Below are 55,676 nucleotides of genomic sequence, written 5' to 3' on the forward strand. Positions count from 1 at the left end.
GATCAGGACTATCTGCAAAGCGTGGTGGCGCGGGTCGCGGCCGGCCGCCGACGCATCGCCGGCATTGCCGAGGCGAACGGGCTGAAGCCACTGGCGTCGGCGACCAATTTCGTCACCATCGATTGCTGCGGCGATGGCGCCTTCGCGCTGAAAGTTCTGCAAGCCCTGCTGTCACGCGACGTCTTCATCCGCAAGCCGATGGTGCCACGGCTCGACCGCTGCATCCGCGTCAGCGTCGGCCTCGATCACGAGCTCGACATTTTTGCCGAGGAACTTCCCGGTGCTTTGGCGGCAGCGCGGGGTAATTAGGATACCGCTGGCGCGCAACCGGCAGCGAAAGCCGCCTACAAATCCATTTCCCAGGTCTGGCCGGTCAGATCCTTGCCGAAGCTGCGGTGGTGCTCCTGCGAGACTAGCCTGAAGCCGGCACGTTCGTAGATCGCGCGCGCCGCAACGAGGATGTCGTTGGTCCACAGAACCAGCTTGGCGTAGCCGCAAGCCCGGGCCTGGTTCACGCATTCCGCCACCAGTCGTTTGCCGATGCCGAAGCCGCGCGCCGACGCCTCGACATGCAGCATTCTCAGCTTGGCCACCTTGTCATCCTGATGAACCAGGAACACCGCGCCGACCGGCTGACCACCGCGCTCGGCGATCCAGCAGAAATCGCGGCCGGGCACGAAATTGCGAATGAAATCGGCGCCGATCTCGGCGAGCATGGCCTCGAACTCGATCGTCCAGCCATATTCCTCGGCATAAAGTTGGGCCTGGCGCTGCACGACCCAGCCGACATCGCCGACGCGGTGCGGCCGCAACGTCACCTCGCCGCTTTCACGGGTGGGATCACCCAGCAATTCCCCCGCCTTGCGCAAGGCGCTGCGCAGTTCATGCAACCTGTCGTCGGGTACGCTTTCGATCAGCCGCGCCGTATCCCGATCGGCCGCCGCCTGCAGCCTGGCAAGCGCTGCCTCGCCCCTTGCGGTCAGCGAGAGGACCCTTCGGCGCCGGTCAGCCGGGTCCGTTCTGGTCTCGGTCAGCCCCTGGCCCGCGAACTTGCGCAGGATCCGCGTCAGATAGGCGGCATCGACACGCAACTGTCTCGATATTTCGGAGGCCGCCGGGCCATTCTCCAGCCGAAAAGCTCCAGCCAGGAAACCTCGCTCGCCGGCGATTTCGGCGGAAGCCGGGTTGCTGCGGTGACCCAGTTCGAACAGCACGCGCGCCTCGGTCAAAGTGAATGCACTTTGTGTCAGCGTCTCGTCGAGAAGGCCGACAGTGCGCGTGTAGAAGCGATTGAAGCGCCGGACATCGGCCACCAATGCGTTGCGTTCGTCCAACATTTGCGGCCAGCTCCTAATAAAGCAGTTCCATTTTCCTAAATTAGTGGACTGAGTCAATTAAATTCAAGGCCAGAAGGCCAGCTAAAGCCGGAAGGCCCAGCTATTGCGTCCGCGCGCAGGTTGCATTCCTCAGGCCGTGCGCCAGATTCAAAACGAGACAGGCTTGGAGAGATTCGTGGCTGGTCATCGCAGGAAAGTGCACGCACGCGTCTACGGTAACGTGCAAGGTGTCGGCTTCAGAGCCTGGGCCCGGGATGAGGCCACGAGCCTTGGTCTTGCGGGCTGGGTTTGCAATGAAGCGGACGGGTCCGTAACGGCCGAGATCGCAGGCCTCGATGAGGCGGTCTCGACAATGATCGAGCGCCTCTGGAAAGGGCCGGCCGGGGCTTTGGTTTCCACGGTCGACGTCGAGGAGTTGGAGGCAGACAACGCCTCTGTTGGGTTCAGAATCGTGGCATGAAGGCGGATTTGGATTAAGCGCCTTGAATTAATTAAACGTTCGTTTTATTACTGCTCCACAGAGGAGCTGACATGGCACGCACCGCCGGGTCTGATGGCGAAAAGACTGAAGCGACCATTCGTGAGGCGGCGGTCAATCTGATCGCGCGTTTTGGCTACGAGGCGATGTCGATGCGAAAGCTCGCCGCCGAGGTCGGCGTACAGGCGGCCGCGCTCTACCGCTACTTTCCGACCAAGGAAGAGCTTCTGTTCACGCTGATGCGCGAGCACATGGAAGGTTTGACCGAAGCGTGGGAAACAGCTCGCCCGGTTAATGCGGATCCCGTGCAGCGGCTTTCGGCCTATGTCGAAAACCACATCACTTTCCACATCGAGCGACGGCACGCCACGCATGTGTCGAACATGGAATTGCGCAGCCTGTCGCCGGAAAGGCTGACGCAGATCCTGCGCATGCGCACTGCCTACGAGAAGGAGCTGCGCACCATCCTGCGCGACGGCGCCGAGACGGGCACCTTCAGCATCGACGACACCGGGCTGACCGCCATGGCGCTGATCCAGATGATGACCGGCGTCATCGTCTGGTTTCGGCCGGGCGAACGGCTGTCGATCGGCGAAGTGACCACGAGATATCTTTCAATGACAATGCGGCTCGTCGGCGCGAAGATCGACGCCTACAGCGCCGCGCGTCCCTTCGGACGCGCAAAGGACGCTGCAGCATTTTGATTCGCGCATGATCCCTTTCCGAAAATCAAAGTCGATTTTCGGGGTCATGCGCAGGGAGGAGAAAAATGTACACCAACACGCTCAGCTTCGGGCATGACGAAGAGATCGAGGCGCTGCGCGACATGGTGCGGCGCTTTGCCCAGGACCGGATCGCGCCGATCGCCGCCGACATCGATCGCTCGAACGAATTCCCGGCGCATCTGTGGGGCGAACTCGGTGCGCTCGGCCTGCTCGGCATCACCGCCGACCCCGATTTCGGCGGCAGCGGCATGGGCTATCTCGCCCATGTGATCGCCGTCGAGGAGATTTCGCGCGCTTCGGCCTCGGTCGGCCTCTCCTACGGTGCCCATTCCAACCTCTGCGTCAACCAGATCAACCGCTGGGCGACGCAGGCGCAGAAGGAAAAATACCTGCCGCCGCTGTGCTCGGGCGAGCGAGTCGGCGCGCTGGCGATGTCGGAATCCGGCGCCGGCTCGGACGTCGTCTCGCTGAAGCTGCGCGCCGAAAAGCGCAATGACCGCTACGTGCTCAACGGCACCAAGATGTGGATCACCAACGGGCCGGACGCCGAGACGCTGGTGGTCTATGCCAAGACGGATCCGGACCAGAAATCGCGCGGCATCACCGCCTTCATCGTCGAGAAGGCTTTTGCCGGATTTTCCGTGGCGCAAAAGCTCGACAAGCTCGGCATGCGCGGCTCCAACACCGGCGAGCTGGTGTTTAGGGATGTCGAGGTGCCCTTCGACAACGTGCTGCATGAGGAAGGGCGCGGCGTCGAAGTGCTTATGTCTGGCCTAGACTATGAGCGCACGGTGCTTGCCGGCGGCCCGATCGGCCTGATGGCGGCGTGCCTCGACGTGGCAATCCCCTATGTGCATGAGCGCAAGCAGTTCGGACAGGCGATCGGCGAGTTCCAACTGGTGCAGGGCAAGCTGGCCGACATGTACACGACGCTGAATGCCGCGCGCGCCTATGTCTATGCCGTCGCCGCCGCCTGCGACCGTGGCCAGACGACGCGCAAGGATGCCGCCGGCTGCGTGCTGTTTGCCGCCGAGAAGGCGACGCTGATGGCGCTCGACGCCATTCAGCTGCTTGGCGGCAACGGCTACATCAACGACTATCCAACCGGCCGCCTGTTGCGCGACGCCAAGCTCTACGAGATCGGCGCCGGCACCAGCGAAATCCGCCGCTGGCTGATCGGCCGCGAGATCATGGCGGAGGGGGTGTAGGTATGGCCACGCTGCAAACCCAGATCTCCCCCTCCTCCGAAACCTTCCGTGCCAATGCCGAACGCATGCGGGCGCTGGTCGCCGACATTGCGGAGAAGGCTGCCACCGTCGAGCTCGGCGGTTCGGAGGAAGCGCGTGAGCGCCATGTCTCGCGCGGCAAGCTTCTGCCGCGCGAGCGCCTTGCGCAATTGCTGGATGTCGGCTCACCCTTCCTCGAGATCGGCCAGTTCGCGGCATGGTCGATGTATGGCGAGGAGATCTCTTCGGCCGGCATGATCGCCGGCATCGGCCGCGTCGAAGGCACCGAGGTGATGGTCGTCGTCAACGACGCCACCGTGAAGGGCGGCACCTATTATCCGCTGACCGTGAAGAAGCATTTGCGGGCGCAGGAGATCGCGCTGCAGAACAATCTTCCCTGCATCTACCTCGTCGACAGCGGCGGCGCCAATCTGCCCAACCAGGACGAGGTGTTTCCCGACCGCGAGCATTTCGGCCGCATCTTCTACAACCAGGCCAACATGTCGGCATCAGGCATTCCGCAGATCGCCTGCGTCATGGGTTCGTGCACGGCGGGCGGCGCCTATGTGCCGGCGATGTCCGACGAGACGATCATGGTGCGCAACCAGGCAACCATCTTCCTCGGCGGCCCGCCGCTGGTGAAGGCGGCGACGGGCGAGGATGTCAGTGCCGAGGATCTCGGCGGTGCGGATGTGCACACCAGGCTTTCCGGTGTTGCCGACCACTATGCGCTGGACGACGACCATGCCCTCGCCATCTGCCGGCGCATCGTCAAGAACCTGAATCGGAACAAGACTGTAAGCCTGAACTCTAGGAGAGCGATTCCGCCGCTTCATCCGGCGGATGAACTTTATGGCATCGTGCCGACCGACCTGCGCCAGCCCTATGACGCGCGCGAGGTCATCGCGCGCGTCGTCGACGGTTCCGAATTCGACGAGTTCAAGCAGAATTACGGCACCACGCTGATCACCGGCTTTGCCCATCTCCATGGCATGCCGGTCGGCGTCATCGCCAACAACGGCGTGCTGTTTTCCGAAAGCGCGCTGAAGGGCGCGCACTTCATCGAACTGTGCTGCCAGCGCAAAATTCCATTGGTCTTCCTGCAGAACATCACCGGCTTCATGGTCGGTCGAAAATATGAAGCAGGCGGCATCGCCAAGGATGGCGCCAAGCTGGTGATGGCGGTTGCCACCGCCAAGGTGCCGAAGGTGACTGTCATCATCGGTGGTTCGTTCGGCGCCGGCAATTACGGCATGTGCGGCCGCGCCTATTCACCGCGCTTCCTGTGGATGTGGCCGAACGCCCGCATCTCGGTGATGGGCGGCGAACAGGCGGCAACGGTGCTTGCCATGGTCAAACGCGAAGGCATCGAGCGCAAGGGCGGAGAATGGAGCGCCGAGGAAGAGGCGAAATTCAAGAAGCCTATCCTGATGAAATACGAGCATGAGGGCCATCCGCTCTATTCGTCCGCACGCCTCTGGGACGACGGTATCATCGATCCTGCAAAGACGCGCGACGTGCTGGCGCTCAGCCTGTCGGCCGCGCTCAACGCCGAAATCGAGGACACGCGCTTTGGCGTGTTTCGGATGTGAGAATGGACGGTCAACTTCGACAGCCAAACGGCGGAACTATACCGGCAGGCCGTTGCTGCCGTGTGAAAAGGCTGAACTGTATGGACCAAGCGATTGGTCAGTATAGGCGGCTTCGAATCTCAAACAGTGAACTGGCGGGGGGACAAAATATTCGCTACTGTTTATCCAGCATGGGGCAATGGGGACGGGCTGGAAATGAAACTGAAATATTGCCAAGGAACGGCTGCTTCGATACTTTCCGCATTTCTAATATTAACGGCGACCGGCATCAGCTCGGCGGAATCGCTCGCAGGACGCAAGGGAGACGTGCGTTTTCCGCCGACCTTGGGTTCGGGCGAATGCAACGTTGCCTACAAGGGTTACGTCGCGGCGAGCGGCCATTCGGCCTACGCCACAACCTTTTATTCGCGCGTTGTCGACCTCTACATCATCTGCGGGACGAAGCTCAACGCGCCGTCCCAGAAGGCGGCGGAAGAGACGGCGCTGCGCAATTGCCAGGCCGGGTTGACACGGTGGAAGCTCAAGACCGCGAGTGGCGGCTGCGCAATCTCGTCATCGAAATAAGCAACCGGCCGAGACTTTTTTGCGAATGGGGGAAGCAGAATGAAATCCGGGACCTGCAAACGAGCAGCCACCCCCATAGTGGCAGGCTTGCTGATGGTGGTGGCCTCCACCGCCGCCATGGCCGGATCGCTGGCAGGCAGCAAGGGCGACGTGCGCTACCCGGTGACCATTCCTATAGGAACCACCGGGGGCTGCGGGAAGGCCTATGCAGCGTATCTCGCAGCCGCGGGCCATTCGGCTTTCGCGGCGACGCCAATCGTTCCGGCGACCGAGTACTTCGTTTGCGGCGTGAAGCTGAATGCATCGTCACAAAAGGCGGCGGCGGAACTGGCACTGAAATCCTGTCAGGCCAGCAAAAGCAAATACAAGGTTACCGTCGCCGGCGCCTGCAGCATCGCCGCGTCCAAATAGACCTGAAAGCGCCCGGTTTTTTTCCTTGGGGAAGACAAAATGAAATCCACGAATTCCAAGCGAACAGCCATGGCGATATTGGCCGGATTGCTGACGATCGCGGCGTGCGGCGCGGGCATGGCCGGCTCACTGGCGGGAAGCGAGGGAGACAAGCGGTTCCCGCCGTACCTGCCGCGAAATCCCAAGGATCCCTGCACCAAGGCCTACAAGGCCTATGTCGCGGCCGGTGGCCATTCAGCGTACGCAACCACTCCCTACGCACGGATAATGTCGTCGTACATAGTTTGCGGCGGCCACCTCAACGCACCATCTCAAAAGACGGCCGAAGAGTTGGCGATGAAATCCTGTCAGTCCACCCGCGGCCACTACAAAGTCACGACCGGCGGCAGTTGCGAGATCGCGGCCTCGAAGTAGGTACAGCCGACCGCAAGGTAGAGCACTTCCCTGGTAAGGGAGAGGTCTACTCCGAGGGCTTAAAAGGCTCGCGGGACAGCACCCCCCTCTGTCCTGCCGGACAGAGGGGGGTGTTCAAGCGCCATGCTTCCCATGGACTTCGAACCTTACATGCGGAGGCTCCATGTTCGCCAAGATCCTGATCGCCAACCGCGGCGAGATCGCTTGCCGTGTCATCCGTACGGCTCGGAAGCTGGGCGTGCGTACCGTCGCCATCTATTCGGATGCCGACGCAAAATCCCTGCATGTCGAGATGGCCGACGAGGCGGTGCATATCGGCGCCTCGCCCGTCGGCGAAAGCTATCTGCGCGGCGACAAGATCATCGCGGCGGCCCTGGCAACGGGTGCGCAAGCCATTCATCCCGGCTACGGCTTCCTGTCGGAAAATCCCGATTTCGTCGACCAGGTGACAGCGGCGGGGCTTATTTTCATCGGCCCATCCGCGGCCTCTATCCGTGCCATGGGGCTGAAGGACGCCGCCAAGCGGCTGATGGAAAAGGCCGGCGTGCCGGTCGTGCCGGGCTATCATGGCGAGGCGCAGGAGATCGTGCTGCTTGCCTCCAAGGCGCGCGAGATCGGCTATCCAGTGCTGATCAAGGCGCGCGCCGGCGGCGGCGGCAAGGGCATGCGCCGGGTCGAGCATCCCGATGAGTTTTCCGAGGCGTTGTCCAGCGCACGGCGCGAGGCGAAAGCCGCGTTCGGCGACGACCGTGTGCTGGTCGAAAAATATGTCGACAAGCCGCGCCATATCGAAGTGCAGGTCTTCGGCGACAATTTGGGCAATGTCGTGCATCTCTACGAGCGCGACTGCTCGGCGCAGCGCCGCCACCAGAAGGTGATCGAGGAATCGCCGGCGCCCGGCATGACGCCCGCTTTGCGCAAGGCGATGACGGAGGCGGCGGTGAAGGCCGCCAAAGCGATCAATTATTCAGGCGCCGGCACCATCGAGTTCATCGTCGATGCCTCGCAGGGCCTGAAGGCCGACCGCTTCTGGTTCATGGAGATGAACACCCGTCTGCAGGTCGAGCACCCGGTCACCGAAATGGTCACCGGCACCGACCTGGTCGAATGGCAGTTGCGGGTCGCGTCAGGCGAAAAGCTGCCCAAGACGCAAAGCGAGATCGCGCTCGTCGGCCATGCCTTCGAGGCGCGCATCTATGCCGAGGACGCGGCAAAAGGGTTCCTGCCGGCGACCGGTACGCTGCATCATCTGAAATTTCCGGATGCGGCCCCGCAAGGCGCCACGATGCGCATCGAGACTGGCGTGCGAGCGGGTGACGCCATCTCGCCCTATTACGACCCGATGATTGCCAAGCTGGTCGTCCACGCAACGGACAGGCAGGCGGCTCTGGAGGCGCTTGGCGCGGCGCTATCCCGGACCGAGGTCGCCGGCTCGACCGTCAACACCGCCTTTCTTGCCGCTCTCGCCGCCGATCCGGATTTCGCCGCCGGCGACGTCGACACCAGCCTGATCGCCAGACACCAGACGGCACTGACCGAGATCGCGCCGCCGACCGGCGAAACCATCGCTGCCGCGGCCGTTGCGGCCTCCGGCGCCGGAGCATCGCCGTCACCCAACGATCCGTGGTCGTCGCTTGCCGGCTATGCGCATTTCCACAGCGTGGCGCGAGGCACACGTTTGAAGTTTGGCGAAGACGAAATCGTGGCGAAAGTTTCGGTGCGGCATGACGGGCGGTTCCAGGTGACGCTGGACAAGCCCTATGACGACACCAATTCGCATGATTTTCGCTCAACACCACGCCTCGCCCGCTGGCCAGGCCACATCACCGTGTTCGAAGGCGCCGTCGGCTACACCTTTACGGTGCCGGACCCGCTGGCACGGGCCGACGAGGCAGCGGCGGGTTCAGGCAGCCTGCGCGCGCCGATGCCGGGACTGGTCAAGCTGGTGCGCGTGGGAAAGGGCGATGCCGTGATCAAGGGTCAGCCGCTGCTAATCCTGGAGGCGATGAAGATGGAACACACCATCGCCGCGCCGCATGACGGCGTGATCGCCGAGATCGCCACCGAGGGCGTGCAGGTGACCGACGGGACGGTGCTGGTACGGTTCGTCGAGGAACAAGCCGCTTCGGCCGCTGTAGCCAGCTGACGGTTCGAAAGGCAGACTACAGGGCAAACAAGAAAATGGCCGGGGACGACCCCGGCCATTTCCCTATGCTATTCAGTCGCCGGGCCGGCGATTACTGCGCGATCGGCGCATATTTTCCGTCATGCCACTGGTTGATGTCGTAGCTGGCATTCTTGAGATCGCCCTTCTCGTCGAAGGTGACATTACCGACAACGGTGCTGATCGGCGTGCCGTTCTTCAGCGCCTCGGCAACCTTGGCCGGATCGTCGCTGCCGGCACGCTTGATGCCTTCGGCGAATGCCTGGATGGTGGCGTATGAGAACAGCGTGAAGCCCTCCGGCACGAAACCGCCGGCCTTGATTTTCTCGACGGCTGCCTTGGCTTCCGGCTTTGCCTGCGGATCCGACGGGAAGACGAACATGGTGCCCTCGCCGGCCGGGCCAGCGACCTGCCAGAATTCCGGCGAGGCGATGGAGTCCGGCATTATCAGCTGGAACTTCAGGTTCTGTTCCGCCGACTGACGCAGGATCAGGCCAGCTTCAGGATGGTAGCCGCCGAAATAGACGACGTCGGCTTTCAAGTCCTTGAGCTTGGTGACGAGAGCCGAATAGTCCTTCTCGCCAGCGTTGATGCCGTCATAATAGACCTCCTTGAGGCCGCCGGCATTCATCGTTGCCCTGACGGCGTCAGCCACGCCCTGTCCGTAGGCGCTCTTGTCGTGCAGGACGACGACATTCTTGCCGGCGAACTTCTTGGCGATCCATGGGCCGATGAAGGCGCCCTGCGCATCGTCACGCGTATAAAGGCGCATGATCGTCGGCCAGCCGGCCTTGGCGGCCGCGTCGGTCAGCACCGGGTTGGAAGAAGCCGGGCTCATCATCAGCGCGCCGGCTTCGGCATAGACGGCCGAGGCCGGAATGCTCGAACCCGAGCAGGCATGGCCGTCGATGAACTTGACGCCATCGGCGACGACGCGGTTGGCAACCGACACCGCCTGCTTGGGATCGCACTGGTCGTCTTCGATATCAAGCTTGATCATCGACCCGTTGACGCCGCCAGCGGCGTTGATCGCATCGGCAGCGGCCTGTGCGCCCTGCTTGAACTGATCGCCGATGGTGGCGAGCTGTCCGGTCATCGGGCCGATCACCGCAAAGGTGATATCGTCGGCGAATGCGACCGGCGTGCTCATCATCAGGCCGAATATGGCCGCGTTCAAAATACTCAATTTTTTCATGATGGTAGAACTCCTCCACTCACGCGCGGCCGCCCCGGCCACGCTTCTTCCAGAGAGGCGGGACAATTTCATCCTTCATTCGGCCTGTCTAGGCGCATTGGCGCCGCTCGATTGGGCCTGCAAGACGTCATCCACGCAAAAAGCTACGCCAGCCTTGTTCCGGCTGGTCGTGGCTTTTTTGCCCGTCGAGCAATCTCCAGGCGCCCCGCCCCTAAAAATCCCGCTCAGCTTCCCTGTGTCGCGCACGACTGGGCCTTGCGGCCTGCCGCGTTCTTTCTCTTGCCTTCGTGACCGTCTTGCGCGGCCTTCAATTTCGCCGGGTCCGGCCGTCTGTGCGGCCTTGATCCCGGAGCTTCCCTGTCTTCGATAGGCCTGTCTGCGATTGGCAGATTTCAGTGCATGGTCATCCATTCGCGGGCTTCGCGAAGCGCCGTGGCGATCTCGACCTTCGACATGGCCGCCGACAGTTCCGAGCGCAGTTCCGCGGCGCGGGCCGAGCCCTTGATGGCGGCGATGTTGAACCATTTGTGGGCGGCAACGACATCGGTCTCGCAATCGCGGCCGGTCGCATACATCATGCCCAGTTCGAAAAGGATGTCCGCCTGGGCAGTTGCCCCCATGGCGCCGAAACCTGCTTCAAGCATTTCAAAACGTGCCATTTCAATCCCCTGTTTCCGGCCCCTGTCAGGCTCCCGAGAGCTGCCTTCTTTCGTCCTTGGCGGCTGCTCTTCCGATGCTTTCGAGAATGCCGTGCAGGCTTGAATCCGTCGTTAAATGGCGTGCTTAATTTGAGGAAAACAAAGCTAAAACAAGAGGTAAACGCAAAAATTCGTTAAGGATACAAAGCCAGCAATTCAGCCTGCTTGCGTCAAATTTGACGAAAATTTCCCGATGCCAATTCAAGACTTCGCTAACCACAGGAGACAAAGGCGATGCGTCGATCGTTTCATTTCCTTGGCCAGGAGGCGCATTCGGGGCCCTTCAAAATCCGAAAGTCTTCCGTTGCGGCACCGCTTTTGTTTTGCCGGGAGCTGGATTAGCTTACGTTTGCGTAAGCGGCAGACCGGCGAGGCGGAGCATCCGGCCGGACATCTAAAGGGAGGAAGACATGTTTCGAAGAGTGAGCCTGGCCCTTGCGGCCACATTGATCATGGCCGGTGCGGCCTGGGCCGATCCGATCGAGGGCAATTGGAAGACGCAGGCCGGCGACACCGCAGCCATCGCTGGCGGCGGCTCGTTTTCCATCACGCTTAAGTCCGGCAAATATGCCGGCAAGACCATCGGCTCGCTCAAGGCGACGGGCGACAACAAATATGCCGGCAACATCACCGATCCGGCAAACGACAAGACCTATTCGGGCAAGGCGACATTGTCGGGCACCTCTCTCAAGATGAGCGGCTGCGTGCTCGGCGGGCTGATCTGCAAGAGCCAGACCTGGCACAAGCTCTGATCGAGCGCATCTTTCCGACCTGATGACGGGGCCCCGACGGGCCCCGTTTTCGTTTTGTCGATACATCCTGCGCCGGTGATGCTCGATGGAGGCCGGCGGCTATCCAACCGACGCCGGCGCCGTCGAAACCCCGTCAATCATCTTGAACCGCAGATGAACGCCGCCATCAGAGCCGGTTCAGTTGCATCAGGGCATTCTCCGGCGTGTTGAAGGAGACCGACCCAATGCTTGCTCGCCGCTTCACCATCGTCTGCCTGCTGGTGAGCCTGTTTGGAATGTTCTTCGCCATCCTCGTCGCTGAAGCGGGCCGTCCGGCCCGCGCCTGGGACGAAGCCAGTTCCAGAACCTGCCGCCTCGCCTGCCCCACCCATCTTCGCAACTGAACAAAGAAACCAAGACCTCGAAAAGAAAAGCTGAACGCCATGAACCGCATCGCCGCCAACGCACTCAAGACCCTTCGGCTTCTGCCGCGGGCGGCGCTTATCCTGACGGTTCTGGCCGCTCCGGTCCTGGCCGTGCCGATGATGCGCGCCGACACCGGCTCGACGATCGACGCACCGGCCCTGAAGAAGTCCGGCGTCGGCTTTGTGCTTCTGGTCAGCCTGCAGCGCGGTTGAAGAAAAACGGCGCTTTGACCGCCTTCGGTCGCGACACCCCTCCCAAGTGCCGATCCAAGTCTCTATATTGAGCCATGGAAAAGCGAATCTACCCACAAGCCATCGAATCTGTCGTCATGCCGGAGCCTTTTGGCCGGCAAAGCTTTGATAGCGCCGAGAAGGCCGTCAAGGCACTGCAGGCGCTTTACGACCGCAACACCAAGTTCCTGCGCGACTCCTTCGCAGAGCTGGCGGCGGCAGGCGGCGACAATGGCAAGCGCTACCGGGCCTTCTATCCGGAGATCGGCGTCACCACCAACTCATTCACCCAGATCGACTCGCGCCAGGCCTATGGGCATATGCCGACGCCTGGGCATTTTTCCACCACCATCACCCAGCCGGGCCTGTTCGAAAGCTACCTCGTCGAGCAGTTGCGCCTGATCATGCGCAATCATGGGGTTGCGGTCACGGTGTCGGAATCGACCACACCCATCCCGCTGCATTTCGCCTTCCTTGAAGGCACCCATGTCGACGGCGCGACGGCAGAGCGTATCAAGCGGCCGATCCGCGACCTGTTCGACGTGCCGGATCTCGATGGCACCGACGACCAGATCGCCAACGGCACCTTCGAAGTCGCCTTCGGCGAGCCGAGGCCTCTGGCGCCTTTCACGGCGCAGCGCATCGACTACTCGCTGCACCGGCTGTCGCACTATACGGCAACCACGCCGCAGCATTTCCAGAACTTCGTGCTGTTCACCAACTATCAGTTCTACATCGACGAATTCGTCGCCCGCGCCCGCGACCTGATGGCCAATGGCGGCGGCGGATACACGGAGTTCGTCGAGCCGGGAAATGTCATCACCAAGGGCGGGCAGAGCGCGCCCAGCGAAGGCGTTGCACCGCCGCGCCTGCCGCAGATGCCGGCCTATCACCTGAAGAAATCGGGACATGGCGGCATCACCATGGTCAATATCGGCGTCGGGCCTTCCAACGCCAAGACCATCACCGACCATATTGCGGTGCTGAGGCCGCATGCCTGGGTGATGCTCGGTCACTGCGCCGGCCTGCGCAACACCCAGGCGCTGGGCGACTATGTGCTGGCGCATGCCTATGTGCGCGAGGACCACGTGCTGGACGACGATCTTCCGGTCTGGGTGCCGATCCCGCCGCTGGCCGAGATCCAGGTGGCGTTGCAGGAAGCCGTCGCCGAAGTCACCGGCCTTTCGGGCTACGACCTGAAGCGCATCATGCGCACCGGCACCGTCGCCACCATCGACAATCGCAACTGGGAACTGCGCGACCAGCGTGGGCCGGTACAGCGTCTGTCGCAATCTCGCGCCATCGCACTCGACATGGAATCGGCGACCATCGCCGCCAATGGCTTCCGCTTCCGTGTTCCCTACGGCACGCTGCTGTGCGTTTCGGACAAACCGCTGCATGGCGAGTTGAAGCTGCCCGGCATGGCGACCGAATTCTACAAGCGCCAGGTGGCGCAGCACCTGACCATCGGCATCAGGGCTATGGAGAAGCTCGCGGAAATGCCGATGGAGCGGCTGCATTCGCGCAAGCTCAGAAGTTTTTCGGAAACGGCGTTCCAGTAGGCCGGTTCCACGCATCGCATGGGCGTTTCGCCATCTTGATTGAGCCGCATTTCTGCCGATAAGCAGGCGGCATGGAGAAAGCGGGCTTCGGGACATTGCTGATTTCGGTTGCATTCCTGGCAATGCTGGCCTGTTCGATCGCGCTGGTGGCCGGGTTTTTCGGAACGCTGCATCCCGCCTTCGATTCCTTCTCGCATTTCCGCGTCCACCTTGCCGTGCTGATGGCGCTTTGCGCACTGCCGCTGCTGGCCACGACATTTCGACTGCAAGCGGCCGTGGCACTGCTTTTTGCCGTGGCGGCCTTCGCCACCACTTCCGGCTCGGTGTCCTTCTCCCGCCTGTGGCCGGTTCAGGCGGCCTATGAAGCCAAGAACGAAGACCGCGCGATCTACAAGCTGCTGCAGATGAACCTGCGCTACGACAATCCAACGCCGAAGAAGGTGCTGTCGCTGATCGGCCGGACCAATCCCGACGTGATCACCCTCGACGAGGTGTCGGCGATGTGGGCGACCGAGCTTGGCTATATCAGCAGCGCATATCCATACCGTATCCTCTGTCCTTACCCTAACAAGATATTCGGCGTCGCGCTGCTCTCGCGGCGGCCCTTTGCCGCCGGCACCGAGGCGCGTTGCGAAAGGCGTGGTGCCATGGCGACAGCGACCGTCGACTTCGGCGGCATCGACGTCGATGTCGCCGCGATCCATCTCAGCTGGCCCTGGCCACGCGAGCAGTACTGGCAGATCGGCGAGTTGACGGAGCCGCTTTCCGCGCTCGGCGAGACGGCCATCATGGCGGGCGACTGCAATGCCGCCCCATGGAGTGCCGCAGTGCGGCGGGTCGCGGCGCTTGGCGGGCTGACCGTCATGCCTTCCGCCGGCCCGACCTGGATCCACATCAGGCTGCCGGATTTCCTGCGGCGCTTCGCCGGCCTGCCGATCGACCAGGTTTTCAGCAAGGGCGGCGTGACGATCCATTCGGCGACACGGCTGGAAGACACCGGCTCGGATCACCTTCCGGTCATGGTGGAGTTCTCGCTCAGGCTGAACCAGCAAAAGCCGCTCGACGAACATGAAACCGCGACCGCGGCCATTGTCCAGACCGGCAAGACGCCAGGCTGAAGGATCAGGGCCTGACCAAAGCGATGACGAGATGCTGGACATGGCCGCCGTCGCGATGCTCGCGCGCATCGAAAGCGAGCTGCTTGGCCTCATATGCGGCATTGGTGGCCTTGATGCGTCGCTGTGCCTCGCGACGTGTCTTGTAGCAGGACCGGTCGTCGGCAATCCTGAGGCCGGAGATGGATCTTTCCGTGGCCCGCATCATCTCCCTGGCGATGCGGCCATGGGTTTCCTCATGGGCGCGGACGCCGGCGAAGAACCGCGTCCAGCGCTTCCGGAGCGTCGGGGTGGTGGCCGAGGCGACACGCGGAAACGTGTAGAAGAGATTGAGCGTGCCGTTGGCACGCCGCAAGCGGCAGACGCCATTGTCCTGGCTGGTGTCGAGGTCCCAATCCACAGCGTAGCCGGTCAGCGCGATGGCATGCGTCATGAAGCCGTGCTTCGGCCCCTTGCGGTCCATAGCCTGGACTAGTGCCAGCCCCGTGTTCCCGGTGATGTCGTAGGTCCGCGTCTTGACCACCACCCTGGTGCCGGCCGGGGCCGCCGAAGCCAAACCGAACAGCGCACCGATCGCCACAAGGCATGCCAGAACCGCCAGGCGCATTGGCCATCTCCTTATCGTCAAGGAATGGAACCATAAGCGCGCGGCAGTTTCAACAGTTCTAATGTTCCACATGCCACGGGAGACCCCGAGCCATCGTCGGGACCTTTGCGCGCTGCGGCCGGCGCGGGCCTACATGCCCTGATAGACCGGGCCTTCTCCGCCTTGCGGCGGCACCCAGTTGATGTTCTGGTTCGGGTCCTTGATGTCGCATGTCTTGCAGTGGACGCAGTTCTGCGCGTTGATGACGAAGCGCACATCCTTGGCCGTGGGATCGGCGGCGGCGTTGCCGTCCTTGTCGACCCACTCGTAAACCCCGGCAGGACAATAGCGCGTCGAGGGGCCCGCAAAGACATCGTGCTCGGAACGCTTCTGCAGCTCCATGTCGCCGACAAGCAGGTGGACCGGCTCGTTTTCCTCGTGATTGGTGTTGGACAGGAACACCGAGGACAGCCTGTCGAAGGTCAGCACGCCATCGGGCTTCGGATAGGCGATCTTCTTGTGCCGGGCGGCAGGCTCGAGCGTTGCATAGTCGGCCTTGCCATGCTTCAGCGTGCCGAAGGGCGAGACACCGAACAGCGTGTTCAGCCACATGTCGAGACCGCCAAGGCCGACACCGACGATGGTGCCGAAGCGCGACCACAGCGGCTTGACGTTGCGCACCTTCTTCAGATCCTTGCCGATGTCGGTCGCGCGCCAGGCTTCCTCGTAAGAAGCGAGTTCGTCGTTGGCGCGCCCGGCGCCGATCGCCTCGGCGACATGCTCGGCCGCCAGCATGCCGGACAGCACGGCATTGTGCGAACCCTTGATGCGCGGCACGTTGACGAAGCCCGCGGCACAGCCCATCAGCGCACCGCCGGGGAAGGACAATTTCGGCACCGACTGCCAGCCGCCCTCGGTGATGGCGCGCGCGCCATAGCCCAGCCGCTTGCCGCCTTCGAACGTAGCCGCGATCGCCGGATGGGTCTTGAAGCGCTGGAATTCCTCGAACGGCGACAGCCAGGGATTCTTGTAATTGAGGTGGAGGACGAAGCCGACCGCCACCTGGTTGTCCTCGAGATGGTAGAGGAACGAGCCGCCGCCGGTCTTCAAGTCAAGCGGCCAGCCGAAGGAATGCTGGACCAGCCCCGGCCGGTGGTTCTCCGGCTTGACCTGCCAGAGTTCCTTCAGGCCGATGCCGTATTTGCCCGGTTCGCGGCCATCGGAAAGCTTGTATCTGGCGATCAGCTGCTTGGCGAGCGAGCCGCGAGCGCCCTCCCCGATCAGCACATATTTGCCCATCAGCGCCATGCCGGGTGCGAAACCCGGGCCGTGCGTTCCGTCCTTCTCGACGCCCATGTCGCCGGTAACGACACCGGTGACGGCGCCTTGCTCATTGTAGAGCAGGCCGGCAGCGGCAAAGCCCGGATAGATCTCGACGCCGAGCGCTTCGGCCTTGGTCGCCAGCCAGCGGCAGACATTGCCCAGCGAAACGATGTAGTTGCCGTGATTGTTCATCAGCGGCGGCATGAAAATGTTGGGCAGACGGAACGAGCCGGCAGGACCAAGGACCAGGAAATGATCCGCGGTGACCGGCGTCTTGAAGGGATGGCCGTCCTCGTCGCGCCAGCCCGGCAAGAGCCGGTCGATGCCGATCGGATCGACGACGGCGCCGGAGAGAATATGGGCGCCGACCTCACCGCCCTTCTCCAGGACGACGACCGAAAGCTCGGGATTGACCTGCTTGAGGCGGATGGCGGCGGCGAGGCCCGCCGGCCCGGCACCGACGATAACCACGTCGAATTCCATGCTTTCGCGTTCGATGTCGCTCATCAACCCCTCCGCACTGGCTTATCCCATTCGGGTATCTTGCTGGCTCCCGCGCTGCATAGCGCATCAATTGACGACAGGAAACCGGCGCATACGTGACAATGCCGTTTTGGCCAAAAAGTCGCGCATTGCGAGGCTGGAAGACTGCTTTTCGCCCGCCATTGCCTGCGAGGCGCGCGTTTTTAATTGTTCGACGGCTTGCTTATCGGCCATACTTCACGCCATGCGCTTTCCTGGGCCAGCCGGCTTTTCATCGACGCGCTTTCTTTTCCCGCCCGGCCGGATCCGCCGGGCGCTCCTTTTGGCCCTTCTGATGCTGGCGCCGCAGCACGCTGCCGCCGACGAAGTGAAGGTCTGGGCGGCGGGCGCCTACTCCTTCTCCGACGAGCTTGGCGGCTTCCACATCACCGGCGCCTCGGGCATCGGCACGAAGGACGATCCGTTCGTCATCACCGAAGAGCTGACTTCGTCAACGCCGGTGACGCTGACGATCCGCACGACAAAGCCGATCCAGGCCTTCGGCAAGGCCGGCGAATTCGCCAACGGCATGATGTATATGCGCATCGAGGTGCTCAACAACAGCGGCCAGGCCTGGGTCGAATTCCAGTTCGAATTGCAGGAGATCCTGAACCAGCCGAGCGTGTTCGGCGACGGGCTTTCCTTCGACCAGCGCAACAAGACGCCGGACAATATCCGGTCGAGCAATTTCGCCGATTTCGATCGCGATTTCGAACCCTATGACCGGCTGCTGTTCAGGAATGGCAAGGTCGACCCGCTGAAAACCGCCAGCTTCGAATTCCTGATGACCGACTACACGCCAAGATGGACCTTCTACCTGGTGCAGGATCCGCGCATACCAACGGGCTGACACGATAGGAATTTTTTCTTGACTCGGTGAGCTCAGCTATGGTACATTTTTGCCTATGGTGCTGAGTTGCGCCAGTGACCCGCCGCACAGGCGGGTTTTTCGTTTGATGCTCCGTCAGCCAACGCGCCGGCGAGAGGCTGCGAAGGAACCCAAGCTGCCAGCCTTGCAAATTGCCGCCACGCGGACGAATGTGAATCGATGACTGCCGCTTCCCCAACCAACAGACCTGATATCGCCGACCTGCTGGCGTTTTACGCCAGCGTGGGCGTCGACGAGGCGCTCGAAGAGCAGCCGGTGAACCGGTTCGCCGAGGTTGCGCCAAAGCCGATGGAGCGCGCGCCGATCGCAGCGCCTTCGGGTGACACCGCCGCACCGCTGCGCTCGACGACCGTGTCCCGCGGCGAAGCCGGGGACAGAGCAAATGCACCACCCGTTGCGCGGTCGCCGTCTGCGACGACTGCGGTTCCCGACGAAGCGCAGGCGGCACTTGCCCGCCAATTGGCGACCACAGCAACGACGCTGGACGAGCTTCGCCAGCATATGGCGGCGTTCGAGGGCTGCAATCTCAAGGCCACCGCCAAGAACCTGGTGTTTGCCGACGGCAACCCGGAAGCCGCCGTCATGCTGGTCGGCGAGGCGCCCGGCCGCGACGAGGACATCGAGGGCCTGCCCTTCGTCGGCCGCTCGGGCCGGCTGCTCGACCGCATGCTGGCCGCGATCGGGCTCGACCGCACTTCAGCCTATATCGCCAATGTCATTCCCTGGCGGCCGCCGGGCAATCGCACGCCGACGCCGCACGAAACCGAGATCTGCCGGCCGTTCATCGAACGGCAGATCGAGCTGGTCAATCCCAAGGTGCTGATCAACCTTGGCGGCCCGTCGGCCAAGACCTTGCTCAACACCTCGGAAGGCATATTGCGGCTGCGCGGCAATTGGCGCGTTCACACGACGGCATCCGGCATCGCCATCCCGGCCATGCCGACGCTGCATCCGGCCTATCTCCTGCGAACCCCGTCGCACAAGAAGCTGGCGTGGCGGGATTTCCTCGAAGTGAAGGCAAAGCTGCGAGCGCTCACCTAGCGATAACCTCGCAGGTAATTGAAATGCCGTCCTCACCAGCCTAACCATCCACTCATGACAACAGCCCAAACCTCCGCCGGCAGCCTCATTCGCGAATGGCGCACGCGCCGGCGCATGTCGCAGCTCGACCTGGCCATGGAGGCCGAAATCTCGCAGCGGCATCTGAGCTTCGTCGAAAGCGGTCGCGCCGCGCCCTCGCGCGACATGGTGCTGCATCTGGCCGAGCAATTGTCGATCCCGCTGAGGCAACGCAACCAGTTGCTGCTCGCCGCCGGCTTTGCCCCCAGTTTCGGCGAACGCTCGCTGACCGACACGACAATGGCGCCGGCGATGGCGGCGGTCGAAATCGTGCTCAAAGGCCACGAGCCGTTCCCGGCACTCGCTGTCGACCGCCACTGGAACCTGGTTTCGGCCAACGCCGCCATCGCTCCCTTCCTTGCCGATGTCAGCGAGGCTTCGCTGCTGACGCCGCCGGTCAACGTGCTTCGCCTCAGCCTGCATCCCGGCGGCATCGCGCCACGCATCGTCAATCTTCAGGAATGGCGCACGCATCTGCTCGAGCGCCTGAAACACCAGAATGACGCGAGCGGCGACGCGGTGCTGATCGAACTCGAGCGTGAGCTGAGGACTTATCCGTCAGGCTTGAGAGGCAGCCGGCCGTCGCCGGTCGAGCCGAACGCCATCGTGCATCCGCTCAGGCTGGCGCATGGCGATCAGGTGCTGTCGTTCATCAGCACCATCACCGTGTTCGGCACGCCGCTCGACGTGACGCTTTCGGAACTGGCGATCGAATCGTTTTTCCCCGCCGATGAACAGACGAGGACGGTGCTGGTTCGGTTGGCGAAGGAGCGAGCCGAGCTGTCGTAATCACCCTTCAGGCAAAGATGCCTTGCGCGTGCGGGTGCGCTCCAGGCCGAGTTGGCGTTCGCGCCAGATGATGAAGATGCCGGCGGCGACGACGATCAGGCCGCCGACAAGCATATGGAGCGTGGCGACGTCGCCGAAGACGAGATAGCCGACGACGAGGCCTAGGATCATCGAGGTGTATTCGAACGGCGCCACGACCGAGGCTTCGGCATGGCGATAGGCCGCCGTCATCAGGATCTGGCCAAGGCCGCCGCAGAAGCCGGCGGCAACAAGAAGGGCCGCCTGGAGCGGCGTCAGCGCCTGCCAGCCGAATGGCAGCGAGAGCAGCGACATGACGCTCGCCGTCACCGAAAACCACAGCACGATGGTCGCCGTGCGCTCGCTTTGCACGAGATTGCGCACCAAGAGCATGGCGACGGCCGAGATCGCTGCCGCGACAAGAGCGGCCATGACGCCAAGCACTTCCTGGTCGTCGAGCGCCTCGTCGGAACTCAGCAGCGTCAGTTCCGGCCAGGAGATGATCAGCACGCCGACCAGGCCGACCGCGACCGCACTCCAGCGATACACGCGGATAGCCTCGCCGAGGAAGATGGAGCTGAACACCACCACCAGCAGCGGCTGCGCGTAGTTCAGCGTGATCGCTTCCGGCAGCGGCAGCCGGGTCAACGCGAAAAAGCCGAGCCCCATGGCGCAGACGCCGACCAGGCCGCGGGCGATGTGGTTGAACGGACGCTTGGTGGTGAAGGCAGTGCCGAGTTCTTTCCTGAAGGCCAGGAAGGCGATGATCGGGAAGATGGCGAAGAAAGAGCGGAAGAAGACAATCTGGCCGGCCGGAACGGTGCCTGCGGCTTTGATGCAGGTCTGCATGCCGACGAAGACCGCCACCGACACGATCTTGAGCATGATGCCGGTAAGCGTGTCGTGCCCGCCGGCATCATCGCTGGCTGTGGCCGAGGGGCTGCCGGGGCCTGCTGTCACGCTCCCGACGCTTCTCGGATCGTCGCCCAGATACGCGCCGGCGTTGCCGGCATGTCGATGTGCTTGACGCCATAAGCGCGCCAGAGCGCGTCGGTCACCGCATTGAGTGCCGCCGGGGTCGAGCCGATGGTGCCGGCCTCGCCCGCGCCCTTGATGCCGAGTGCATTGGTCGTCGACGGCACGTTGCGGGTCTCGAAATGGAAGAACGGGAAATTGTCGGCGCGCGGCATGGCGTAATCCATGAAGCTCGCCGTCAAAAGCTGTCCGTCCTCGCCGTAGACAGTGTCCTCGGTCAGTGCCTGGCCGATGCCTTGCACGACGCCGCCATGCACCTGGCCGGCGAGCAGGATCGGGTTCACGGTGACGCCGAAATCATCGACGATGGTGTAGCGGACAATCTCGGTCGCACCGGTGTCGGGATCGATCTCGACCTCGCAGATATGAGTGCCGTTGGGATAGGTGCATTCGTCCTGCACGAACTCGCCAAAGCCCTTGAGGTCGTCAGGCGTCTTGGCGGCCTTGGCGATGCTGGAAAAATCGATCGTGCGGTCGGTGCCGACGATGCGGGCAACACCATCGGACAGCTCGATGTCGCCGGCAGAAGCCTCCAGCTCGTCGGCGGCGATGCGCTTGATCTTGTTGGCCAGATCCTCGCCCGCGCGGGAAGCCGACACACCCCCCAGCGGAATGGAGCGCGAGCCGCCGGTGCCGCCGCCGGCCTTCAATTCGTCGGTATCGCCCTGGCGGACATGGATCTTGTCGATGTCGAGATTGAGCTTTTCCGACAGGAACTGCGCATAGGCGGTGGCATGCCCCTGCCCGTTGGTCTGGGTGCCGATCTTCAGCGTCACCGTGCCGTCGCCATTGAGTTCGACGAAGGCCGGCTCCGAGCCCGGAAAGGCACAGGCCTCGATATAGGTCGCCATGCCGAGACCGCGGATTTTTCCGCCGGCCTTCGACTGCGCCAGCCGCTCCGGAAACGCTTTCCATTCGGATTGCTCAATGGCGCGCTCCATATGGCCTTCGAATTCACCGGTGTCGTAGAGGCGGCCGGTTTGCGTCCGGTAGGGAAATTGCTCCGGCCGGATGAAATTGCGGCGGCGGATCTCCTCGACGGGCAGGCCGAGATCGTGGGCGCAGGCATCGACCAGTTTTTCCAGCAGGAAGGCTGCTTCCGGCCGGCCGGCACCGCGATAGGCATCGACCGGGCAGGTGTTGGTGTAGAGGCCGGTCACCGAGACGTCGAGCGCCTGGATATCGTAGACACCGGTCGACATGGTGACGCCGATATAGGGGATGAACGGACCATATTGCGAGATATAGGCGCCGATGTTGGCGAGCAGGTCCACCTTCATGCCGAGAAAGCGGCCGTCCTTGTCCAGTGCCATCTCGGCCGTGACGAAATTGTCGCGGCCTTGCGCGTCGGTCAGAAAGTGTTCCGTGCGGTCGCCGGCCCATTTCACCGGGCGGCCAAGCCGCTTCGCCGCTTCCAGCACCAGCGGATATTCGCGGTAGACGAAGCTCTTCGGCCCGAAACCACCGCCGACATCTGGCGTTATGACGCGCAACTGGCCCTTCTTGATCTTGAACACGCTGGCCAGGATGTACTGCATGGAGTGCACGCCTTGCGACCCGGTGGTCAGCACGAAGCGCTTCTCCTCGGCGTTCCATTCGCCGATCGCGGAGCGCGGCTCCATGTAGTTGCAGACCAGCCGGTTGTTGACGAACTCGATGCGGGTGACGTGTGCGGCCTTGGCGAAAGCCGCTTCTGTCTTTTTCCTGTCGCCCATGTGGTAGCTGAAGGCGCGGTTGGAACCGAGCTCCGGCCAGACCAGCGGCGTGCCTTCGGCAAGTGCATTTGCAGTCCCGGAGGCTGCGTCTTCGCCGTCATAGTCGACATCGATCAGTTCAGCGGCATCCTGCGCCAAGGCACGGCTGTCGGCGACGACGAAGGCAACGGCATCGCCGACATAGTTGACGCGGTCGCGGCACAGGATCGGGATGTCGCGCGTCGGCGCCTTGGTGCCGTCCGGCTGTTCCTGCATGACGCCGGATTTCAGATCGCCGAGATGGGCAAGGTCCTTGCCGGTCAGTACCAGATGGACGCCAGGTGCGGCCTTCGCCGCCTCGGTCGAACCGATGGTGAAGCTGGCCTTGGCGACCGGCGAACGCAGGACATAGCCATGCAGGACGCCAGCCGGCTGGATGTCGTCGGTATAACGGCCCTGGCCCTGGATGAAGGCGGCATCCTCGCGCCGCAGCACGGATGCGCCCATGCCGAATTTCGGTGTGACGACGGTCATGGATGCCTCGTGATGATGACAGGAGAACGAACGCCTGAAATAGGCATTGCCTCAGTTTTGTCGAGGGGCCGTTTCGTGTAAAGAGCGCGGACTTCAAATTTCTTGGACCAGCGGACACAATCCGCCGCCAACGCAATCGACAGGAAAACCCACGGAATGCGCACGGACACCGGCCAGGTCTTCAAGCTCGAAGACTATCGCCCCAACGACTACCTCATTCCGCAAACCGACCTCACCTTCCGCCTTTCGCCAGACGCAACGCGTGTCATCGCCGTGCTCACGATAGAGCGCCGTGACGGCGTCTCCGTGTCGGCACCGTTGGTGCTCGACGGCGACGGGCTGACGCTCAAGCGCATCGAGATCGACGGCAAGAAGGTAAAACCGGCGGATCTGCTGGCGACGCCTGACCAGCTGACCATCCTCGAGCCACCGGTGGCGCGGCGCTTCCAGTTGCTCATCGAGACCGAGGTGGCGCCGGCGGGCAACGAAGCCCTGATGGGCCTCTACCGCTCGAGCCACGTCTACTGCACGCAATGCGAAGCCGAGGGCTTTCGCCGCATCACCTATTTCCTCGACCGTCCCGATATCCTGTCCGTCTACACGGTGCGCATGGAGGCAATGCGCGACGAGGCGCCGCTGCTCCTGTCCAACGGCAACCCGCTCGAAAAGGGCGACCTCGGCGACGGCTGGCATTATGCCGTGTGGCACGACCCTTTCCCCAAGCCGTCCTATCTGTTCGCATTGGTAGCCGGCAATCTCGGCCGGCTCGCGGACAGTTTCGTCACCCTGTCCGGCCGCACGGTCGAGCTCGGCATCTATGTCGAGCCCGGCAAGGAGACGCTGGCCGGCTATGCGATGGACGCCCTGAAGCGGTCGATGAAATGGGACGAGGAGGCGTTCGGCCGCGAATACGATCTCGACGTCTTCAACATCGTCGCCGTGTCGGACTTCAACATGGGCGCGATGGAGAACAAGGGCCTCAACATCTTCAACGACAAATATGTGCTGGCCGACCGGGAGACCGCGACGGACGCCGATTTCGCCAATATCGAGGCGATCATAGCGCATGAGTATTTCCACAATTGGACAGGCAACAGAATCACTTGCCGCGACTGGTTCCAGCTCTGCCTGAAGGAAGGCCTGACGGTTTTCCGCGACCACGAATTCTCCGCCGACCAGCGCTCGCGCGCGGTCAAGCGTATTGCCGAGGTGCGGACCTTGCGCGCCCACCAGTTTACAGAGGACCAGGGCCCACTGGCGCATCCGGTGCGGCCGCGCCGCTACCGCGAGATCAACAATTTCTACACCGCGACGGTCTACGAGAAGGGCTCCGAAGTGGTGCGCATGATCCGCACAATTCTCGGTGCCGACGTGTTTCGCGCCGGCATGGACCTCTATTTCGAGCGGCACGACGGTGACGCGGCGACGATCGAGGATTTCATCAAGGTGTTCGAGGATGCGTCCGGCCGCGACCTGTCGCAGTTCGCGCTCTGGTATCATCAGGCGGGAACGCCGAACCTGACGATCAGTTCGGCGCACAATCCGGCCGCGCAGGAGTTCACACTCGAAATCGAGCAGTCGGTGCCGCCGACACCCTCCGAAAGCCGCAAGCGGCTGATGCACATCCCGCTCGCTTTCGGGCTGATCGGCGCCGGCGGCAAGCCTGTGCCGTATAGCAGCGTCGAGGGCGCCAGCGTCGAGGACGGCGTCATCCATATCCGCAAGCGCCGCCACATGGTGCGGTTTTCAGGCGTCACCGAGCGCCCGGCCGTGTCGCTCAACCGCGGCTTTTCGGCGCCGGTGACATTGTCCGTCGAGCAGAAAGCCGACGACCAGTTCTTCCTTGCCCGCTATGACAGCGACGCCTTCTCGCGCTGGCAGGCTTTCAACACATTGCTGACCGATGCGCTGATATCAGCGTTCCGCGAGATCCTCGGCGGCAAGCAGCCGGCCTTTGCGCCGCGGCTGACCGAGCTCGCCGGCAGCATTGCCGGCGACGAGACGCTGGAGCCGGCCTATCGGGCATTGGCGCTGGCCCTGCCCGGCGAAGCCGACATTGCCCGCGACATCGGCAGGAACATCGACCCCGATGCCATCTATGCGGCTCGCGAGGCACTGGCGCTGGCGATCGGCACTGCGAACCGGGACGTTTTTTCGGGCCTCTACCTCAGCCTTGCCGACAGAGAAGCGTTCAGCCCCGACGCGGCAAGCGCCGGACGACGCGCCTTGCGCAACACCCTGCTGGATTATCTGTCGCTGCAGCCGGGCGGAGCGGAACTCGCTGCCGGGCATTTCCAGTCCGCGACCAACATGACCGACCGCGCGGCAGCACTTGCCGTGCTCGCGCATCGTCACCACGGTTCGCCCGAGGCGGTCGAGGCGCTGGCGGCTTTCGAGACGACCTACGGGTCCGACCCGCTGATCATGGACAAATGGTTCCAGATCCAGGCCAGCGTACCGGGGCCGCAAACCGTCGACACCGTGAAGGCCTTGACCAACCACCCGGCCTTCTCGATGGGCAATCCGAACCGGGTGCGCTCGCTGATCGGCACCTTCTCCAGCGCCAATCAGACCGGCTTCCACCGGGCCGACGGCGAAGGCTACTGGTTCTTTGCTCAAACCGTCCTCGAGGTTGAAAAGCGCAACCCGCAAGTGGCGGCAAGGCTGGCGACGGCGCTCAGATCCTGGCGTTCGCTCGAACCCTTGCGGCAGGCGAAGGCCAGGGAAGCGCTGCTCTCGATCGCCGGCGCCGAAAACCTGTCGGCGGATCTGCGGGATATTGTCGAGCGCACGCTGGCTTAGCCGCTCTCTTCCTTCCCCCTTGTGGCAGAAGGGAGATCCGTGCACGCCGCCAAGCTGGTGAATTTCAACCAGGACCTGCCAGCAGCGGCTTCCGTTAGGCGCTGCGCCAGCGAAAGCCCATTATTTTAGTCGATTTTTAATCTTTTTTCGCCGGACCACTGGACAAGGCGAATCACCTTTGATTCTTTACTGACGATTCGGAAGTGCGGCGTTTGCCGGATCACCAAGCAGCATAGGCAAATTCGGGGAGTGCCATTTATGGCGAAGGCGGACGCGTGGGGCGCGCCCGGAGGGACGGTTTTTGCGCATCGTGAGACGCGCGGCGACGGTCTTGCCGGGAATACGCGACTCATCGCCGAACCGGCCTACCGGCGGCTTCTGGCCGCCGAGCCGCTGCTGCGCCGATCAATACCCGTCCTCATCATCACCTTCCTGATCGTCATCGCGGCGTTGCGCGTGCTGTCGCTGATGAACGAGCGCGACGATGTCGAGCGCAATGCCAAGGCGATCCTGACGCTGGCGGCGGGCCAGCTGGCCAGTTCGCTCGCCACCACCTCGGAAACGGTGCCCGGCGCCATACAGGATCTGCTGGAGACCACCAGCCGTCAGGGCGCGATGGGCCGCAGCCATGTGCTTGTCATCACCGACAGCGCTTTCAAGATCGTCGCGGTGACGCCACGCTCGATGCCATGGCAGGGCCATTCGCTGGACGGCCTCGTCGAGGGCGGCCAGCCCTTGTTCATGTTCGGCGATCGTGCCGGCGTCATGGACGTCAACATCGACGGACGGGATTGGTACGCCGCGGTCAGCCTGGCGAATGGCGGAAAGGGTGCATCGGCGGCCCTGGTGCCACAGGACGCGGTTTTCGATGCCTGGCGCAAGACCGTTTCGCTGAACGTCACCCTGTTCGTGCTGACGGCCGGTGTGCTGATCGTCATCCTCTATGCCTATTTCGGCCAGGCGGCACGTGCGCAGGCGGCCGACCGCATCTACCTCGAAGCGCATCAGCGCATCGACATGGCGCTGGTTCGCGGCCGCTGCGGCCTGTGGGACTGGGACATGGTGCGCGGCAAGATGTACTGGTCGCGCTCGATGTACGACATGCTCGGCTACAAGCCTTGCGAAACGATGCTGTCCTTCGGCGAGGTCGATCAGATCATCCATCCCGAGGACGGCGACCTGTTCGAGCTCGCCAACAGAATCGTCGCACGCGAGATCGATCACATCGATCAGGTGTTCCGCATGCGCCATGCCGATGGCCAATGGGTCTGGATGCGCGCACGGGCACAGGTCATCGATCCGGAAGCGCCGGAGATCCAGCTGATCGGCATCGCCGTCGACGTCACCGAACAGCGTCATCTGGCGCTGCGTTCCGAGGCTGCCGACCTTCGCCTCAGAACGGCGATCGAGAACATCAACGAATCCTTCGTGCTGTGGGATTCGACGCAGCACCTGATCATGTGCAATTCCAAATACCAGCAGGACAACGGGCTTTCGGACCGCGACGTGATGCCGGGCACCGCGCGCGCGGCGCTGGAAGAACGCATGCTGGCCTTTGCTTCCGAAAGGCGGCTTGCCCACACCGGCGGCCTGCAGGGCGGCGCCACTTTCGAGCGGCAGTTGGCCGACGGCCGCTGGCTGCAGGTCAACGAACTGAAGACCCGGGACGGCGGCATCGTCTCGGTCGGTTCCGACATCACCCAGATCAAGCTGCACCAGGAGAAGCTGGTCGACAGTGAGCGACGGCTGATGGCAACGATCCATGATCTCAGCCTCGCGCGGCGGGCCGAAGAGGAGCGTTCGCGCGAACTGGTCGACCTCAACCGCAAATACATGAAGGAAACCGAACGGGCCGAAGCGGCGAACCGGGCCAAATCCGAATTCCTGGCCAACATGTCGCATGAGTTGCGCACGCCGCTGAACGCCATCATCGGCTTCTCCGAACTGATGGAACAAGGGCTGTTCGGCCCGCTCGGATCGGAGCGCTACGAGGAATATGCCACCGACATCAACAGCAGCGGCAAGTACCTGCTGGGCGTCATCAACGATATTCTCGACATGTCCAAGATCGAGGCCGGCCAGTTCTCTCTGGACCGGGAAGAGATCGACCTCGGCCCGCTGATCAGCGAAACCGTACGCGTCGTTTCGCTGCAGGCGGCGCAAAAGGCCATCACCGTGGAAACGCGCATTGCCGATGCGCTGACGCTGGTCGCCGATCGCCGTGCGATCAAGCAGATCGTCATCAACCTTTTGTCCAATGCGGTGAAGTTCACCGGCCACGGCGGCCACATATCGGTCAGGGCCCGCAACACATCCGGCGCGCTGGTGCTGACGATCGAGGACAATGGCTGCGGCATCCCCAAGGAGGCGCTCGGAAAGCTCGGACGGCCGTTCGAACAGGTGCAGAACCAGTTCTCCAAGAGCCATGCCGGGTCCGGCCTTGGCCTTGCCATCTCACGTTCGCTGGCCGAGCTTCAGGGCGGCGCGCTGAAGATCCGGTCGAGCGAAGGTGTCGGCACTATCGTGTCGGTGCGCATTCCGGTGAAGAAGAGCGTGCTGGCCGTCAAGGTTGCAGCGTGAAGTTTTTATCACCATCCCAGGCCTGATCCACCTCGTGGACGCGAGGTGAAACGCTTTGACAAAGTTATCTATTTTATCTATTTTGGATAAAAAAGAAAGGCCTTGTCATGCGAGTGACTTCAACGGAATTCCAGCAGAATGTCGGGCGTTTTCAGGATGCTGCCCAGCGTGCGCCGGTCGCAATCACAAAGAATGGCCGGACCCACACGGTACTCCTGTCGGCGGCGATGTTCGAGGTCTTGGTCAAGGGACGAGCCGCCCGTCCTGTGGAAGAGCTGGACGACGAGACGCTTAACGCCATCGCCGAAAGCGCCGTATCGAGCGAATATGCCGGGCTTGATGCAATGCTCAAAGACTGGACACCGTGAGCCTGCCCAAACCTATCCCGGGTCTGGTGATTTCCTATTCTTACCTCTGGGTGAGAGAACACGAAAGGGTGCCGAAGAAGGTCGCAAAAACCGACCATGCGCCATTGTCGCCGCGCGCCGGGTCGTGGAGGGCCGTGAAGTCATAACGGTCGTTCCGGTCACACACTCGCCACCAGCTGATCCTGCCGATGCAGTAGAAATACCTGCGCCCCTCAAAGCCTATCTCGGCCTCGATGACACGCCATCATGGATCGTCGTCACCGAAACCAATCATTTCCTCTGGCCGGGTCCCGATCTCAGGCCTATCGCGGGGAGCAAACCGTCCCGATTCGACTATGGCATGCTGCCGCGCGTTTCTATGCCTATCTGCGCGACCGGATTTTGCAGTCTCACGCAAGCCGGGCGCTGCAGCAGATTCGGCGAACAGAGTAGCTGCATGAGACTGGAGGACCACGAAACGTCCCCGATTCCAAGGGACGATCGCTTCCCGGTCATCCCGCACGAAGCAAAAGGTCGAAATCCTTCCTGACCTTCTGCGACGTCTCCTTGAGATGTGCTTCGAGCACACCGAAATCCGGCAGGTCGGTCACCGCCAGAAGCAGATCCGAAAGCCCCGGCGGAACGTCGTCGCGCTCGAAGGCTCCGGTAAGGCACAGCCGCGTCATCTGGGTCAGCGCCAGATAGAGCGCATAGGCGTCGAAAAGCTCCTGCCTCGCCCCGGCATTGGCGAAGCCCGGTGACAGGCGCGAAAGGATTTCGGCGGTACCGGTAACGCGCGGCCCGGCGCCTACCTGCCCGGTGATGACAGCGACTTGGGCGATGAATTCGAGATCGATCAGGCCGCCGGGGATCAGCTTGATGTCCCACAGGTCGCGCGGCGGCTTTTCCTTCTCGATCATAGCCCGCATCTCCGCAGCCTCGGCCATCACCTTTGCAGCATCGCGCGGCTGGCCAAGTGCAGCCGCCACTTCCGCTTCAACCTCACTGCACAGGCTGGCGTCACCGGCAATGGCGCGGGCGCGTGCCAACGCCATGTGTTCCCAGGTCCAGGCTTCCTGGCGCTGGTATTTCTTGAAGGCATCGATATGGGTCGCCACAGGACCCTTGTTGCCTGATGGCCGCAGGCGCAGGTCGAGTTCGTAGAGCACGCCCTCCGCCGTCGGCGCCGACACAGCTGCGATCAGCCGCTGCGTCATGCGGGTGTAGTAATGCGAAGGCGCCAGCGGCTTGTCGCCATCGGACTCCTCGGCGTCCGGCGCGTGGTCGTAAAGCAGGATCAGGTCGACATCCGATCCGGCGGTCAGCTCGCGGCTGCCGAGCTTGCCCATGCCGAGCAGCGCAACCACGCCGCCGGCAATGGTGCCGTGGCGCGCCGCGAATTCGGCCGTCACCGCCTGCAACGCAGCCTCGATGGTGAGATCCGCCAGATCGGAAAAGGCGCGGCCGGCGCGCGCCGGATCGATCGAGCCGGCGAGCAGCCGGACACCGATCAGGAATTTCTGCTCGGAAGCAAAAATGCGCAGCCGGTCGAGCACGTCCTCATAAAGCCGGTCGCCCTCGACAAAGGCGGAAAGCCGTGCCGACAGATAGGCGCGGTCCGGTAGCTCCGTCAGCAAGGCCGGGTCGAGCAGACCATCGAAGACATGCGGCCGGCGGGTGATGATCGCCGCCAGCCGGGGCGCCGCACCCATGATCGTTGCCAGGAGCTTGAGCAGGGCCGGATTGGACTGCAGTAGGGAAAACAGTTGGATGCCGGCCGGCAGGCCGGCGAGAAATTCGTCGAAGCGCATCAGCGCTTCGTCGGCCCGGCGCGTCTGGCCGAAGGAGCGCAGCAGCGCCGGCGTCAATTCCGTCAGCCGCTCGCGCGCCTCCGCCGACTGGGTGACGCGATAGCGACCGAAATGCCAGCCTCGGATGACGCGGCAGATGTCGCTTGGCCGCTGGAAGCCGAGGCCGTGCAAGGTCTGCAGCGTATCGGGATCGTCGACATCGCCGGTGAAGACGAGATTGCCGATGCCTGTCGACAGTTCCGGTGCTGTTTCGAACAGTGCCGCGTAGTGGCGTTCGACCTGCTGCAGCGAGGCGCGAAACGCCTGGGAAAAGGCAGAAGCATCGGCAAAGGCGAGCATGCGGGCGATGCGCTCCAAGCCTTCGTCATCTTCCGGCAGCGTGTGGGTCTGCTCGTCGGCAACCATCTGCACGGCATGTTCGACGCGGCGCAGGAACCAGTACTGGCGGGCGAGCGCATCGCGCGCCTCGATGGTGATCCAGCCGCGTGTCGCAAGCTCGCCGAGCATCGGCACGGTCTCGCGGCCACGCAGTTCAGGGAAGCGTCCGCCGGCGATAAGCTGCTGGGTCTGGACGAAGAACTCGATCTCGCGAATGCCGCCGCGGCCGAGCTTGACGTTGTGGCCCTTGACCGCGATCTCGCCATGGCCCTTGTGGGCGTGGATCTGTCGCTTGATCGAATGGACGTCGGCAATCGCCGCGTAATCCATGTATTTGCGCCAGATATAGGGCTGAAGCTCCTTGAGGAAGGCCGCACCCGCGGCCAGATCGCCGGCCACCGGACGTGCCTTGATCATGGCGGCGCGCTCCCAGTTCTGGCCGCGCGCCTCATAGTAGCGCAGTGCCGCCTCGACCGGGATCGCCAGCGGTGTCGAACCGGGGTCGGGGCGCAGCCTCAGATCGGTTCGGAAGACATATCCGTGCTCGGTGCGGTCCTGCAGGATGCGCACCAGGCGGCGCGTCAGCCGCGAAAACAATTCGGTGGCGTCGAGCGGGTCGACGACCGCCGGTGCTTCCGGATCGAAGAAAACCACCAGATCGATGTCCGAGGAAAAATTCAGCTCATGTGCCCCGAGCTTGCCCATGCCGAGCAGGATCCAACCCGACTGTTTCGACGGGTTGTCGACATCCGGCAGTTTGAGTTTGCCCTGGCCGTGCGCGTCGCGCAGCAGGAAGTCGACGGCGGCACGGGTACAGGCGTCAGCGAGGTCGCTCAACCGCCGGACCGTCAGCGCCGTTTCGGCCTCGCCGGCAAGATCGGCCAGCGCGATGAGGAAATGCGCCTCCGCCTTCCACTGGCGCAGCTCCATCATCAGGCCGGATTCCGAAAGGGTCTCCGCCAAATGCGCCTGGTCTATGGCGGCGCCGATCGCTTTCAGCCGAGCCTCGATTGTCTGCTCGAACAGCCCGTCCAGGATTTGCGGCCGGCGACGTGCCGTATCGCGCAGGAACGGCGACAGATCGAAGACGGCGGCGAGGAAATCCTGGCCCTCCCCTTTGCCGGCCAGAAACTTGGCAAGCCGCGTCAGCCCTTCTTCGCGTGCGGCGGACGCGATCTCGGCCAGTTCCAGCCGCGCACGGTCCTCGTCCAGCGGAACAAGCCTGGCCGCCGGCTTCAGCAGCCAATCTTTCGCTCTCGCAGCCGTGCTCATCAGTGATCCTCCCGAACCGGGAAACTCATGACCACGGATAATCCAGGATTGCCAGGCAAGAGTTCAAGCCGGCCATTGTGGAATGTCATGACGGCCTTGGCGAGGCTGAGGCCAAGACCCGAACCCGGTTGCGAACGGCTCTTCTCCAGCCGCACGAAACGTTCCGTGGCACGCGCGCGGTCGCCATCGTCGGGAATGCCGTGGCCATTGTCGGCAACCGACAGGCGAACGTCCGCACCGGTTCGCTCGAGCGTGACGCGCACCGCCGGCTGGGCATTGGCGCCGGTCGAATATTTGATAGCGTTGTCGACGATGTTCGACAGCGCCTGGCCGATCAGTTCGCGGTTGCCGTTGACGGACACCGCCTCGCGCGCGTCTGCTTCCAGCGACACGCCCGCCTCTTCCGCCACCGGCTCATAGAGCTCGACGACATCGCGCACGGCTTCCGCAAGATCGACGCGGTTCGTATTTTCAGACGAGTAGCCAGCCTCCAGCCGGGAGATCATCAGGATGGCGTTGAAGGTTTTTATCAACTGGTCCGACTCGGCGATGGTGCCTTCCAGCGCCTGCCGGTAGTCGGTGGGCTTTTGCTTGCCCGAAAGCGTCGCTTCGGCCCGGTTGCGCAGCCGGGTCAGCGGCGTCTTCAGATCATGCGCGATGTTGTCGGAAACCTGCTTCAAGCCTTCGTTGAGCGTGGCGATCCTGGCCAGCATGGCATTGAGATTTTCGGAGAGCCGGTCGAACTCGTCGCCAACCCCCGTCACCGGCAGCCTGCCCGACAGATCGCCGCCCATGATGCGACGGCTGGCTTCCGACACGCTGTCGATGCGCTTCAGCGCAGCGCGGCCGACAAAAAACCAGATCAGCAATCCGCCCAGCCCCATCATGCCGAGCGCCAGCATCAGCGCACGGCGGATGACGGCACGAAACCGTTCCGGCTCGCCAAGGTCGCGGCCGACCAGCATGATCATCTGGTTCGGCAGCCGCAGCACCAGCGCAATGGCGTTGTGGCCTTTTTCGCCCTGCGCCTGCGCATCGTTCTGCTCGGATTGGGTGGTGGTGCCCTGCTCGGCGGGAAGGTTGCGCAGGCGCTCGAGCTCTCCCTCGCCAAAGCGCTGATAAGAGAACGGACTGCTGGTCCAGCCTTCGGTTTCGAGAACGCCAGGTTCGAGGCTCTGCACGTTGCCGGTCAGGATCTGGCCGTTGGCGTCGGCGATCAGGTAAAGGTTTGCGCCGGGCTGGCGCGAGCGCGCTTCGACCACGCGGACCAGTACCGGCAGGCCGCCGCGCTGATAGGCGCGGGCAAGGCCGAGCACTTCGTCATTGATGGTCTCCTGCGTCTGCGCGGTCAGCATTCGCGCCGACAGCGAGGTCATGTAGAAGACGAGCGCCACCGCGCAGAGCGCGAAGAGCAGGAAGTAGAGCGCCGAAAGCCGCGCTGCCGTCGTCTTCATGATGGCTGGCACGGAAAGAGCCATGCCGCAGCTAACCACTCTTCAGCATATAGCCGGCGCCGCGAACCGTATGCAGGATGGGCTTGTCGAAGCCCTTCTCGATCTTGCCACGCAGCCGGGAGACATGGACGTCGATGACATTGGTCTGCGGATCGAAATGGTAGTCCCAGACATTTTCCAGCAGCATGGTGCGCGTCACCACCTGGCCGGCATGCCGCATCAGATATTCGAGCAAGCGGAACTCACGCGGCTGCAGCGTTATCTCGCGTGACGCACGGCGGACCGAATGCGACAGCCTGTCGAGTTCGAGATCGCCGACGCGGTAGACGGTTTCCGCTTCCTTGGCACTGGCGCGCCGGTTCAGCACCTCGACGCGGGCGAGAAGCTCGGAGAAGGCATAGGGCTTTGTCAGGTAATCGTCGCCGCCGGCGCGCAAACCCGTGACCCGGTCATCGACCTCGCCGAGCGCCGACAGGATCAGCACCGGCGTCGTGTTGCCCCTGGACCTGAGACCGGCAATGACCGACAGGCCGTCGCGACGCGGCATCATCCGGTCGATCACCATCACGTCGTAGTCGCCGGCGTCGGCGAGCGCAAAGCCGGTTTCGCCGTCACCGGCGACATGCGCGGTGTGACCGGCCTCGGCAAAGGCTTTCTGCAAGTAATCCGCAGCCTCGCGATCGTCTTCTATGACGAGAATCTTCATAGGGCTGTTATACGCGATTTCGCCGGAAGGTTGAGTGGCAGACATCTGCATTGTGGCCTTTGCCAAAGCGCATCGCGACCGAGATCGCTCGAAGCAGTGCGCGATAAAGCTGCTCGTTGCCGATGTCGTTGGCATCGGATCGTTGAAGCGCTTTTGAAAATTGTGCGGCAGCGGGCGATGGGAAGCCCGCTGCCGCCGGGGGAAGGCGCGATGACTGACTAACGCGCGCTCCTCCATGCTTTCCCGTACGGCGGCTCGGGGGTGTTGAACCGTCGCACTGGAAAAGTCCAACTTGCCGCCGGAACGCCCTCACCCGCCTCGGAAAGCCGAGAGAACGCTCCGGGGCCGACCTCAGCCCTTGGCGACGGGCAGCGCGACGAAACGATTGGTGTCGTCGCGGGTGATCTGCATCAGCACCGCCTTGCGGCCGGATTTGACCGCTTCGGTCATCGCCTTGGTGACGTCGTCGGTGCCGTTCACTTCGGTCGAATTGACCGATGTGATGACGTCGCCCGGCTGGATGCCGCGATCGGCGGCATCGCTGTCGGGATCGACGTCGGTCACCACCAGCCCCTTGCCGTTTTCGGACTTGGTGACGGTCAGGCCGAGATCGGCCAGCGTGTCGGGCTTTGCCGGAGCGGCAGGCTGCGACTGGTCGACAGAGGCCTGCTTGTCGCTCGAGGGCAGTTTGCCGAGATCGACCTTGACCGTCTGGCTCTTGCCGTCGCGCCACACGGTGACGTCAACCGACTTGCCAGGCGAGTAGGCGCCGATCAGCCGTGCCAGTTCCTTCGGCGAAGCGACGTCCTTGCCGTTGACCTGGGTGATCACGTCACCGGCCGTGATGCCCGCCTTCTTGCCGGGACCATCGTCCTGGGCACTGGAAACCAGTGCGCCGTTGTTGGACTTCAGACCAAGCGACTCAGCGATGTCGGAGGTGACCGGCTGGATTTCCACACCGAGCCAGCCCCGCTGAACGGAACCGCTCTTCATCAGGTCCTGAACGACCTGCTTGGCGGTCGAAGCGGGAATGTCGAAGGCGATGCCGACGCTGCCGCCGGACGGCGAGAAGATCGCGGTGTTGATGCCGACGACCTGGCCGTTGAGGTTGAAGGTCGGGCCGCCAGAATTGCCGCGGTTGACCGATGCGTCGATCTGGATGAAGTCGTCATAAGGGCCAGCGCCGATGTCGCGGCCGCGGGCGGAGACGATGCCGGCGGTGACGGTGCCACCAAGGCCGAACGGATTGCCGACGGCCACCACCCAGTCGCCGACGCGAACCTTGGAGTCATCGGCGAAGTCGACATAGGTAAACTTGCCGACGCCATCGACCTTGAGCACGGCGAGATCGGTGCGCGGGTCGGTGCCGATCAGCTTGGCGTCGAGTTCCTTGCCGTCATTCATCACCACGGTGAAGGCCGAGCCTTCCGAAACGACGTGGTTGTTGGTGACGAGATAGCCGTCATCCGAGATGAAGAAGCCGGAACCTTGTGCAACCGGCCGCGGCTGGTCGTTGTTGCGGTCGCGATGGCTGAAGCGCCTGTTGCCGCCACCCTGGCCGTCCTGATCACCAAAGCCACGGAATTCCTTGAAGAAGCGGCGCAGTTGCGGATTGTTGGGCAGGTTGTTCATGCCATCCTGATCGTCGGACGGGTCCGAGCCGTCATCGGCGGCCGGGCTGATCTTGGCCTTGACCTTGACGCTGACAACAGCGGGAGAAACCCGCTCGACGACATCGGCGAAGCCCGGTACCTGCGGCGCCTCGACGCGCACGGCATCGGCCAGAACAGGGCTGGTTCCGCTGGTCAGCGCACCGACGCCGATCGCACCGGCCACGGCGACAGACGCGACGGCAGCCATGAGACGCTTGCGGGTGACGGAATATGAACGGGGGGCAATATTCATGGATCTCGTATCCTCTTTCCAAATGGACGCTGCTGATGGGCATCCTCAAGCAAGAGAATTAGAGTGGCGCACATTACAGCGCCATTTCCGACACATGAAACTTTGGTAATGTTTTGGGGTCGGGAGACGCACAAACCCGTTGGCCGCGATGCCCTATGCGCTATCTTGTACACAACTCAGCACAAGGCTTTCATAAATGACAGCAAGCACCACCATGGCCATCCGGCTCTCTTCTGAAACCAAGCTGAAGCTGGAGCGGATCGCCGCCGATACCCGGCGTCAGAGCGTCGTTATCCTGCGCGTCATTCGCACGTCGCGGGACTGGCCCTCGGAGGAATGGCCGAGCTAATTGCCTAGTATCTTGTCCAGCGCCGCCTGTTCCTCAGTGGTCAGCGCATTGGTTGCCGTCGAGCGACGCGACCGCGCGGTCAGCACGATGAAAACGCCTCCCACCAGCAACAGCAGGACAGGCGTGCCCCACAGCAATGCATTGCGCAGGTCGAAACGCGGCTTGAGCAGCACGAACTCGCCATAGCGCGAAACCACGTAGTCCATGACCTGCTGGTCAGTGTCGCCGGCGACGAGGCGCTGACGCACGAGAACGCGCAGGTCGCGGGCAAGGTCGGCATCGGATTCGTCGATCGACTGGTTCTGGCAGACCATGCAGCGCAAGCCTTCCGAAAGCGCCCGAGCCCGCGCCTCAAGTGCAGGATCAGGCAGCATCTCGTCAGGCTTCACCGCCAAGGCCGTGCCGGCAAAAAACAGCGCCAGCAGCAGGATAATGGAGGTCAGCGAAAGCCGTGCGTTCATGGCAGGGTCGCGGATGGCACCACGCTCGGCTGCTTGCGCCGTCGCGACGGCGCGCCGACGCGCAGGCGCCGGTCCATCAGCGACATCGCCGCGCCCGCCATCATCATCAGGCCACCGCCCCAGATCAACGTCACCAGCGGCTTCCACCACAAACGCACGACGACCGAACCGTCTTTGCCCTCGTCGCCGAGCGAGATGTAGAGCTGCGAGAAACCGATCGTCCTGATGCCGGATTCCGTCGTCGTCATCTGCCGCACCGGATAAAATCGCTTGGCGGAGCTGATTTCGCCAACAGGGCTGCCGCTGACGCCGATCAGCTCGAAGCGGCCGCGATCCTCGCTGTAATTCGGTCCCTGGGCCGGATAAAGCCCGACGAAACGCAGCGTATGGCCGGACAGTTCGACGGTCTCGCCGGCATGCATCGACAGGATCTTCTCGGTGCCGAAGCAAAGTGTGCCGACGATGCCGAGCGTGGTCAGGCCGAGGCCGAGGTGAGCGAAGGCTGTGCCGAAGACCGAGCGCGGCAAGCCGAGCAAGCGCCGGACCATGATCCCCGTTGCGACGGTCCGAAAGCCGGATTTGACGGCGAGATCGGTGAGCGCGCCAAGGATCAGCCAGACGGCAAGGCCTACGCCCAGGGCTGCGAACACCGAGGCGCCGTCGATGAACAGAGCGGTGACCAGCGTCGCCAGCAGCGCCGCTGCAAAGGCCACCATCAGGCGCTGCGCGACGGCGAAAACATCGCCGCGCTTCCAGGCCAGCAACGGCCCGAACGGAACCACGAGCAGCAGCGGCACCATCAGCGGCCCGAAGGTGAGATTGAAGAACGGCGCGCCGACCGAGATCTTGTCGGCTGAAAAGGCTTCGACAGCGAGCGGATAGAGTGTGCCGACAAGCACGGTCGCCGTCGCCGTGGTCAGGAACAGATTGTTGAGGACGAGTGCCCCTTCTCGGGAAATCGGGTGGAACAGGCCGCCGGTCGTCAACCGGGAAGCGCGCAGCGCAAACAGCGCCAGCGAGCCGCCGATAAACAGCGTCAGGATGCACAGGATAAACACGCCCCGGGTCGGATCGGTGGCAAAGGCGTGCACCGAGGTCAGCACGCCCGAACGCACGAGGAAGGTGCCGAGCAGCGACAGCGAAAAGGTCAGGATGGCGAGCAGCAGCGTCCAGATCTTCAGCGCCGAGCGCTTTTCCATGACAATGGCCGAATGGAGCAGCGCGGTGCCCGCCAGCCACGGCATGAAAGACGCGTTCTCGACTGGATCCCAGAACCAGAAACCGCCCCAGCCAAGTTCATAGTAGGCCCAGTACGATCCCATGGCGATGCCGCCGGTCAGGAACATCCAGGCGACCAGCGTCCACGGCCGCACCCAGCGCGCCCAGGACGCGTCGATGCGGCCTTCGATGAGAGCGGCGACCGAGAAGGAAAAACAGATCGAGAAGCCGACATAGCCGAGATAGAGGAACGGCGGGTGGATGGCGAGGCCGAGATCCTGCAGGATCGGGTTGAGATCGCGGCCTTCGATCGGCGCCGGATTGAGCCGGATGAACGGATTGGACGTCGCCAGAATGAACAGGAAGAAGGCGGCGCCGATGGCGCCTTGCACCGCAAGCACATTGGCGCGCAGCGTCGCCGGCAGGTTGGAGCCGAAAGCGGCGACGAGTGCGCCGAAGAAGGTCAGGATCAACACCCAAAGCAGCATCGAGCCTTCATGATTGCCCCAGGTTCCGGTGATCTTGTAGATCAACGGCTGCAAGGAATGCGAGTTTTCCCACACGCTTGCCACCGAGAAATCGGAGCTCGCATAGGCACTCGCCAGCGCTGCGAAAGACAGCGCCGTCAAGGCGAAGCCGGTCACCGCGACCGGACCGCCGACGGCCATCAGGCGCTGGTTGTTCAGGCGTGCGCCAAACAGCGGCACGAGCGTCTGCACCAGCGAAAGCGCAAACGCCAGGACGAGGGCGAAATGTCCGGTTTCAACCATGCCCGTGATCCACTGTCGCTCTCCTGCCGGAGCTATTCACTCTTGCTCTCCTGCCACACGCCCTTGGCCTTGAGGCCGTCCGCAACCTCCTTGGGCATATAGCGCTCATCATGCTTGGCCAGCACGCTATCGGCAACAAAAACCCCGTCCGGGCCGAAACTACCCTCGGTGATGACGCCCTGCTCTTCGCGGAAAAGGTCGGGCAGGATGCCGGTGTAGGTGACCTTGACCGATTTGTGCGTGTCGGTGACCGAAAAGCCGACCGTGGCCCCCTGCCCGCGCTGGATCGTGCCTTTTTCGACCAATCCACCCAACCGGATGCGCTGGCCAGGCTGGACGCTTGCCGTGGTGAGATCGGCCGGCATGTAGAAATAAGAGGCCTTCTGGCCAAGCGCGTAGAAAGTCAGCCCGGTCGCGGCACCCAGGAAGACCAGGCCGCCCGCGATCACCGACAATCGTTTCTGCTTGCGCGTCATGTCTTGTTCTACTCCGTCGCCGCAAGCCCAAGCGAAACGGCAAAGGCGGTGAACTTCTTCGCCTGGTCACTGTCGGCCCCAAAGACGGCAATGGCGCGACCGAGCGCCTCACGCGCCTGATCGGCCTTGCCAAGCACGACATAGGAACGAACGAGCCGCATCCATCCTTCCGGGTCGTGCGGATTTTGCCGCAGTTTGTCGTCAAGGCCGGCAACCATGGTGTTGATCATGGCTTCCCGATCCTGCGGCGACATCGAGGATGCGGCGTCGATATCGCCGGCATCGGGGCCGTTGGCGGCGCCGCCGGAAGCCACTTCGGGGTTGCCGGACTTGGCCAGCGCCTGCTCGACGGCACCGCGCCATGGCGAGTCCGGCGGCAATCTGCCCAGCATCGCCTGCCATGCCGTGGTCGCTTCCTTGGCGCGACCCTCCTGCGCCAACGCCATGGCCAGGTAGAAACTGGCCTTCGCATTGGCCGGATCGAGCTTCAGGGCTGCCTCGAAAGCATCCTGGGCATCGGCCGAGACAATGCCGCCTGCCGCGCCGGCGATCGCCTCTCCGAGACCGGCCTGGCGAACGGCGCTGTCGCCATCAAGCCGAATGGCGTTGCGATAGGCATCCGCCGCGTCGGAAAAGCGCTGCATGCGCAGATAGACCGGGGCAAGCACGTCCCAGCCCCTGCCATCGGTGGGATTGGCGGCCAGATGGGCTTCGGCCCGCGCCACCAGTTCGTCGACCGAACTGTCGGCGGGATTCTTGGCCAACCGCTCGCTGAGCGGTTGTGACGGCAGGTCGGGAGAGCCAAGCTTGACATAGAGCCCCCAACTGACCAGCGGCACCGCCAGCACGGCTACGGTTGCCACCAGCCTTGCGGTGGCCGGCGCTCGGCCCGCGTTTGCGCCGCCGGCGGTACCCGCATTGTCAAGGCGAAGGATGCGGCGAGCGATCTCGGCGCGGGCCTCGGCCGCTTCGGCCGGCTGGATCAAGCCACGCGCAGCGTCGCGGTCAAGCTCGGACAGTTGGTCGCGATAGACTTCGAGATCATGTTCGCCGCTCGACGACGCGCCCTTCGCGCTGGCGGCCAGCGGCAACAGCACCGCCAGGCTTGCACCCAGCGTGAGAATGGCGGCTATGACCCAGAACAGCATGGTTCTTCCAATAACGGCAGAGCTCTGCCGTGCCAACAGATGCATGCTGCGACGCTTTGACGACGCCAGCCGCCAATCGTCGGCAGACGGTCGTCAGGTCAGCGGCGTCCAGCTGCCATCGGCGTTGCGGCAAGCGGTTCCGCGCGCCGTGACTCCGGCGCCGCCGGAAAACACCGTCTGCGTGTACTGGCGGCAGTCCTGCGAACCGACGCGGTAGGGCTGGGCCGGAACCACCTCGCCGTAGCGCGAAGCCTGGGCGCCTTTCCACGTCACCTTCTGGCCGCTGGTCGTGTATTCCAGCGCTTTGTACTCAGCCTCGAGCGCGCTGCGCTTCTCGGTCTCGCTGAGGCCGTTGCCGATCGCCCCGCTGATGAGGCCGCCGCCCATCGCCGAAATGATCGTCGTGGTCACCTTGCCGCTGGAAGGAGGTGTCGAGGCCGGTGTCGCTGCCACGGTTGGACCCTTGCCGCTCAAGGTGGTGCAGCCGGAAACAGCCAGCAATGCGGAAACAAGCGCGACGCGAATCTTCATGCCAACAACCGGTTTTCTTGAGTTGGAGCCTGCCATGGATGCGCCGGGGGCCGCGTCATCGAGAAGTCGGCGTGGCCATAGTATTGATATTTGTCGGAAATTTGGCCGCTGGCCGCTGCGGGACCAATGGACATGCCGCCAACAACATCTCCCGCCCCTCTATGTCGATCGGCTCTGGTGAACATCACTGAAGGCTCCGCAATCGCACCACCGCCTTCAATCCGCCCATACCGGACCGTTCGAGCGCCAGAACGCCTCCATACTCGTTGACGAGGTCTGCGACAATGGCCAGGCCCAGACCTGTTCCGGGCTTTGTCTCGTCCAGACGCCGTCCGCGCTTCAGCGCCTCGCGCGCCTTGTCCTCGGGAATGCCCGGACCGTCATCCTCTATGCCGATCTCGAACAGGCCGGCCGGGTCGTCCTTGCCGGTCAAGGGCACGACCGAGACCTGCACCGCGCTCTTTGCCCATTTCATCGCGTTTTCAAGGAGATTGCCCAGCAGTTCCTCAAGGTCCTCGCGCTCGCCGGCGAAGACGATCTCGGCCGCCGGCAGCGACAGCGACAGATTTGTCTGCGGATTGAGCTTCCGCAGAACCCGCACCATGCGCTGCACCAGCGGCGTCACCGGCGTGCGGTAGACCACGCTGTCGCGTTGTGCCGCGACGCGGGCGCGCTGGAGATAGTGTTCGACCTGCTTCTGCATGGAAGCGGCCTGTTCGGCGATCAACTGCCCCTTGGCGCCGCCGAGCGCGCGGCCCTCGTTGAGCAGTACCGCCAGCGGCGTCTTCAGCGAATGGGCGAGATTGCCGACCTGTGTTCGCGACCGCTCGACGATGCGCCTGTTGTTTTCGATCAGCGCATTGGTTTCGTTGGCAAGCGGTTCGATCTCGGCCGGGAAGCGGCCGTCGAGCCTCTGGGCGGTGCCTTCGCGCACCATGGCGAGCGCGTTCCTGACCCGGCGCAGCGGCTGCAGGCCGAGCAGGATTGCGATCGCGTTGATGGCGATCATGCCGACGCCGAACAGGCTGAGATAGGTCAGCAGGCGGCGCTGAAAGGTGGCGATTTCCTGTTCGAGTTCGCTCTGGTTGCCCATGACGCGGAAACGCGCGGCGCGGTTCTTGGCGTCGAGGACGAATTCGCTCTCGAACACTTCGAGTTGCTCGCCGTCGATGCCTTCGGCTGCGTAGCTGCGCTGGAAGCTCGCGTTGAACGGCACCTCGGCAACGCTCGGTGACGGGATCGTCGTGGTCATCGACGACGAATGGAGATCGCCATGCACGCCTTCCGAAGCGGGCTCAACCGACCAGTACCAGCCCGAATTCGGCTCCGAGAACCGGAGGTCGCCGAGATCTGGCGCGCCGGTCAGCGCACCGCTGTCGGAGATGCCGATCGAACCGATCAGGTTGAACAGATGCGCCGAAAGCAGGCTGTCGAAGCCGCGCTCGCTGGCCTGGCGGTATAGGGTGGTGATCAAGGTGAAGATGACAACGAGCGTCACGATCGCCCAGACCGTGGAAAAGGCGATGACGCGGAACGTCAGCGAACGCGGCCACAAACGCAGCGAAAGCGGCGTCCTTGCGGTTGGTTTGAGCGGTTCCGAGTTACGCCTCCGGCTCACGCATGCGGTAGCCCATGCCGCGCACGGTTTCGATCATGTCGATGCCCATCTTCTTGCGCAGCCGCCCGACAAACACCTCGATGGTGTTGGAATCGCGGTCGAAATCCTGATCGTAGAGATGCTCGACCAGTTCGGTCCGCGAGACGACCTCGCCCATATGGTGCATCAGATAGGCAAGCAGGCGGAATTCGTGCGACGTCAGCTTCAGCGGCACGCCGCCGACATCGGCCTTGGAGGCCTTGGTGTCGAGGCGCAGCGGTCCGCAGGTCAGCTCGGACGAGGCATGGCCGGCAGCGCGCCGGATCAGAGCCCGCAGCCTCGCCAGCACCTCCTCGATGTGGAACGGCTTGGTGACGTAGTCGTCGGCGCCGGCATCGATGCCGGAAACCTTGTCGCTCCAGCGGTCGCGCGCCGTCAGGATCAGCACCGGCATCTTGCGGCCGCCGCGTCGCCAGCGCTCGACCACGCTGATGCCGTCCATCTGCGGCAGGCCGATATCGAGCACGACCGCGTCATAGGGCTCGGTGTCGCCGAGGAAATGGCCTTCCTCGCCGTCGAAGGCGCGGTCGACGACATAGCCGGCATCGACCAGCGCATCCGATATCTGCCGATTGAGATCCTTGTCATCTTCGACGACCAGTACACGCATGCGGAGTTCGATACCTGTTGAAGAGCTTTGTCGGATGGAAGAGCTTTGTCGGATGGAAAACTGGGGCAGATATAGGCCGATTCCGGCGGCCTGGGAAACGTGGCCTAAGGTTGATTGGATCAGTTCAGCGGAACGACGATCTCGGAACGGCGCGGACGTTGTCCGTCCTTGCCCGGAACGAGCACGACGATGACACAGACAGGCTGACCGCCGCGCGTCGATTGCGAGGCCTTGGCCAGCGTTCCGCCATTCTGCTCGGCCACCTGTTGGCCGATGGCGTAGCAATCGGATGCCGCCAGTACGATCGGACTGGCCAGGTCGGGCGGCGCGATGACCGGCATCGCCATCGCCTGCGACGCAAACAGCCCGGCAGCACAAAGCGCCAGTGTCGCGGTTCGGAAGTGGGAGCGAAGCGTTTTCATGACCGGCGTTGTAACGCATCGGTGCTGAACGTGAAATGAACGGTGAACGCCGCTGAAAACATCCTCGCCACACCCCTGCAACGCGAGACAGTCAACCTGGGATTTCGCCGCCTCGAACAGGCGAAATCCCGCGAAAGTCCAGTCTAGACTCCGTTTTGACCATATTGAAAGCGCATCAGGCATTTTCCTGCGTCATCGCGCGAAAACGCAGCAGCCCGTGATGCACGAGCAGATCCTCGTCATGGCGGGCTTCGGCAAATTCCAGCGACAGTCGTGTCTGGCCGCGAGGGCCGATCACCAATGCTGCGTCGGCAAGGCGCGCCTGGATGGCGGCCATGATGGCTAGCGTTTCGGCATCCCCATGGGCTTTCGACCAGACATGCAGCGTAATCAACTGATCGTCGGTGTTCTGGACGCCCGTGTCCCAGTCGAAGGCGGAGGTATGGCCGCAGGTCACGTACGGAAAAGCGGCGTTGTCGGCTGGCCGTTCGAGCAGTCCGGCGCCGCCCAGCAAGGCCGACAGCGATGGATCGCTTCTCAGCCTGAGAAACAGTGCCTGCTGCAAATCGCCTGGCGCGGTCATCGTCTTTTCCTCCGGTTCCTGCGCTGCCGACTGTTGCTTTTCGGAAGCTGTCCGCGTTCTGCGTGTTCTGACAGATATAGCCATTCGACGCGCAGAGGCGATGGCGATTCGTCATCGGAATGATGGATGCCGATGATCTCGAAAGGGCGGCTTTGCCAAGACCACCGTCGCGGGCACCACGCCGTGAACATGGACTCTCGATTCCTGGTCACATATTCTCGCTCCATACAGCGTCGCATGACGCAATGTTTCCTTGCCGGGTTTGATCCGCGAAGCAATTTCGGAAGCTGATGATGCTCGATGCAGAAAAGACCAGGGCTGCGTCGCGGTTGTTGGTAGGCCACTGGGACAAGGGCACCCGTCTCGACGCCATACCCGAGGCGTTGCGCCCACAAACACGGCTCGAAGGTTACGCTGTCCAGTCGCATGTCATGGATCGCTCGGCGGCTCCGCTTTTCGGCTGGAAGATTGCCGCGACCAGTCCGGCGGGACAAAGGCACATCAACGTCGACGGCCCCATGGCCGGACGTCTCCTGGCCGAGAAAGCGGTGGAGATCGGCGGGACCGTTTCCCTGGCGACGAGCAAGATGCGCGTGGCCGAGATCGAGTTCGCTTTCCGTTTCGGCCGCGAGCTGCCGCCTCGTGCGGCACCCTATGAAATCGCCGAGGCGATGGAAGCCGTGGCGAGCTTGCACCCGGCGATCGAAATCCCGGACTCACGGTATGACGATTTCTGCGCCGTCGGGGCGCCGCAGCTCATTGCGGACAATGCCTGCGCCAACCTGTTTGTCATCGGCGAGGCGGCGGAAGACGACTGGCACGACGTGGATCTTGCAAAGCACCCCGTGATCGCGTCCGTTTCCGGAAGGTCGCAACATAGCGGATCGGGAGCAGCCGTATTGGGCGATCCTCGCATCGCGCTTACCTGGATCGTCAATGAACTGTCGGGCCTGGGCATAGCGCTTCAGCCGGGACAGGTGGTGATTACCGGCACCTGCGTGACACCGATAAGCGTCGAGGCAGGCGACGAAGTCATCGGCGATCTAGGCAGGTTTGGCCGCGTCTCGGTGAGGTTTGTCTAGGCTCCGCGCTGCCTGGCCACGAAACTGCGCACCGCCAGCACCAGCACGGTGATGATGATCAGGATCACCGACAATGCCGCGATCGCCGGGTCGATGTTGTCGCGCAAGCCCATCCACATGAGCCGCGGCAGCGTGATGGCGTTGACAGAGGTGATGAACAAAGTGACGCCGATTTCTTCCCAGGACAGCACGAAGGAGAGAAGTGCGGCGGTGACGATGCCGAACTTGATGTTGGGCATGATGATGCGGGTGGCGCGCTCCCACACAGTGGCCCCTAAGCCCCGCGCGGCAAGGTCGATGCGGCGGTCGAGCTGGCTGAGAGAGACCAGCATCAGCACCGTGGCGAAGGGCACGGTCATCACCGAATGGGCCATGGCGACGCCAAGCCAGGTGTCGTAGCCGAAGAACGCGCTGAAACCCGAGATCGAGGTGAGCAAGAAGTAGAGCGTGATCGCCGAGACCACCGGCGGCACCACCATCGGCAGCAGCACGAAGCCGACCAGGGCCGCGGTGAAGCGCGGCTGGAACATCCAGACGCCAAGGCAGAAGCACAGCGCCAGCACAGTTGAAAAGGCGCTGCTGACGACACCGATGCGGATCGAGAGCAGAATCGATTGGAGCCAGCGCGGGTCTTCGATCAGCGCCCGGTAGTGGCGCAGCGACAGTTCGCCCGACGGCATCGCCAGCATGCGGCTCGGCGTCAGCGACACCGGGATGACCGCGAGCAGCGGCATCAGCAGGAACAGCGCCACGAAAGCGGCAATGATCAGCGAGACGGGACCGGGGCGGTAGGTCGGCATCAGATCAACTGCTTCGGTCTGACATATCGGAACAAGAGCGCCATCAGCGCGCCGACGAACAGCACCAGCACGACGCTGATCGCTGCACCCAAGCCCCAGTCCGGGCTCTGGAATATCCTGAGATAGATCAGTTCGGCGATCATGACGCTGCGGCCGCCGCCAAGGATCGCTGGCGTGACGAAGAAGCCGAGCGAGAAGACGAAAACGATCATCGCCGCGCCTATGATGCCGGAGCGCGTCATCGGCACGAACACCGTCCAGAAGGTGCGCATGCGGCTGGAGCCGAGCCCGCGCGCCGCCAGGAGCACGCGGTCGTCGAGGCTGCGCATGGCCGATGCCAGCGGAAAAACGGCGAAAGGAATGAGGAAGTGCGTCATGCCGACGATGACGCCGAATTCGTTGCGCACCAACGCCAGCGGTTCGGAAATGAAGCCGATCGCCTGCAGCCACGTGTTGATCAGGCCGCGATTGGAGAGCAGCGCCACCCAGCCGAAGGCACGGGTCAGCACGGAAATCCAGAAGGGAACGAGAATGCAGAACTCGGCGATCAGGCGCTGTGCCGGGGTTCCACGCACCCAGACGACGGTGATGGCGTAGGCAGCGGCCACCGAGACCACGGTGACGACCGCCGCGATGCGCAGCGTGCGGATGAACACCGACTGCACCAGATCGTCGGTGAGCAGCGCCTCATATTGGCCGAGGCCGGGCGTCGGCAGCGTAAAACTCCATTTGACGACGCCAAGGAACGGCCAGGCATAGGCCAGGACAAGAAACAGGAGCAGCGGCGCCATCAACAGCGCCGCGCCCATCCTGTCGGAGAGATAGGATCTCATTGACCCGATTACCCCGGCCCTGATCAGGCCGAGATGATCTTGGTGTATTCGTCGAGCGCCGGCCCGTAGTTCTTGGCGTACCAGTCCATGTCGAGCGCGATCTGCTTCTTCATGTTCTCGGGATCGACCGGGTTGATGCGCTTCTTGTCGGCCGTGATCAGCGCGTCTGCCGCCGGGTTTGCAGGACCTTGGCCGAGCTTGTCGAACATGACCAGCTGCTTTTCAGGGTCCTGGGCACTGGCGATGAACTTCATCGCAGCGTCCTTGCCGCCGGGGTTGTTCTTGAGCACGGCCAGCGCACCGGGCGAGATCAGTCCCTGGTCCCAGATGAACTTGATCTTGCCGCCCGAATCCTGCTCGATCAGCGAAGCGCGCGTCGACCAGACGATCGCCATCGAGGCCTCGCCATTGAGCAGCACGCTCTGGCTTTCGGCGCCGCCACCCCAATAGGCAACGACGTTTTCCTTGAACGCGGCGATCTTGTCATGGGCGCGCTTGAGGTCGAGCGGGTAGAGCGACGCCGGCGCGATGCCATCGGCCAGAAGTGCTGCTTCCCAGCTCGATACGCCCCATTTGTAGAGCGAGCGCTTGCCGGGGAATTTCTTCACGTCGAAGAAATCGGCCATGCCGGTCGGCGCGTCCTTGCCGTACTTCTCGGAATCATAGGCGATGACATAGGAGAAGAAATAGGTCGAGGCGGCGTATTCCCAACCAAAGCCGGGCCGCATCTTCTTCTTGTCGACGATGTTGTAATCGATCGGCTCGAGAGCCCCTTGGGCGCCGAGCGTGATGGCCGAGAAGGGGTCTACGTCGACGAGATCCCAGGTCGGCGCGCCGCTCTTAAACTGCGCGGCGATGGCGCCTTCAGTCGGACCCGAACCGTCCATCTTGACGGCGATGCCGGTGTCCTTGGTGAAGGCCTGGCCATAGGCGGCATCATAGGCGGTGATGGCATCGCCACCCCAGTTGACCAGCACCAGTTCCTTGGCCTGCGCAAAGGCACCTGTCGAGCGCAGTAGCATCGGCGCGCCAGCCAACACGAGTGCCGCCAGCTGTGTGAACTGCCGGCGCGAGATCTCGCCGCGACCTGCCCTGGCGGACAGGCTCTCGACGGCTTGTTTTTTGGTGTCATGTGTCATGTCAGTTCCCCTTTTTTGTTGTTGATAGTGCCGGAAAGCGGTGGAGCGATATCTCGCCACACCGTGGTCATTGCCCTCCATGCGGAAGGAGGAAACCCTTTTCCGCCGGCCAGGTGAGCCAGACGGAATTGCCCTTGCTGAGCGCTGCGGCCGCCACCTCGTTCGGCACCGACACGGTAACCTTGGCGCCTTGCCGTGTCGTCAGGTCGAGCCGCGTTGCAGCGCCCAGATAGGTGGAGTTGGTGGCGGTAGCGGCGATGCCATTCTCGCCATCCGCCGCCTCGCCCGATATCGACATGTACTCGGGCCGGATCGCCAGGATGGCATCGCCGCGCACGAGTTCGGCCTTGCAGCCCATGCTGACCGCGCGGTCTTCGCAAAGGCCCGTCGAGCCATTGCCGGCAGGCTTGACGCCCTTCAGCGGCAGCATGTTGATTTCGCCGAGGAACTCGGCGACGAAGCGGTTGTCCGGCCGGTCGTAGACTTCGTCGGGCGCTCCGACCTGCAGCAGTTTGCCGTGGTTGAAGATGGCAACGCGCGACGACAGCGCCAGCGCCTCGCTCTGGTCGTGGGTGACGAAGACGAAAGTGGTTCCGGTTTCCTGGTGCAGCCGCTTCATCTCGGCCTGCATCTGGCCGCGCAGGCTCTTGTCGAGCGCCGAGAACGGCTCATCGAGCAACAGCACGCCAGGTTCGAACACCAGCGCACGGGCCAGCGCCACGCGCTGCTGCTGGCCGCCCGACAGTTGCGCCGGCAGTTTCTTCTCGTGGCCCTTGAGACCGACGCGCTCGATCATCTCGCCGACACGGCGCTTGATGTCGGCGGCCGATTTCTTGCGCACCTTGAGTGGGAAGGCGATGTTGGCTTCGACGCTCATATGCGGGAACAGCGCGTAGCCCTGGAACACCATGCCGGCGGCACGTTGCTCTGCCGGTCGGTCGGTGATGTCGACGCCGTCGCTGAACAGCTTGCCCTCGGTCGGCTGCACGAAGCCCGCAAGGATCATCAGGAAGGTGGTCTTGCCCGAACCCGACGGCCCGAGCAGGGTCAGGAACTCGCCACGGCCGATATTGAGCGACAGATTGTCCAGCGCACGGAACGAGCCGAAGCTCTTGCCGATCCCGATTGCCTTGATCTCTGCGGCACGGCCGGGTTGCTGCATACTGCCCTTTCCCTAACGCTTGTCGAAATCGTAGGCAGGGTGCCGGCTCACCGCAACCGAATAGTTTTCGCGTGATCGGCAAATTCCATTCATCTATGGCGAGATGGCGCCGCCTTGCCCTCAATACGGCAGAATGCGGTTCTCCTGGAGTTTCGACCGCAGCCATCCCGCGAACGCTTCCAGCACCGGATGCGAGGCCTTGGCGTGTTCGGAGACCAGGAAATAGGAGCGCGGCGACTTGATCGCGATGTCGAACGGCCTGACCAGCCGGCCCTCGCTCAGCGCCCGCCGGCTGGTCAGTTCGTCGCCCATGGCGATGCCCTGGCCGGCAATCGCCGCCGAAAAGACCAGGTTCATGTCCGAAAAGAAGATGCCACCCTCGATGTCGGGGTTTTCCACCTTGGACAGCGCCAGCCAGCGCGCCCAATCCTCGGTGTCGTCGAGATGCAGCAGGTTGGCGCGCAGCACGTCCGACGGTCGGGAAAAACCGCCGACCTTGTTGAGCAGCGTCGGGCTGCAGAGCGGCGTGAACGAGATTTCGCAGAGCGGCTCGACCGCCCGGTTCGGCCAATTGCCGACACCAAACGCAATGAAGGCATCGGCATCTGCGTTGCTGACATCGTCGAGCCGGCGCGGCGTCAGGATGCGCAGCGCCACGTCAGGATACATCTGCCGGAACTCGCCGATATGGGTGCACAAGAACAGCGAGGCGAAGCCGGGCGTGCAACTGACGGCGAACGAGCCGCCGACGCCGGTGCCGGCGTCCCGCGTCACCGCATCGCCCAAAACGGTGAGCGCCTTGCGCACGTCGCTGGCGTAGCGCTGACCGCGCGGCGTCAGCGCCACGCCCTTGCCGATGCGTTCGAGCAGGTCGAAGCCGAGATCGCGCTCCAGCAGGCGAAGCTGATGGCTCACGGCGCTGCGGGTCAGGTGCAACTCGTCGGCGGCGCGCCAGACGCTGCCATGGCGGGCGAAGCTGTCGAGCGCACGCAGCGCTTGTGTGGATGGTATACGCAAGGAGCCTCAGGTGAACCGAATTTGCACGAACCGGGAAAACATATCACTTTTTAGCGAACCGCTTCACTGCTTTCTTCTCATGCCATGGAGAAACCGGTGGCCACCTCGGCGCAAGCAACCGCCCTTGCCTGTCTCGACGGCATCCAGCCGTTGTTGTCCGCGTGGACACGCATCATCTTCGATTACGGCGAGACCGCGTGGCGGGAATATCAATCCGCCGCCTGGTATGTCGAGCGACTGAAACTCGAAGGCTTTTCTGTCGAAGAAGGCTCCGGCGGCATGCCGACCGCCTTCTGCGCTCATTGGACCAACGGCCCCGGCCCGACCATCGGCATGTACGCCGAATACGACGCGGTGCCGGGCAATTGCCAGGATGCCGCTACGGTCGAGCGTCCGCGCCGGGGACTTGGCAACCAGGCCGGCGGCCACACCGACCCGCATTCCGGGCTGGGTATTTCGAGCCTCGGCGGGCTGCTGGCGACCAAGGCCGCGATGCAGCGCCACGGCATATCAGGCACGCTGCGCTTCACCGGCGAGCCGGCGGAAAAGGTGCGTGGGTCAAAGCCGATCCATGCCGCCAAGGGCTATTATGACGGCCTTGCCGGCATGATCTCCTTTCATCCGTTCTACATGCTGCCGCTCTGCAACACGGTGCGCTGGGACACGCATTGCGGCGCGGCCTACGCGATGATCTATCGCTTCATCTGCGACCAACCGGAACGCTGGGCGCTGGCTGCGGGTGCTGCACCCATTCCGCAAGCGCACTCGGCGGCGCGCGCGCCCGGCGCCAACGACGCATTGATGATGATGTACATGGCCTCCAAGGCGCTGCGCGATTCCATGCTGCCTCACCAGGGCGGCTGGTCGATCAGCGAGGCGATCCTGACGGCGGGGCAAGCGACCGCCGACAATTTGCCGGCGGGGCTGGCCGAGATCCAGTACATGATCCGCGTGCCGACGCTTGCCATGGCCGAGCAGGTCACCGCGGTGCTCGACCGCAATGCCGAGGCGGCGGCAGCGATGAGTGGTTGCCGCACCGAGCGGCATTGGGTGTCGAAGTCACGACCGGGACTTGCCAATCATGCCATGGCCGAGATCGCCTATGAAGCGCTGTCGACGGTCGGGCCGCCGCGCTGGGACGAAGACGCCAAGGCAGTCGCGCGCGAAATGCAGGTCAATGCCGGGCGCATGGCGAGCGACGAGCCGTTCATCGAAGAGCTGGAGCGCCTGATCGAGCCGCAGGCGGCGGAAGCGATCCTGCGCCGCGACCTGCCGCCCTCGCAGGTCAATTCGACCTCCGACGATTACACCGACATGAGCTGGCACACGCCGACGGCGCGCTTCTATGTCGCCCGCCCGGCGCTGCGTTCGGAGACCGGCTATCCCTATCCAGCCTGGGTGATGAATGCGCTGGGCGGTATTTCGGCCACGATCGACCCGATGGTGGCCTGCGCCTCCCGCACGATCGCGCTCGCCGCCCTTCGCCTGCTGGAAGACCAGACTGCCCGCGAAGCGGCGATGGACGAGTTCGTTACCCGCACCGGCGGCGGCATCGGCGGTTCGAACTGGATCGCACCGCTTTGCGACTACGAGCCGCCGATCGGGTTTCGCTGGCCAGAATATGTCACCACCCCGCGTGGACGCGACTGGTGGATACCGAGTAATCAGACACCCCCAAGTCACCTCACGAGGAGCATCCCATGACCGTTCATGACCGCATTGTCGCCGAGCCGTTTTCGCTGCAGCGCCGCAACCCCGCCGGCGGCACCAAGCCGCTGACCGCCTGGGGTTTTGCCAACGAGACCGACGTGCTGACCGACGTCCTGCTCGGCTCGCCCAATTTCCTGCGGCATCTCTCGACCAGCTCGCTGTCGCGCAAGCACCTGCGCGAGGCGCCCTGCAACGTCCAGATCGCGCAGGCACAGCACAAGGACCTGGTCGCCGCCTACGAGCATTTCGGCGTCAACATCCACTGGCACGAGCCGACGCCCGAGCTACCGATGCAGGTCTATTCGCGCGATTCCAGCGTCATGACGCCCTACGGCGCCTTCATCACCGCCATGGCCAACTGGTGGCGGCGCGGCGAGAACTATGCCGCGATCCGCACCTACGAAAAACTCGGCATACCGATCTACGACATGGTCACGGCTGGTACCTTCGAGGGCGGCGACTTCAACGTCATCGAGGATGGCGTCGTGCTGATCGGCTGCGGCGGCGCGCGCACGCAGGAGGAAGGTGCGCGCCAGGTGCAGGCCTGGTTCGACAAGGAAGGCTGGGAAACCCGCATCGCTTTCATCGACGAATATTACGTCCATATCGACCTGATGGTGGTGCCGATCGCCGAAAAACTGACCGCCGTCTGCCTTGCCTGCACCGAGCCCGGCATTGTCGACTGGCTGAAGGGCAAGGGTCACGAGATCATCGACGTCCCGTTCCAGGACACGATGGCGCTCGGCTGCAACTTCATGTCACTTGGAAAGGACCGGGTGATCGCGCCGACCTCCAGCCAGTCGCTGATCGGCCAGCTCAAGGCCCGCGGTTTCGAGGTCGCGGCCGTCGACATGAGCGAGATTTCGAAGACCGGCGGCGGCATCCACTGCATGGCGCAGGCGCTGAAGCGCGAACCGGCCTGAGCCGGCTCGCCCCTCAGCAACAAACCCGATACTGTGTCTTCGCTGCCCTTGTGAGTGCCGGAAAAATGGAGGAATAGTCTTGCGGAATGCATCGCCCTGAAATTGCCGGTTTACGGTACTCAGGTCGTGCAATTGCTAGCCGGATTCCGAATGGCCAGTCCCGAACCGCGCAAGAGAAGAGGTCCGATCGCCGCCCGGCTGCTGGCGCTCGACGCGTGGATCGATTCGTCGCTCTACGAGATCGGCTTCAAGGCGCGCCAGTTCTGGGAATCGGCGACGATCTTCTCGCGGCGCTTCCGCGTCAACGGCTGGCGCCGTGGCATCATCGAAGTGTTGAGCGAAGGTTTTACGCTCGGCGCCGGCGGCATCGTGGTGATGCTGGCGCTGGCCATTCCGGCTTTCCAGGATACGGCCGGCGACTGGCGCGCCCAGGGCGACTTCGCCGTCACCTTCCTCGACCGCTATGGCAACGAGATCGGCCAGCGCGGCATCATCCAGCGCGATTCCGTGCCGGTCGACGAGATGCCCGATCACGTCATCAAGGCGGTGCTTGCTACCGAGGATCGCCGCTTCTTCGATCACTACGGCATCGATGTGCTCGGCCTTTCCCGCGCCATCTTTGAGAATGTGCGGGCCAATTCCGTCGTTCAGGGCGGCTCGAGCATAACCCAGCAGCTGGCCAAGAACCTGTTCCTCACCAATGAGCGCACGCTGGAGCGCAAGATCAAGGAAGCCTTCCTGTCGCTGTGGCTCGAGGCCAATCTGTCGAAGAAGGAAATCCTGCAGCTCTATCTCGATCGAGCCTACATGGGGGGCGGTACGTTCGGCATCGAGGCGGCCGCCGATTTCTATTTCGGCAAGAGCGTCAAGGATCTGAACCTCGCCGAGGCGGCGATGCTGGCCGGGCTGTTCAAGGCGCCCACCAAATATGCGCCGCACATCAACCTGCCGGCAGCGCGCGCACGCGCCAATGTGGTGCTGTCCAACCTTGTCGATTCCGGCTTCATGACCGAGGGCCAGGTTCTGCAGGCAAGGCTGCATCCGGCCGACGTCGTCGACCGCGGCGAGCAGAAAAGTCCGGACTATTACCTCGACTGGGCATTCGACGAGGTCAAGAAGATCGCCAAACCGGGCCAGCACTCGCTTGTTGCCCACACCACCTTCGACGCGAACATCCAGAAGGCAGCGGAAGAATCGGTGGAGTTCCACCTGCGCCAGTTCGGCAAGGAGTACAACGTCACCGAAGGTGCCGTCGTCGTCATCGAGACCAACGGCGCCGTGCGCGCCATCGTCGGCGGCCGCGACTATGGCGCCAGCCAGTTCAACCGCGCCACCAAGGCGCTGCGCCAGACCGGCTCGTCATTCAAACCCTATGTCTATGCAACGGCGATGGAACACGGCTTCACGCCCAACTCCATCATCTCCGGCGGCCCGATCAGCTGGGGGTCCTGGTCGCCGCACAATTACAGCGGCGGATCGGCGGGCAATGTAACTCTGATCATGGCTATGGCCAAATCGATCAACACCGTGCCGGTTCGGCTGGCCAAGGATCACCTTGGCATCGGCCCGATCAAGGCCATGGCCGAGGCGATGGGCGTGGAATCGCCGCTCGAAGCGCACAAGACGATGGTGCTGGGCACCTCGGGCATGACGGTGATGGACCAGGCGACGGGCTACAGCGTGTTCGCCGACAACGGTTTCGTCGGCTTCCGGCACGGCATCAGCCAACTCGTCACCCGCACCGGCGAGGTGGTTTATGATTTCGCCAAGGATGCGCCGCCGCCACACCGGGTGTTGTCGGAGCAGGCGCTGAAATCGATGAACACCATGCTGGCGGCAGTACCGGTGATGGGCACGGCGCGGCGGGCCCAACTTCCCAACATCGTCGTCGCCGGCAAGACGGGCACGACGCAATCCTACCGCGACGCCTGGTTCGTCGGCTTCACCGGCAACTACACGGCGGCAGTATGGATGGGCAATGACGATTTCACGCCGACCAAGAACATGACCGGCGGCTCGCTGCCTGCGATGGTATGGCAGCGCCTGATGGTCTATGCGCACCAGAACATCGACCTCAAGCCGATCCCGGGCATCGACAAGCCCTTCATCGACGAGGAGATCGCTGCCAAGGCCGAGGAAGCACAGAAGAAGAG

At 63.2% G+C, this 55,676-nt stretch carries 50 protein-coding genes and 1 pseudogene; 25 read left to right on the forward strand and 26 right to left on the reverse strand.

Annotation, left to right across the window (positions count from 1 at the left end; genetic code table 11):
- Window positions 1-309 (forward strand): annotated as a pseudogene (locus EN949_RS04865) (pyridoxal phosphate-dependent aminotransferase); the annotation flags it as partial.
- Window positions 310-344: 35 nt separating this feature from the next.
- On the opposite strand, the gene EN949_RS04870 reads toward EN949_RS04865, so the two are convergent.
- On the reverse strand, window positions 345-1,337 hold the full coding sequence (locus tag EN949_RS04870; RefSeq protein ID WP_127366838.1) for a helix-turn-helix domain-containing GNAT family N-acetyltransferase: 993 nt from the start codon (window positions 1,335-1,337) through the stop codon (window positions 345-347).
- A gap of 175 nt (window positions 1,338-1,512) precedes the next feature.
- Here EN949_RS04870 and EN949_RS04875 point away from each other — a divergent pair, with 175 nt between their 5' ends.
- The 8 genes from EN949_RS04875 to EN949_RS04910 all read left to right on the forward strand — a co-directional run bounded on the left by EN949_RS04875 (window position 1,513) and on the right by EN949_RS04910 (window position 8,893).
- Entirely contained in the window at window positions 1,513-1,797 is a 285-nt protein-coding gene (locus tag EN949_RS04875) for an acylphosphatase (RefSeq protein WP_127366839.1), read from the forward strand.
- 71 nt (window positions 1,798-1,868) lie between these two features.
- On the forward strand, window positions 1,869-2,519 hold the full coding sequence (locus EN949_RS04880) for a TetR/AcrR family transcriptional regulator (protein ID WP_127366840.1): 651 nt from the start codon (window positions 1,869-1,871) through the stop codon (window positions 2,517-2,519).
- A gap of 65 nt (window positions 2,520-2,584) precedes the next feature.
- Window positions 2,585-3,748, forward strand: coding sequence for an isovaleryl-CoA dehydrogenase (locus EN949_RS04885; RefSeq protein WP_127366841.1), 1,164 nt, complete (start codon window positions 2,585-2,587; stop codon window positions 3,746-3,748).
- Between the two features lie 2 nt (window positions 3,749-3,750).
- On the forward strand, window positions 3,751-5,358 hold the full coding sequence (locus EN949_RS04890; protein WP_127366842.1) for a carboxyl transferase domain-containing protein: 1,608 nt from the start codon (window positions 3,751-3,753) through the stop codon (window positions 5,356-5,358).
- Window positions 5,359-5,451: 93 nt separating this feature from the next.
- A complete protein-coding gene (locus tag EN949_RS04895; RefSeq protein ID WP_318011939.1) occupies window positions 5,452-5,922 on the forward strand; it encodes a hypothetical protein in 471 nt (156 codons plus the stop codon).
- Window positions 5,923-5,961: 39 nt separating this feature from the next.
- Entirely contained in the window at window positions 5,962-6,333 is a 372-nt protein-coding gene (locus EN949_RS04900; RefSeq protein ID WP_127366843.1) for a hypothetical protein, read from the forward strand.
- Window positions 6,334-6,372: 39 nt separating this feature from the next.
- Window positions 6,373-6,747: a hypothetical protein gene (locus EN949_RS04905; RefSeq protein ID WP_164770151.1), complete on the forward strand. Its 375-nt coding sequence runs from the start codon at window positions 6,373-6,375 to the stop codon at window positions 6,745-6,747.
- 163 nt (window positions 6,748-6,910) lie between these two features.
- Entirely contained in the window at window positions 6,911-8,893 is a 1,983-nt protein-coding gene (locus tag EN949_RS04910; protein WP_127367466.1) for an acetyl/propionyl/methylcrotonyl-CoA carboxylase subunit alpha, read from the forward strand.
- A 91-nt stretch (window positions 8,894-8,984) separates the two neighbouring features.
- Here EN949_RS04910 and EN949_RS04915 read toward each other — a convergent pair whose 3' ends face one another.
- Both EN949_RS04915 and EN949_RS04920 read right to left on the reverse strand, forming a co-directional pair.
- Window positions 8,985-10,106 carry an ABC transporter substrate-binding protein gene (locus tag EN949_RS04915; protein WP_013532613.1) on the reverse strand — a complete coding sequence of 374 codons (1,122 nt, stop codon included), beginning with the start codon at window positions 10,104-10,106 and terminating at the stop codon, window positions 8,985-8,987.
- A gap of 392 nt (window positions 10,107-10,498) precedes the next feature.
- Complete coding sequence (locus EN949_RS04920) at window positions 10,499-10,765, reverse strand: sel1 repeat family protein (protein WP_013532614.1); 267 nt, start codon at window positions 10,763-10,765, stop codon at window positions 10,499-10,501.
- Between the two features lie 449 nt (window positions 10,766-11,214).
- On the opposite strand from EN949_RS04920, the gene EN949_RS04925 reads away from it, so the two are divergent.
- From EN949_RS04925 to EN949_RS04940, 5 genes are all read left to right on the forward strand, one after another.
- Window positions 11,215-11,556 (forward strand): DUF2147 domain-containing protein, encoded by a 342-nt coding sequence (locus EN949_RS04925; protein ID WP_013532615.1) that lies wholly within the window; start codon window positions 11,215-11,217, stop codon window positions 11,554-11,556.
- Between the two features lie 224 nt (window positions 11,557-11,780).
- Entirely contained in the window at window positions 11,781-11,939 is a 159-nt protein-coding gene (locus EN949_RS35780) for a hypothetical protein (protein WP_023812838.1), read from the forward strand.
- A gap of 39 nt (window positions 11,940-11,978) precedes the next feature.
- Window positions 11,979-12,173, forward strand: a complete 195-nt coding sequence (locus EN949_RS04930; protein ID WP_027162961.1) for a hypothetical protein — start codon at window positions 11,979-11,981, stop codon at window positions 12,171-12,173.
- A gap of 116 nt (window positions 12,174-12,289) precedes the next feature.
- Entirely contained in the window at window positions 12,290-13,753 is a 1,464-nt protein-coding gene (locus tag EN949_RS04935) for an AMP nucleosidase (RefSeq protein ID WP_245459357.1), read from the forward strand.
- A gap of 71 nt (window positions 13,754-13,824) precedes the next feature.
- Window positions 13,825-14,871: an endonuclease/exonuclease/phosphatase family protein gene (locus tag EN949_RS04940; RefSeq protein WP_127371647.1), complete on the forward strand. Its 1,047-nt coding sequence runs from the start codon at window positions 13,825-13,827 to the stop codon at window positions 14,869-14,871.
- Between the two features lie 4 nt (window positions 14,872-14,875).
- On the opposite strand, the gene EN949_RS04945 is transcribed toward EN949_RS04940, so the two are convergent.
- The 3 genes from EN949_RS04945 to EN949_RS35785 form a co-directional block, all read right to left on the reverse strand.
- Entirely contained in the window at window positions 14,876-15,475 is a 600-nt protein-coding gene (locus EN949_RS04945; RefSeq protein WP_024505275.1) for a DUF922 domain-containing protein, read from the reverse strand.
- Window positions 15,476-15,604: 129 nt separating this feature from the next.
- A complete protein-coding gene (locus EN949_RS04950; protein ID WP_013532620.1) occupies window positions 15,605-17,284 on the reverse strand; it encodes an electron transfer flavoprotein-ubiquinone oxidoreductase in 1,680 nt (559 codons plus the stop codon).
- Between the two features lie 63 nt (window positions 17,285-17,347).
- Window positions 17,348-17,494 (reverse strand): hypothetical protein, encoded by a 147-nt coding sequence (locus tag EN949_RS35785; RefSeq protein WP_156949323.1) that lies wholly within the window; start codon window positions 17,492-17,494, stop codon window positions 17,348-17,350.
- 10 nt (window positions 17,495-17,504) lie between these two features.
- Here EN949_RS35785 and EN949_RS04955 point away from each other — a divergent pair, with 10 nt between their 5' ends.
- The 3 genes from EN949_RS04955 (at window position 17,505) to EN949_RS04965 (ending at window position 20,096) form a co-directional block, all read left to right on the forward strand.
- Entirely contained in the window at window positions 17,505-18,149 is a 645-nt protein-coding gene (locus tag EN949_RS04955) for a hypothetical protein (RefSeq protein ID WP_084015702.1), read from the forward strand.
- Window positions 18,150-18,347: 198 nt separating this feature from the next.
- Entirely contained in the window at window positions 18,348-19,229 is an 882-nt protein-coding gene (locus EN949_RS04960) for a uracil-DNA glycosylase (protein WP_064993390.1), read from the forward strand.
- Between the two features lie 54 nt (window positions 19,230-19,283).
- On the forward strand, window positions 19,284-20,096 hold the full coding sequence (locus EN949_RS04965; protein WP_027162965.1) for a helix-turn-helix transcriptional regulator: 813 nt from the start codon (window positions 19,284-19,286) through the stop codon (window positions 20,094-20,096).
- Here EN949_RS04965 and EN949_RS04970 read toward each other — a convergent pair whose 3' ends face one another.
- Both EN949_RS04970 and EN949_RS04975 read right to left on the reverse strand, forming a co-directional pair.
- Window positions 20,097-20,999 (reverse strand): DMT family transporter, encoded by a 903-nt coding sequence (locus EN949_RS04970; RefSeq protein WP_245461993.1) that lies wholly within the window; start codon window positions 20,997-20,999, stop codon window positions 20,097-20,099.
- Between the two features lie 71 nt (window positions 21,000-21,070).
- Window positions 21,071-23,377, reverse strand: coding sequence for a xanthine dehydrogenase family protein molybdopterin-binding subunit (locus EN949_RS04975; RefSeq protein WP_127367178.1), 2,307 nt, complete (start codon window positions 23,375-23,377; stop codon window positions 21,071-21,073).
- Between the two features lie 156 nt (window positions 23,378-23,533).
- On the opposite strand from EN949_RS04975, the gene pepN reads away from it, so the two are divergent.
- From pepN to EN949_RS04990, 3 genes are all read left to right on the forward strand, one after another.
- The gene (gene pepN, locus EN949_RS04980) at window positions 23,534-26,179 is read left to right on the forward strand and encodes an aminopeptidase N (RefSeq protein ID WP_127371004.1); all 2,646 of its coding nucleotides are present in this window, start codon (window positions 23,534-23,536) and stop codon (window positions 26,177-26,179) included.
- A gap of 258 nt (window positions 26,180-26,437) precedes the next feature.
- Window positions 26,438-28,759, forward strand: coding sequence for a PAS domain-containing sensor histidine kinase (locus tag EN949_RS04985; RefSeq protein ID WP_127367281.1), 2,322 nt, complete (start codon window positions 26,438-26,440; stop codon window positions 28,757-28,759).
- Window positions 28,760-28,866: 107 nt separating this feature from the next.
- Window positions 28,867-29,127 (forward strand): type II toxin-antitoxin system prevent-host-death family antitoxin, encoded by a 261-nt coding sequence (locus tag EN949_RS04990; RefSeq protein ID WP_127367280.1) that lies wholly within the window; start codon window positions 28,867-28,869, stop codon window positions 29,125-29,127.
- 491 nt (window positions 29,128-29,618) lie between these two features.
- Here EN949_RS04990 and EN949_RS05000 read toward each other — a convergent pair whose 3' ends face one another.
- The 4 genes from EN949_RS05000 to EN949_RS05015 all read right to left on the reverse strand — a co-directional run bounded on the left by EN949_RS05000 (window position 29,619) and on the right by EN949_RS05015 (window position 36,632).
- Window positions 29,619-32,567 carry a bifunctional [glutamine synthetase] adenylyltransferase/[glutamine synthetase]-adenylyl-L-tyrosine phosphorylase gene (locus EN949_RS05000; RefSeq protein WP_127371005.1) on the reverse strand — a complete coding sequence of 983 codons (2,949 nt, stop codon included), beginning with the start codon at window positions 32,565-32,567 and terminating at the stop codon, window positions 29,619-29,621.
- Window positions 32,567-34,045, reverse strand: a complete 1,479-nt coding sequence (locus tag EN949_RS05005) for a HAMP domain-containing sensor histidine kinase (RefSeq protein WP_127371006.1) — start codon at window positions 34,043-34,045, stop codon at window positions 32,567-32,569. Before EN949_RS05005 ends, EN949_RS05000 begins: the two co-directional genes overlap by 1 nt.
- Before the next feature lie 7 nt (window positions 34,046-34,052).
- A complete protein-coding gene (locus tag EN949_RS05010) occupies window positions 34,053-34,727 on the reverse strand; it encodes a response regulator transcription factor (RefSeq protein ID WP_023812818.1) in 675 nt (224 codons plus the stop codon).
- A 351-nt stretch (window positions 34,728-35,078) separates the two neighbouring features.
- Window positions 35,079-36,632, reverse strand: a complete 1,554-nt coding sequence (locus EN949_RS05015; RefSeq protein WP_013532632.1) for a Do family serine endopeptidase — start codon at window positions 36,630-36,632, stop codon at window positions 35,079-35,081.
- 196 nt (window positions 36,633-36,828) lie between these two features.
- Here EN949_RS05015 and EN949_RS36125 point away from each other — a divergent pair, with 196 nt between their 5' ends.
- On the forward strand, window positions 36,829-36,981 hold the full coding sequence (locus tag EN949_RS36125; RefSeq protein ID WP_206523618.1) for a hypothetical protein: 153 nt from the start codon (window positions 36,829-36,831) through the stop codon (window positions 36,979-36,981).
- Here EN949_RS36125 and EN949_RS05025 read toward each other — a convergent pair.
- The 9 genes from EN949_RS05025 to EN949_RS05065 form a co-directional block, all read right to left on the reverse strand.
- Window positions 36,978-37,442, reverse strand: coding sequence for a cytochrome c-type biogenesis protein (locus EN949_RS05025; protein ID WP_013532633.1), 465 nt, complete (start codon window positions 37,440-37,442; stop codon window positions 36,978-36,980). The two genes, EN949_RS36125 and EN949_RS05025, sit on opposite strands and share 4 nt — an antisense overlap.
- Window positions 37,439-39,430, reverse strand: a complete 1,992-nt coding sequence (locus EN949_RS05030; RefSeq protein WP_127367143.1) for a heme lyase CcmF/NrfE family subunit — start codon at window positions 39,428-39,430, stop codon at window positions 37,439-37,441. Before EN949_RS05030 ends, EN949_RS05025 begins: the two co-directional genes overlap by 4 nt.
- A 32-nt stretch (window positions 39,431-39,462) precedes the next feature.
- Entirely contained in the window at window positions 39,463-39,906 is a 444-nt protein-coding gene (gene ccmE / locus EN949_RS05035; protein ID WP_013532635.1) for a cytochrome c maturation protein CcmE, read from the reverse strand.
- 8 nt (window positions 39,907-39,914) lie between these two features.
- Entirely contained in the window at window positions 39,915-41,054 is a 1,140-nt protein-coding gene (gene ccmI, locus EN949_RS05040) for a c-type cytochrome biogenesis protein CcmI (protein ID WP_127366611.1), read from the reverse strand.
- A 93-nt stretch (window positions 41,055-41,147) separates the two neighbouring features.
- Entirely contained in the window at window positions 41,148-41,585 is a 438-nt protein-coding gene (locus EN949_RS05045) for a hypothetical protein (RefSeq protein WP_013532637.1), read from the reverse strand.
- Between the two features lie 184 nt (window positions 41,586-41,769).
- Window positions 41,770-43,203, reverse strand: coding sequence for an ATP-binding protein (locus EN949_RS05050; RefSeq protein ID WP_127366612.1), 1,434 nt, complete (start codon window positions 43,201-43,203; stop codon window positions 41,770-41,772).
- Window positions 43,187-43,852 carry a response regulator transcription factor gene (locus tag EN949_RS05055; RefSeq protein WP_013532639.1) on the reverse strand — a complete coding sequence of 222 codons (666 nt, stop codon included), beginning with the start codon at window positions 43,850-43,852 and terminating at the stop codon, window positions 43,187-43,189. The genes EN949_RS05050 and EN949_RS05055 overlap by 17 nt, the downstream gene beginning before the upstream one ends.
- A 119-nt stretch (window positions 43,853-43,971) precedes the next feature.
- On the reverse strand, window positions 43,972-44,274 hold the full coding sequence (locus tag EN949_RS05060; RefSeq protein ID WP_013532640.1) for a hypothetical protein: 303 nt from the start codon (window positions 44,272-44,274) through the stop codon (window positions 43,972-43,974).
- 175 nt (window positions 44,275-44,449) lie between these two features.
- Window positions 44,450-44,857, reverse strand: coding sequence for a DUF3168 domain-containing protein (locus EN949_RS05065; protein ID WP_127366613.1), 408 nt, complete (start codon window positions 44,855-44,857; stop codon window positions 44,450-44,452).
- A 293-nt stretch (window positions 44,858-45,150) separates the two neighbouring features.
- Between EN949_RS05065 and EN949_RS05070 the strand changes: the two genes are divergently transcribed.
- A complete protein-coding gene (locus tag EN949_RS05070) occupies window positions 45,151-45,939 on the forward strand; it encodes a fumarylacetoacetate hydrolase family protein (RefSeq protein WP_127366614.1) in 789 nt (262 codons plus the stop codon).
- Here the strand turns inward: EN949_RS05070 and EN949_RS05075 are convergent.
- The 5 genes from EN949_RS05075 to EN949_RS05095 all read right to left on the reverse strand — a co-directional run bounded on the left by EN949_RS05075 (window position 45,936) and on the right by EN949_RS05095 (window position 50,890).
- Window positions 45,936-46,739: an ABC transporter permease gene (locus EN949_RS05075; RefSeq protein WP_127366615.1), complete on the reverse strand. Its 804-nt coding sequence runs from the start codon at window positions 46,737-46,739 to the stop codon at window positions 45,936-45,938. The two genes, EN949_RS05070 and EN949_RS05075, sit on opposite strands and share 4 nt — an antisense overlap.
- Window positions 46,739-47,572 carry an ABC transporter permease gene (locus EN949_RS05080; protein ID WP_013532644.1) on the reverse strand — a complete coding sequence of 278 codons (834 nt, stop codon included), beginning with the start codon at window positions 47,570-47,572 and terminating at the stop codon, window positions 46,739-46,741. The genes EN949_RS05075 and EN949_RS05080 overlap by 1 nt, the downstream gene beginning before the upstream one ends.
- Before the next feature lie 23 nt (window positions 47,573-47,595).
- The gene (locus EN949_RS05085; protein WP_127366760.1) at window positions 47,596-48,711 is read right to left on the reverse strand and encodes an ABC transporter substrate-binding protein; all 1,116 of its coding nucleotides are present in this window, start codon (window positions 48,709-48,711) and stop codon (window positions 47,596-47,598) included.
- Between the two features lie 67 nt (window positions 48,712-48,778).
- The gene (locus EN949_RS05090; protein WP_024505297.1) at window positions 48,779-49,873 is read right to left on the reverse strand and encodes an ABC transporter ATP-binding protein; all 1,095 of its coding nucleotides are present in this window, start codon (window positions 49,871-49,873) and stop codon (window positions 48,779-48,781) included.
- A gap of 120 nt (window positions 49,874-49,993) precedes the next feature.
- A complete protein-coding gene (locus tag EN949_RS05095) occupies window positions 49,994-50,890 on the reverse strand; it encodes a LysR substrate-binding domain-containing protein (protein ID WP_013532647.1) in 897 nt (298 codons plus the stop codon).
- Between the two features lie 84 nt (window positions 50,891-50,974).
- On the opposite strand from EN949_RS05095, the gene EN949_RS05100 reads away from it, so the two are divergent.
- The 3 genes from EN949_RS05100 to EN949_RS05110 form a co-directional block, all read left to right on the forward strand.
- Window positions 50,975-52,594: an amidohydrolase gene (locus EN949_RS05100; RefSeq protein ID WP_206523596.1), complete on the forward strand. Its 1,620-nt coding sequence runs from the start codon at window positions 50,975-50,977 to the stop codon at window positions 52,592-52,594.
- Entirely contained in the window at window positions 52,591-53,523 is a 933-nt protein-coding gene (locus EN949_RS05105) for a dimethylarginine dimethylaminohydrolase family protein (protein WP_013532649.1), read from the forward strand. Before EN949_RS05100 ends, EN949_RS05105 begins: the two co-directional genes overlap by 4 nt.
- A 150-nt stretch (window positions 53,524-53,673) precedes the next feature.
- A partial coding sequence (locus EN949_RS05110; RefSeq protein WP_164782475.1) for a penicillin-binding protein 1A occupies window positions 53,674-55,676 on the forward strand: 2,003 nt, incomplete at its 3' end.

It is taken from the genome of Mesorhizobium sp. M7A.F.Ca.US.007.01.2.1 (assembly GCF_003998165.1).
Taxonomy (GTDB): domain Bacteria; phylum Pseudomonadota; class Alphaproteobacteria; order Rhizobiales; family Rhizobiaceae; genus Mesorhizobium; species Mesorhizobium ciceri.

Bases quoted from the DNA above. Each gene is read 5' to 3' on its own strand.
- EN949_RS05015 (WP_013532632.1), bottom strand. From the start codon at position 36,632: ATGAATATTGCCCCCCGTTCATATTCCGTCACCCGCAAGCGTCTCATG.
- EN949_RS05090 (WP_024505297.1), bottom strand. From the start codon at position 49,873: ATGCAGCAACCCGGCCGTGCCGCAGAGATCAAGGCAATCGGGATCGGC.
- EN949_RS05085 (WP_127366760.1), bottom strand. From the start codon at position 48,711: ATGACACATGACACCAAAAAACAAGCCGTCGAGAGCCTGTCCGCCAGG.
- EN949_RS05055 (WP_013532639.1), bottom strand. From the start codon at position 43,852: ATGCGTGTACTGGTCGTCGAAGATGACAAGGATCTCAATCGGCAGATA.
- EN949_RS05000 (WP_127371005.1), bottom strand. From the start codon at position 32,567: ATGAGCACGGCTGCGAGAGCGAAAGATTGGCTGCTGAAGCCGGCGGCC.
- EN949_RS05105 (WP_013532649.1), top strand. From the start codon at position 52,591: ATGACCGTTCATGACCGCATTGTCGCCGAGCCGTTTTCGCTGCAGCGC.
- EN949_RS05025 (WP_013532633.1), bottom strand. From the start codon at position 37,442: ATGAACGCACGGCTTTCGCTGACCTCCATTATCCTGCTGCTGGCGCTG.
- EN949_RS04900 (WP_127366843.1), top strand. From the start codon at position 5,962: ATGAAATCCGGGACCTGCAAACGAGCAGCCACCCCCATAGTGGCAGGC.
- EN949_RS04925 (WP_013532615.1), top strand. From the start codon at position 11,215: ATGTTTCGAAGAGTGAGCCTGGCCCTTGCGGCCACATTGATCATGGCC.
- EN949_RS04935 (WP_245459357.1), top strand. From the start codon at position 12,290: ATGCCGGAGCCTTTTGGCCGGCAAAGCTTTGATAGCGCCGAGAAGGCC.
- pepN (WP_127371004.1), top strand. From the start codon at position 23,534: ATGCGCACGGACACCGGCCAGGTCTTCAAGCTCGAAGACTATCGCCCC.
- EN949_RS05030 (WP_127367143.1), bottom strand. From the start codon at position 39,430: ATGGTTGAAACCGGACATTTCGCCCTCGTCCTGGCGTTTGCGCTTTCG.
- EN949_RS04955 (WP_084015702.1), top strand. From the start codon at position 17,505: ATGCGCTTTCCTGGGCCAGCCGGCTTTTCATCGACGCGCTTTCTTTTC.
- EN949_RS04915 (WP_013532613.1), bottom strand. From the start codon at position 10,106: ATGAAAAAATTGAGTATTTTGAACGCGGCCATATTCGGCCTGATGATG.
- EN949_RS05070 (WP_127366614.1), top strand. From the start codon at position 45,151: ATGCTCGATGCAGAAAAGACCAGGGCTGCGTCGCGGTTGTTGGTAGGC.
- EN949_RS04905 (WP_164770151.1), top strand. From the start codon at position 6,373: ATGAAATCCACGAATTCCAAGCGAACAGCCATGGCGATATTGGCCGGA.
- EN949_RS36125 (WP_206523618.1), top strand. From the start codon at position 36,829: ATGACAGCAAGCACCACCATGGCCATCCGGCTCTCTTCTGAAACCAAG.
- EN949_RS04965 (WP_027162965.1), top strand. From the start codon at position 19,284: ATGACAACAGCCCAAACCTCCGCCGGCAGCCTCATTCGCGAATGGCGC.
- EN949_RS04890 (WP_127366842.1), top strand. From the start codon at position 3,751: ATGGCCACGCTGCAAACCCAGATCTCCCCCTCCTCCGAAACCTTCCGT.
- ccmE (WP_013532635.1), bottom strand. From the start codon at position 39,906: ATGACGCGCAAGCAGAAACGATTGTCGGTGATCGCGGGCGGCCTGGTC.
- EN949_RS04945 (WP_024505275.1), bottom strand. From the start codon at position 15,475: ATGCGCCTGGCGGTTCTGGCATGCCTTGTGGCGATCGGTGCGCTGTTC.
- ccmI (WP_127366611.1), bottom strand. From the start codon at position 41,054: ATGCTGTTCTGGGTCATAGCCGCCATTCTCACGCTGGGTGCAAGCCTG.
- EN949_RS05080 (WP_013532644.1), bottom strand. From the start codon at position 47,572: ATGAGATCCTATCTCTCCGACAGGATGGGCGCGGCGCTGTTGATGGCG.
- EN949_RS04985 (WP_127367281.1), top strand. From the start codon at position 26,438: ATGGCGAAGGCGGACGCGTGGGGCGCGCCCGGAGGGACGGTTTTTGCG.
- EN949_RS35785 (WP_156949323.1), bottom strand. From the start codon at position 17,494: ATGGCCGATAAGCAAGCCGTCGAACAATTAAAAACGCGCGCCTCGCAG.
- EN949_RS04920 (WP_013532614.1), bottom strand. From the start codon at position 10,765: ATGGCACGTTTTGAAATGCTTGAAGCAGGTTTCGGCGCCATGGGGGCA.
- EN949_RS04950 (WP_013532620.1), bottom strand. From the start codon at position 17,284: ATGAGCGACATCGAACGCGAAAGCATGGAATTCGACGTGGTTATCGTC.
- EN949_RS05005 (WP_127371006.1), bottom strand. From the start codon at position 34,045: ATGGCTCTTTCCGTGCCAGCCATCATGAAGACGACGGCAGCGCGGCTT.
- EN949_RS04910 (WP_127367466.1), top strand. From the start codon at position 6,911: ATGTTCGCCAAGATCCTGATCGCCAACCGCGGCGAGATCGCTTGCCGT.
- EN949_RS04990 (WP_127367280.1), top strand. From the start codon at position 28,867: ATGCGAGTGACTTCAACGGAATTCCAGCAGAATGTCGGGCGTTTTCAG.
- EN949_RS04870 (WP_127366838.1), bottom strand. From the start codon at position 1,337: ATGTTGGACGAACGCAACGCATTGGTGGCCGATGTCCGGCGCTTCAAT.
- EN949_RS04930 (WP_027162961.1), top strand. From the start codon at position 11,979: ATGAACCGCATCGCCGCCAACGCACTCAAGACCCTTCGGCTTCTGCCG.
- EN949_RS05075 (WP_127366615.1), bottom strand. From the start codon at position 46,739: ATGCCGACCTACCGCCCCGGTCCCGTCTCGCTGATCATTGCCGCTTTC.
- EN949_RS04975 (WP_127367178.1), bottom strand. From the start codon at position 23,377: ATGACCGTCGTCACACCGAAATTCGGCATGGGCGCATCCGTGCTGCGG.
- EN949_RS05045 (WP_013532637.1), bottom strand. From the start codon at position 41,585: ATGAAGATTCGCGTCGCGCTTGTTTCCGCATTGCTGGCTGTTTCCGGC.
- EN949_RS35780 (WP_023812838.1), top strand. From the start codon at position 11,781: ATGCTTGCTCGCCGCTTCACCATCGTCTGCCTGCTGGTGAGCCTGTTT.
- EN949_RS05060 (WP_013532640.1), bottom strand. From the start codon at position 44,274: ATGAAAACGCTTCGCTCCCACTTCCGAACCGCGACACTGGCGCTTTGT.
- EN949_RS04940 (WP_127371647.1), top strand. From the start codon at position 13,825: ATGGAGAAAGCGGGCTTCGGGACATTGCTGATTTCGGTTGCATTCCTG.
- EN949_RS05065 (WP_127366613.1), bottom strand. From the start codon at position 44,857: ATGACCGCGCCAGGCGATTTGCAGCAGGCACTGTTTCTCAGGCTGAGA.
- EN949_RS04880 (WP_127366840.1), top strand. From the start codon at position 1,869: ATGGCACGCACCGCCGGGTCTGATGGCGAAAAGACTGAAGCGACCATT.
- EN949_RS04960 (WP_064993390.1), top strand. From the start codon at position 18,348: ATGACTGCCGCTTCCCCAACCAACAGACCTGATATCGCCGACCTGCTG.
- EN949_RS04970 (WP_245461993.1), bottom strand. From the start codon at position 20,999: ATGCTCAAGATCGTGTCGGTGGCGGTCTTCGTCGGCATGCAGACCTGC.
- EN949_RS04885 (WP_127366841.1), top strand. From the start codon at position 2,585: ATGTACACCAACACGCTCAGCTTCGGGCATGACGAAGAGATCGAGGCG.
- EN949_RS05100 (WP_206523596.1), top strand. From the start codon at position 50,975: ATGGAGAAACCGGTGGCCACCTCGGCGCAAGCAACCGCCCTTGCCTGT.
- EN949_RS05010 (WP_023812818.1), bottom strand. From the start codon at position 34,727: ATGAAGATTCTCGTCATAGAAGACGATCGCGAGGCTGCGGATTACTTG.